Origin of the sequence: Capnocytophaga canimorsus (assembly GCF_002302565.1) — a bacterium.
Lineage (GTDB): Bacteria > Bacteroidota > Bacteroidia > Flavobacteriales > Flavobacteriaceae > Capnocytophaga > Capnocytophaga canimorsus.
The window spans coordinates 1,002,401-1,060,071 of record NZ_CP022382.1 but is presented as its reverse complement, the minus strand read 5'-3'; the positions used below and the strand labels follow the sequence as shown (position 1 = coordinate 1,060,071).

At 36.6% G+C, this 57,671-nt stretch carries 46 protein-coding genes (2 of these 46 running past the window's edge); 27 read left to right on the top strand and 19 right to left on the bottom strand.

The annotated features are described in order from the left end of the window. Together CGC47_RS04595 and dnaJ are read left to right on the top strand one after the other, a co-directional pair. Positions 1 to 209, top strand: the end of a protein-coding gene (locus CGC47_RS04595) for a nucleotide exchange factor GrpE (protein ID WP_042002098.1). The gene continues 346 nt to the left of window position 1, outside the view; 209 of the gene's 555 nt are visible here — the last part of the coding sequence; its start codon lies off the left edge, out of view; the stop codon is at positions 207 to 209. Between the two features lie 22 nt (positions 210 to 231). After that, positions 232 to 1,353: a molecular chaperone DnaJ gene (dnaJ, locus tag CGC47_RS04590; RefSeq protein WP_042002101.1), complete on the top strand. Its 1,122-nt coding sequence runs from the start codon at positions 232 to 234 to the stop codon at positions 1,351 to 1,353. 186 nt (positions 1,354 to 1,539) lie between these two features. On the opposite strand, the gene CGC47_RS04585 is transcribed toward dnaJ, so the two are convergent. After that, positions 1,540 to 2,175, bottom strand: coding sequence for a peroxiredoxin (locus CGC47_RS04585; protein ID WP_013997872.1), 636 nt, complete (start codon positions 2,173 to 2,175; stop codon positions 1,540 to 1,542). Positions 2,176 to 2,482: 307 nt separating this feature from the next. Between CGC47_RS04585 and gldB the strand changes: the two genes are divergently transcribed. Then, positions 2,483 to 3,451 (top strand): gliding motility lipoprotein GldB, encoded by a 969-nt coding sequence (gene gldB, locus CGC47_RS04580; RefSeq protein WP_042002103.1) that lies wholly within the window; start codon positions 2,483 to 2,485, stop codon positions 3,449 to 3,451. Further along, a complete protein-coding gene (gldC, locus tag CGC47_RS04575; RefSeq protein ID WP_095900053.1) occupies positions 3,451 to 3,780 on the top strand; it encodes a gliding motility protein GldC in 330 nt (109 codons plus the stop codon). Before gldB ends, gldC begins: the two co-directional genes overlap by 1 nt. Before the next feature lie 26 nt (positions 3,781 to 3,806). Here gldC and CGC47_RS04570 read toward each other — a convergent pair whose 3' ends face one another. Both CGC47_RS04570 and CGC47_RS04565 read right to left on the bottom strand, forming a co-directional pair. Then, complete coding sequence (locus CGC47_RS04570) at positions 3,807 to 5,042, bottom strand: metallophosphoesterase (RefSeq protein WP_042002106.1); 1,236 nt, start codon at positions 5,040 to 5,042, stop codon at positions 3,807 to 3,809. Further along, a complete protein-coding gene (locus tag CGC47_RS04565; RefSeq protein ID WP_095900052.1) occupies positions 5,039 to 5,761 on the bottom strand; it encodes a copper homeostasis protein CutC in 723 nt (240 codons plus the stop codon). The genes CGC47_RS04570 and CGC47_RS04565 overlap by 4 nt, the downstream gene beginning before the upstream one ends. Before the next feature lie 88 nt (positions 5,762 to 5,849). Between CGC47_RS04565 and cdd the strand changes: the two genes are divergently transcribed. Then, a complete protein-coding gene (gene cdd, locus CGC47_RS04560) occupies positions 5,850 to 6,332 on the top strand; it encodes a cytidine deaminase (protein ID WP_095900051.1) in 483 nt (160 codons plus the stop codon). A 147-nt stretch (positions 6,333 to 6,479) separates the two neighbouring features. Here the strand turns inward: cdd and CGC47_RS04555 are convergent, their stop codons facing one another. The 5 genes from CGC47_RS04555 to ruvB all read right to left on the bottom strand — a co-directional run bounded on the left by CGC47_RS04555 (position 6,480) and on the right by ruvB (position 13,916). Further along, positions 6,480 to 7,505: a pseudouridine synthase gene (locus CGC47_RS04555; RefSeq protein WP_082025347.1), complete on the bottom strand. Its 1,026-nt coding sequence runs from the start codon at positions 7,503 to 7,505 to the stop codon at positions 6,480 to 6,482. A gap of 345 nt (positions 7,506 to 7,850) precedes the next feature. Beyond that, positions 7,851 to 8,501 (bottom strand): hypothetical protein, encoded by a 651-nt coding sequence (locus tag CGC47_RS04550; protein ID WP_042002109.1) that lies wholly within the window; start codon positions 8,499 to 8,501, stop codon positions 7,851 to 7,853. A 592-nt stretch (positions 8,502 to 9,093) separates the two neighbouring features. Further along, a complete protein-coding gene (locus CGC47_RS04545; protein WP_095900050.1) occupies positions 9,094 to 10,863 on the bottom strand; it encodes a MutS-related protein in 1,770 nt (589 codons plus the stop codon). A 16-nt stretch (positions 10,864 to 10,879) separates the two neighbouring features. Beyond that, positions 10,880 to 12,853: a putative porin gene (locus tag CGC47_RS04540; protein ID WP_042002138.1), complete on the bottom strand. Its 1,974-nt coding sequence runs from the start codon at positions 12,851 to 12,853 to the stop codon at positions 10,880 to 10,882. Between the two features lie 40 nt (positions 12,854 to 12,893). Then, positions 12,894 to 13,916: a Holliday junction branch migration DNA helicase RuvB gene (gene ruvB / locus CGC47_RS04535; RefSeq protein WP_041985912.1), complete on the bottom strand. Its 1,023-nt coding sequence runs from the start codon at positions 13,914 to 13,916 to the stop codon at positions 12,894 to 12,896. Positions 13,917 to 14,343: 427 nt separating this feature from the next. Between ruvB and CGC47_RS04530 the strand changes: the two genes are divergently transcribed. Then, positions 14,344 to 15,828: a cellulose synthase family protein gene (locus CGC47_RS04530; RefSeq protein ID WP_095900048.1), complete on the top strand. Its 1,485-nt coding sequence runs from the start codon at positions 14,344 to 14,346 to the stop codon at positions 15,826 to 15,828. A 33-nt stretch (positions 15,829 to 15,861) separates the two neighbouring features. Beyond that, a complete protein-coding gene (locus CGC47_RS04525) occupies positions 15,862 to 16,239 on the top strand; it encodes a DUF983 domain-containing protein (RefSeq protein WP_041913641.1) in 378 nt (125 codons plus the stop codon). Positions 16,240 to 16,259: 20 nt separating this feature from the next. Here CGC47_RS04525 and map read toward each other — a convergent pair whose 3' ends face one another. The 7 genes from map to CGC47_RS04490 all read right to left on the bottom strand — a co-directional run bounded on the left by map (position 16,260) and on the right by CGC47_RS04490 (position 25,162). Next, complete coding sequence (gene map, locus CGC47_RS04520; RefSeq protein ID WP_042002112.1) at positions 16,260 to 17,060, bottom strand: type I methionyl aminopeptidase; 801 nt, start codon at positions 17,058 to 17,060, stop codon at positions 16,260 to 16,262. A gap of 40 nt (positions 17,061 to 17,100) precedes the next feature. Next, the gene (locus tag CGC47_RS04515; RefSeq protein ID WP_082025348.1) at positions 17,101 to 17,778 is read right to left on the bottom strand and encodes a DNA alkylation repair protein; all 678 of its coding nucleotides are present in this window, start codon (positions 17,776 to 17,778) and stop codon (positions 17,101 to 17,103) included. Between the two features lie 70 nt (positions 17,779 to 17,848). Continuing rightward, positions 17,849 to 19,468, bottom strand: a complete 1,620-nt coding sequence (gene pgi, locus CGC47_RS04510) for a glucose-6-phosphate isomerase (RefSeq protein WP_042002114.1) — start codon at positions 19,466 to 19,468, stop codon at positions 17,849 to 17,851. A gap of 28 nt (positions 19,469 to 19,496) precedes the next feature. Continuing rightward, positions 19,497 to 20,783 carry a M23 family metallopeptidase gene (locus CGC47_RS04505; protein WP_095900047.1) on the bottom strand — a complete coding sequence of 429 codons (1,287 nt, stop codon included), beginning with the start codon at positions 20,781 to 20,783 and terminating at the stop codon, positions 19,497 to 19,499. A gap of 156 nt (positions 20,784 to 20,939) precedes the next feature. Next, complete coding sequence (locus tag CGC47_RS04500) at positions 20,940 to 21,731, bottom strand: DUF3108 domain-containing protein (protein ID WP_042002144.1); 792 nt, start codon at positions 21,729 to 21,731, stop codon at positions 20,940 to 20,942. 219 nt (positions 21,732 to 21,950) lie between these two features. After that, complete coding sequence (gene feoB / locus CGC47_RS04495) at positions 21,951 to 24,152, bottom strand: ferrous iron transport protein B (RefSeq protein WP_095900045.1); 2,202 nt, start codon at positions 24,150 to 24,152, stop codon at positions 21,951 to 21,953. Then, positions 24,152 to 25,162 carry a metal-dependent transcriptional regulator gene (locus tag CGC47_RS04490; protein ID WP_052456197.1) on the bottom strand — a complete coding sequence of 337 codons (1,011 nt, stop codon included), beginning with the start codon at positions 25,160 to 25,162 and terminating at the stop codon, positions 24,152 to 24,154. The genes feoB and CGC47_RS04490 overlap by 1 nt, the downstream gene beginning before the upstream one ends. A 266-nt stretch (positions 25,163 to 25,428) precedes the next feature. Between CGC47_RS04490 and CGC47_RS04485 the strand changes: the two genes are divergently transcribed. The 7 genes from CGC47_RS04485 (at position 25,429) to CGC47_RS04455 (ending at position 41,664) form a co-directional block, all read left to right on the top strand. After that, positions 25,429 to 26,964 (top strand): sulfatase family protein, encoded by a 1,536-nt coding sequence (locus CGC47_RS04485; RefSeq protein WP_042002117.1) that lies wholly within the window; start codon positions 25,429 to 25,431, stop codon positions 26,962 to 26,964. 15 nt (positions 26,965 to 26,979) lie between these two features. Beyond that, positions 26,980 to 30,099, top strand: coding sequence for a glycoside hydrolase family 2 TIM barrel-domain containing protein (locus CGC47_RS04480; protein ID WP_232779693.1), 3,120 nt, complete (start codon positions 26,980 to 26,982; stop codon positions 30,097 to 30,099). 341 nt (positions 30,100 to 30,440) lie between these two features. Further along, complete coding sequence (locus CGC47_RS04475) at positions 30,441 to 33,626, top strand: SusC/RagA family TonB-linked outer membrane protein (RefSeq protein WP_052456198.1); 3,186 nt, start codon at positions 30,441 to 30,443, stop codon at positions 33,624 to 33,626. Between the two features lie 24 nt (positions 33,627 to 33,650). After that, positions 33,651 to 35,546 (top strand): RagB/SusD family nutrient uptake outer membrane protein, encoded by a 1,896-nt coding sequence (locus CGC47_RS04470; protein WP_042002120.1) that lies wholly within the window; start codon positions 33,651 to 33,653, stop codon positions 35,544 to 35,546. A gap of 45 nt (positions 35,547 to 35,591) precedes the next feature. Continuing rightward, a complete protein-coding gene (locus CGC47_RS04465; protein WP_095900043.1) occupies positions 35,592 to 36,479 on the top strand; it encodes a discoidin domain-containing protein in 888 nt (295 codons plus the stop codon). 183 nt (positions 36,480 to 36,662) lie between these two features. Continuing rightward, positions 36,663 to 39,374, top strand: a complete 2,712-nt coding sequence (locus CGC47_RS04460) for a M60 family metallopeptidase (RefSeq protein ID WP_232779692.1) — start codon at positions 36,663 to 36,665, stop codon at positions 39,372 to 39,374. A 190-nt stretch (positions 39,375 to 39,564) separates the two neighbouring features. Next, the gene (locus tag CGC47_RS04455) at positions 39,565 to 41,664 is read left to right on the top strand and encodes a M3 family metallopeptidase (RefSeq protein WP_095900041.1); all 2,100 of its coding nucleotides are present in this window, start codon (positions 39,565 to 39,567) and stop codon (positions 41,662 to 41,664) included. Positions 41,665 to 41,985: 321 nt separating this feature from the next. Here CGC47_RS04455 and CGC47_RS04450 read toward each other — a convergent pair whose 3' ends face one another. The 4 genes from CGC47_RS04450 to lpxK all read right to left on the bottom strand — a co-directional run bounded on the left by CGC47_RS04450 (position 41,986) and on the right by lpxK (position 46,558). Further along, a complete protein-coding gene (locus CGC47_RS04450) occupies positions 41,986 to 42,750 on the bottom strand; it encodes an exodeoxyribonuclease III (RefSeq protein ID WP_013997842.1) in 765 nt (254 codons plus the stop codon). A 33-nt stretch (positions 42,751 to 42,783) separates the two neighbouring features. Continuing rightward, entirely contained in the window at positions 42,784 to 43,257 is a 474-nt protein-coding gene (locus CGC47_RS04445; RefSeq protein ID WP_013997841.1) for a regulatory protein RecX, read from the bottom strand. A gap of 54 nt (positions 43,258 to 43,311) precedes the next feature. Then, on the bottom strand, positions 43,312 to 45,459 hold the full coding sequence (locus CGC47_RS04440) for a S9 family peptidase (RefSeq protein ID WP_042001546.1): 2,148 nt from the start codon (positions 45,457 to 45,459) through the stop codon (positions 43,312 to 43,314). An 82-nt stretch (positions 45,460 to 45,541) separates the two neighbouring features. Continuing rightward, entirely contained in the window at positions 45,542 to 46,558 is a 1,017-nt protein-coding gene (lpxK, locus tag CGC47_RS04435) for a tetraacyldisaccharide 4'-kinase (protein ID WP_042001548.1), read from the bottom strand. A gap of 194 nt (positions 46,559 to 46,752) precedes the next feature. Between lpxK and CGC47_RS04430 the strand changes: the two genes are divergently transcribed. The 13 genes from CGC47_RS04430 to polA all read left to right on the top strand — a co-directional run. Further along, positions 46,753 to 47,070: a YbaB/EbfC family nucleoid-associated protein gene (locus CGC47_RS04430; protein ID WP_042001551.1), complete on the top strand. Its 318-nt coding sequence runs from the start codon at positions 46,753 to 46,755 to the stop codon at positions 47,068 to 47,070. 19 nt (positions 47,071 to 47,089) lie between these two features. Then, entirely contained in the window at positions 47,090 to 47,968 is an 879-nt protein-coding gene (locus tag CGC47_RS04425) for an SDR family oxidoreductase (RefSeq protein WP_042001554.1), read from the top strand. A 95-nt stretch (positions 47,969 to 48,063) separates the two neighbouring features. Then, positions 48,064 to 48,831 carry a ParA family protein gene (locus CGC47_RS04420; RefSeq protein ID WP_013997836.1) on the top strand — a complete coding sequence of 256 codons (768 nt, stop codon included), beginning with the start codon at positions 48,064 to 48,066 and terminating at the stop codon, positions 48,829 to 48,831. A 9-nt stretch (positions 48,832 to 48,840) separates the two neighbouring features. Next, a complete protein-coding gene (locus tag CGC47_RS04415; RefSeq protein ID WP_044729859.1) occupies positions 48,841 to 49,746 on the top strand; it encodes a ParB/RepB/Spo0J family partition protein in 906 nt (301 codons plus the stop codon). Next, positions 49,739 to 50,332, top strand: coding sequence for a DUF5683 domain-containing protein (locus CGC47_RS04410; RefSeq protein ID WP_172458712.1), 594 nt, complete (start codon positions 49,739 to 49,741; stop codon positions 50,330 to 50,332). The genes CGC47_RS04415 and CGC47_RS04410 overlap by 8 nt, the downstream gene beginning before the upstream one ends. 25 nt (positions 50,333 to 50,357) lie before the next feature. Further along, on the top strand, positions 50,358 to 51,062 hold the full coding sequence (gene dapB / locus CGC47_RS04405; RefSeq protein WP_042001558.1) for a 4-hydroxy-tetrahydrodipicolinate reductase: 705 nt from the start codon (positions 50,358 to 50,360) through the stop codon (positions 51,060 to 51,062). 8 nt (positions 51,063 to 51,070) lie between these two features. Then, on the top strand, positions 51,071 to 51,976 hold the full coding sequence (locus CGC47_RS04400; RefSeq protein WP_042001669.1) for a TIGR01777 family oxidoreductase: 906 nt from the start codon (positions 51,071 to 51,073) through the stop codon (positions 51,974 to 51,976). A 149-nt stretch (positions 51,977 to 52,125) separates the two neighbouring features. Beyond that, positions 52,126 to 53,103 (top strand): tRNA dihydrouridine synthase DusB, encoded by a 978-nt coding sequence (gene dusB / locus CGC47_RS04395; protein ID WP_095900040.1) that lies wholly within the window; start codon positions 52,126 to 52,128, stop codon positions 53,101 to 53,103. Between the two features lie 187 nt (positions 53,104 to 53,290). After that, complete coding sequence (locus CGC47_RS04390) at positions 53,291 to 53,974, top strand: response regulator transcription factor (RefSeq protein WP_013997830.1); 684 nt, start codon at positions 53,291 to 53,293, stop codon at positions 53,972 to 53,974. Next, complete coding sequence (locus CGC47_RS04385; protein ID WP_095900039.1) at positions 53,974 to 55,008, top strand: sensor histidine kinase; 1,035 nt, start codon at positions 53,974 to 53,976, stop codon at positions 55,006 to 55,008. The genes CGC47_RS04390 and CGC47_RS04385 overlap by 1 nt, the downstream gene beginning before the upstream one ends. Before the next feature lie 62 nt (positions 55,009 to 55,070). Beyond that, entirely contained in the window at positions 55,071 to 56,516 is a 1,446-nt protein-coding gene (gene miaB, locus CGC47_RS04380) for a tRNA (N6-isopentenyl adenosine(37)-C2)-methylthiotransferase MiaB (protein WP_042001561.1), read from the top strand. Between the two features lie 21 nt (positions 56,517 to 56,537). Continuing rightward, on the top strand, positions 56,538 to 57,014 hold the full coding sequence (locus CGC47_RS04375; protein WP_042001564.1) for an S-ribosylhomocysteine lyase: 477 nt from the start codon (positions 56,538 to 56,540) through the stop codon (positions 57,012 to 57,014). Between the two features lie 148 nt (positions 57,015 to 57,162). Beyond that, positions 57,163 to 57,671: the start of a DNA polymerase I gene (polA, locus tag CGC47_RS04370; RefSeq protein ID WP_042001566.1), read on the top strand. It continues 2,248 nt past the right edge of the window; 509 of the gene's 2,757 nt are visible here — the first part of the coding sequence; it begins with the start codon at positions 57,163 to 57,165; its stop codon lies off the right edge, out of view.

Here is a 57,671-nt window from a genome sequence, read left to right as displayed (position 1 = left end):
GCAAATTCCTAAATACACTCAAAAGTAAAGGTTTGGAGCAAGTTGAAGCTAAAGCTGAAGATGTTTTTGATAGCGAAATTCACGAGGCAGTTACCCAAATTCCGGCACCTACTGAAAATCTGAAAGGAAAAATTATAGACGTAGTTGAAAAAGGATACAAATTGGGTGATAAAGTGATTCGTTACCCCAAAGTGGTAGTGGGTCAATAAATTTCATTGTTAAAAAGGACTTATGAAAAAAGATTATTACGAAATATTAGAGGTTGAAAAATCGGCTTCAGCGGCTGAAATCAAAAAAGCATATCGCAAACAAGCCATAAAATATCATCCTGACAAAAATCCTGGAGACAAACAAGCTGAAGAGAATTTCAAATTGGCAGCCGAGGCTTATGAAGTACTCAGCGACGAAAACAAACGTGCTCAGTATGACCGATTTGGACACGCTGCTTTTGAGCAAGGAGGAGGTGGCGCACATTATTCCTCAATGGAGGATATTTTCAGCCAATTTGGTGATATTTTCGGCGGACATTTTTCAGGCTTTGGGGGTTTTGGCGGCTTCAGTGGTGGTAGTGCTCGAAGAGGTAGGGTACGCGGAGGTGATTTACGTATTCGCGTAAAAGTTACCCTGGAAGACATTGTTAAAGGAGCTGATAAAAAAATTAAAGTAAAACGTAAAGTTCAGGCCGAAGGGGTAACGTACAAAAATTGTCCGTCTTGTTCAGGCTCGGGGCAAGTGGTACGTGAGGTCAACACAATGCTAGGAAGAATGCAAACTTCAACAACCTGCTCAACCTGCTCGGGGGCTGGGCAAGTTATTGACAAACGCCCCGAAAACTCCGATGCCCAAGGGTTAAAAACTATTGAAGAAACTATTTCAGTAAAAATCCCTGCTGGAGTAATGGAGGGGGTACAGCTTAAAGTTTCTGGAAAAGGGAATGAGGCTCCAGGGAGCAGCAGCATCGCCGGAGACCTTCTGGTGGTCATTGAGGAGCAAGAGCACGAAACCCTAAAAAGAGAAGGAGAGAATCTGCATTACGATTTGTATATCAGTTTTCCAGAAGCCGTTTTAGGGGTTTCTAAGGAGATTGACACCATAGGAGGAAAGGTGCGTATCAAATTAGAAGAGGGTATCCAATCAGGAAAAATTTTAAGATTACGCAATAAGGGTATTCCTAGTTTAAATAGTTATGGCACAGGGGATTTACTCATACACGTAAACGTATGGACTCCTAAAAATTTGAATGATAAACAAAAGGAATTTTTCAGAGAAATGCTTAATGATGAACATTTCGTGCCGAAACCCGAAAAAACAGAAAAGTCTTTCTTTGAGAAGGTTAAAGATATGTTTTCTTAAAAATAAATGATAATTGTTTTATCTCTAAAAAATAAAAGTAGAAATAGGCTGTTCAAAAGTATCGTACCGCCTATTTTTTTACCAAACATTGAAGGTAATGTAGCTCTAAATCATTGATAAATAAAAGAAAAGGAGGTCTGTTTTTAAGACCTCCTTTTTTCGTATTTGTACTTTTTGAAGAAATATTTAGTGTTTTGAGAGATAATCAGCGGTACTTTTTCGGTTTGCATTCATTGCTTCTTTGCCTGATTCCCAGTTAGCAGGACAAACCTCACCGTAGGTCTGTACGTGTGTGTAAGCGTCTATCAATCGTAAATACTCATTAACATTTCTACCCAAAGGCATATCATTTACACTTTCGTGGAAGATTTTTCCAGATTCATCAATTAGATAGGTAGCTCGGTAAGTAACATTTGAACCTTCAATAATAACTTGGTCTAATTCTTCATCGTAAATTTGTGTTGCTTCTAAAATACCCAAAGCATTTGATAAATTTCGCGTAGTATCAGCTAAGAGTGGGTAAGTAACTCCTTTGATTCCGCCTTCTTCTTTGGGAGTGTTTAGCCACGCAAAATGCACTTCATTTGTATCGACTGATGCGCCAACCACCAAAGTATTTCTTTTTTCAAACTCTTTAAGTGCATCTTGAAAAGCGTGTAACTCCGTAGGGCACACAAAAGTAAAGTCTTTAGGATACCAAAAAAGCAAAACTTTTTTTTCTTTAAAAGTAGCTTCTTCTAAAATATTGATTCTAAGATTTTCACCCGTTTGCGAAATGGCATCAACGGTGATATTTGGGAATTTTTTTCCAACTAAAGCCATTGTTTTTCTTTTTTAATGATTAATAAATTTTCGAGCCACAAATATATCACAATTATATTTAAAAACAGAATTTACTTAAGATGAACCCATAAAATCAAGTCATACAAAATTGAAAAACAAATCGGTACTTCGAGTAATTTACAGAAGGTGTATACAGGATATCATACTAAGAGTTATTGCTTTCTACATTTTCTATAATTCAAATCAGTTTTAACACTTCCATACATTTAAGCTAAATAATTTGTGTTTTTATCGGTATGCTGTGTTATTTTTTCTATTTTTGCTGTACACTTAAATTAAAAGACTTATGAAAAAAAGTGTTTATACTCTTGTAGGATTCCTTTGCGCGATGTGGTTGGTATCTTGTAAGACAGACACGCTCCAAAAGGAAATAGAGCAAATTCCAGTAGCTTTGGAAATTATTCGTTTTGATTCGCTTTTTGTGACAACTTCAGCAGATAATTTTCATTCCCTTAAAAAGCAATATCCGTATTTATTTCCCAGTAATATTGCCGACAGCATTTGGTTAGCGAAACAAAAAGATACTTTGGAGTTGGAAATAACAGCCGAAATACAAAAACAGTTTAAGCAGTTTTCTTCTGAAAGAAAACAACTTCGTAACCTATTTCAGCATATTAAATATTATTTTCCTGATTTTGAATCGCCTAAAATCATTACTCTTGCTTCGGAAGTTGATTATCGCTCGCGTGTTATTTATGCTGATAGCTTGTTACTCATAGGCTTAGATAATTACTTAGGTGTCAATCATCGTTTTTATGAAGACATTGAAAAATATATTCGATCCGAATTTGAAAAAGAAAATATTGTTATTGACGTTGCTGAAACTTTTAGCGAGCAACTCATTCCTCGTCAACAACATCTTTCTTTTTTAGACGCTATGATTTTCGAAGGTAAGAAGCTTTATCTGATGCAGTTATTACTTCCTAAAAAAAGTAGTAGTGCTCTTTTAAAATACACCAAAGAGCAATGGAATTGGGTAGAAGCCAACGAGTCGGAAATGTGGCGGTATTTTGTAGAAAACGAGTTACTTTACCAAACCGATAAAAAATTATTAAGTCGTTTTTTATATCCTGCACCGTTTTCAAAATTTTATTTGGAATTAGATAATGAGTCGCCAGGGCAGGTGGGCAAGTATATCGGTTTTAATATCGTGAAATCGTATGCTGACAATCACTCCGAAACCTCCTTGGTAGCGCTTTTGTCTTTATCTGCAGATGAATTATTTAAAAAATCATATTATAAACCTAAAAAATAATGTCAAAAAAAACATCTGATATTCAGCTTTCGGTAACTTTAGATGAAAATCGAGTTCCTGAAAAAATATTCTGGAATGCCCAAGACGGAGGAGTAACCCAACAAGAAGCCCGTGCTATGTTTCTTTCCGTTTGGGATCACAAAGCAAAAGAAACGCTCCGCATTGATTTATGGACTAAGGATATGTCAGTCGATGAAATGAAGCAGTTTTTTCATCAAACCCTCTTTACTATGGCAGATACCTTTTATAGAGCCACAAATGATGAGAAAATGACACAAACGATGAAAGATTTTTGTGAATATTTTGCTGAAAAAATGAAACTTTCTTAACGAGTAAATCAAAACGACAACCTTATTTACGTTGTCGTTTCGTTTTTTTGCTTTTTCCCTTTGAGTTCAATGACCGTAATTTCTGGCCAAATGCCTACCCGACCTGGGAATGCTAAAAAGCCAAAACCGCGATTCACATTCAAAAATTTTCCATTCTGCTGATAAATTCCTGCCCAATATTTGTATTTCCATTGTGAGGGACTCCAACGCAGCCATCCTGGTATTTCTATCCCGAATTGCATACCGTGAGTATGTCCGCTTAAAGTCAAATGAATATTTTTCTGTTGAGGAATCACCTGAAATTGCCAATGTGTGGGATCGTGGCTAAGTAAAATTTTGAAATCCTTTTCGTGAGTGTTTTTTAATGCTTTTTCTAAATCACCATACTTTGAAAATCGTCCATATCCCCAGTTTTCTACCCCAATAAGAGCAATTCGCTGTCCTGCCTTCTCAATATACCTATGTTCATTTAAAAGCAAATCAAAACCAATTTCGGCTTGAATATCTTTTAACAGCTGTAGGTTTTGAGCTTTGGCTTTGGGGCTTTCCCAAGAGGAATAATCTCCATAATCGTGATTACCCAATACAGCGAACAATCCCTCTGGGGCGTGTAAATTCTTAAATATGTCTTTCCAAGGTAACATTTCACTGGCTAAATTATTTACCATATCGCCCGTAAAAGTGATGATATTACTCTTTTGTTCGTTGATAAGGTCTATAGCATAGCGTATTTTGTCCTCATTATCAAAACTTCCGCTATGAATATCTGAAATTTGAGTAATTTTAAATCCGTTAAAGGCTTCGGGTAAATCATCAAAGTAAAGCGTGTGCTTCCAAACTTTAAAGTGATATTTCCCTTTTGTCATTCCGTAAATCATTGAAGCAAACGGAATGGCAGCCATTCCTAACCCAAGTAGGCTTACAAATTTTCTGCGAGAAGTAACCTCTGTTTTTCTTTGCTTTCTTTTTACTAATAAATTGATAAATCGCTGAATATCTTCAATAAAAAGTGCCAAACTAAGCGTGGCAAGGGTTAAAGCCCAAGTCAGTAAAGCACCCATTGAGTAGAGTTGTACGGAAGTCCATACCCGCTCATCTCGTTGAGTCCACTGCCAAAATACGTTGAGGATAATTCCTGCCGATAGAAGTACAAACAAATATCTTATTGCTTTGGTAGTACGCAAAACTTTAAGTGCTTGTAGTGCGTATCCTGTTAAAAGGGCATAGCCTAAAACCACTCCTACTAAAATGACATAAATCATCTGGAAGCTTCAATTATTTTTTTGATTTGAGCAATATTTGAGAGAGGGCGCACGGATTCGTTTAAGAAACTATCGGTTAAAAACGAAAAAGGAAGTACATTAGCGGCAGGTTCAAAAGTAGTGGCTGAAAAATGTACTTGATCAAATCCTGCATCTTTTATTTTTACAATGGTTTGCGGATTGATGCCTCCTCCTGGCATAATAGTTATTTTTCCTTCCGATTGTTCAAGAAGTATTTTAAGTAAATCCAAGCCTTCAATAGCCGATTTTTTACCTCCAGAGGTAAGTACGCGTTTTACCCCTAATTGTTTTAAAGTTTCGAGAGTTTCCAAGGGGTTGGGTGTGCAATCAAAGGCACGATGGTACACAAAATCCATCGCTCCTGCAGCCTCTATAAGCTGTAGTGTTCGTTTTTCGTCGATGGTATTATCCGTGTTTAACACGCCTGTAACCACCCCTTTACAGCCCAATTCTCGGCATAGGGTAATGTCACGCAACATAATGTCAAATTCTTCCTCCGTATAGGTAAAGTCTCCGCTTCTGGGGCGGATAAGCACACAATTCTCAATGGTCAGTTCGTCCATTACTTTTTTTATAAGTCCGAAACTGGGGGTAATACCGCCCACGCCCAATTCACTACATAATTCGATACGATTTGCTCCTGCAATTTGTGCATTTTTTGCCGATTCAAACGAACTGGCACAGATTTCAAATATCATATTACTATCAATCAAGGATTATTTAAGCGCAAAAATAGGTAAATTAAGCTGTTTTTCATTATATTTGTACTTTAAGTTTCATAAATTTATGAAAGAAGAAAAAAAAATTTCGGTGCATTATACCGTTTTTAACAGTATTGAGGCTCTTCCCGAATCGGTTCAAGAACTGATGGCAGCTGCAGTTGCTGTACGTGAGAATGCTTATGCTCCTTATTCACTTTTCAAAGTAGGGGCTGCTATCCGATTGAAAGACGGACAAATATGTGTGGGGTCAAATCAAGAAAATGCAGCATTTCCCTCTGGACTTTGTGCCGAGCGTGTTGCTATTTATCACGCTTCGGCGCTTTTTCCCAACCAAATTATTGATGCTATTGCCATTACAGGAACAGCCCAAGAACCTACCGTTTTGCCCGTGTCGCCTTGCGGAGCCTGTAGGCAGTCTATGGCAGAATACGAAATTAGACAAAAGCAACCTATAGCTGTATATTTTATGGGGAAAACCGGAAAGATTATTAAAACCGAATCAGTAAAGGATTTGCTTCCATTTTTGTTCGATGGTACCCTAATTTAAGCCTATTTGTTGTTGGTTTAAAAGAAAGAAGATGTTTTTTCAGATCTCCACTTCGTTCAATTGGCATTAAAAGCGATAATTATACTTTTCGGTAATAAAAAAATCCTACCTTTTTTAAGGTAGGATTTTTATAACAAACGCCATCGTTTATTTAATGTTTTTCAGGTTGATGATTTCCTGTTGAGTAAGTCGTCGCCAATGCCCTCGCGGTAAATCTTTCTTGGTTAGCCCAGCAAAAACCACTCGGTCTAACTTATCTACTTGATAACCTAAGTGCTCAAAAATACGACGAATGATACGATTTCTTCCGCTTCGTATTTTAATACCGATTTCGTTTTTGGGAGCCCCGTCCACATAACTAATTTCCTCAACTTGAATAAAACCGTCTTCTAATTCAAGTCCTTCTTCGATTTTTAAAAAATCTTTGTAATCGAGTTTTTTATCAAGTATGGCGTGATAGATTTTTAACACACCGTGTGTGGGGTGAGTTAGTTTTTTCGCTAAATCACCATCGTTGGTAAAAAGCAGGAGCCCAGTAGTGGGGCGATCTAACCTTCCTACGGGTAAAATTCGTGCCGATGTAGCTCTCCCTACCAAATCCATTACGGTTTTTCGTCCCTTTTCATCAGCGGTAGTGGTGATAAAACCTTTGGGCTTATTGAGTAAAATATACTCCTTTTTCTCACAAGAAATCACTTTACCGTCAAATTTTACCACATCGTTAGGCTTTACACGAAAACCCAATTGAGTAATCACTTCGCCATTGACTTGCACATTGCCTGAGGCAATGTAAATATCTGCATTACGGCGAGAGCATATCCCTGCATCGGCAATGTATTTGTTTAGGCGGATTTCACTCTTTTCAGCAAAAGCATCAAATGTAGGTGCGTTTTCCTTTTTAAAAGGCTTGAAAGGTTTGCTACCTTTACTAACAAAAGGCTTGTTGTTCCCCTCTTGTCCTTGTCGTTTTTTAGGTTGAAAGGCTTGATTTCCTTGAGAGAAGCGTTCTTTTTTAGTAAAATTACTATTGTTTTCTTTTTTATCACTACGTGATTTATCGAAAGGTTTATTTCCGTCTGATTTTCTTTCAAATGAGGTAGCATTACTTCTCTTTGAGTTATTATTGTTTCGGAAGTTTGACTTTCCTTTATAGGGTCTGTTTTGATTTTCCATAGATATTGTTACTTATTGAAATTGTAAAAGGCTTTTTATTCCCATAAAAATTGTGGCAAAGGTACGAATATATTTTTATTCGTTGAGCATTTCTTTTGAAGGAGGCGTGCCAAAATGATTTTTTGTGCGGATTAGTATAAAAATTAAAGCATTATTATACCTGTTTGAATGATTCATATCAATAGAAAGAAGCCAATTGTAATAAAGAAAGGAGTTCTCAATGTAGATTTTATTCTTATTTGAATAAAATAGAATGCTCTGAAAGGAATAAAAGGTTTAAATTATATTAAAAAGCTGTATTCATTTAAAAATGGTGATGAGCTTTATCTTTTATTGGTTGGTAAATTAGTTTTTATTCTCTGTATAATAAATGTCTAGCATTAGGTTTACGTGATTTAGCTTATACCAATTTTTGTCTTTTATCTTAATAAAGGTTTGTGATTTTTTATGTCTATTACCCAAGAGGATATAGTTCGATTCTGAAGTGTCCTTATCTAATGTTTTTTGAACTACAATGAAAAACTCTCGGCAAAGTGGTAAATTTATTTCTTCAAGACTTATTTCTATTTTGTCTTCCCTCAATAATTTAAAAAATAGGGTTTCATTATGAAGCTTTTTTTCAGGAAATCCTTCTTTACCTACTGAGAAAAATAGCAACTCAAAGTTTTCGTTAGTGCTAAGGTTCGATTTTTTCTTTACGTACAATACTACTTTTTGTATTTGGATACACTCCTTAGTTACTATTTTATTAGCGTAAAACGTATTGGGTATTACCGAAGAAAATGAAACCCTATCTGCTTTGCCTAAGTTGCTCATTTTTTTTAGCTTTTTATTTTGATGTTGGGTAATGATAACCTCAGGTAGATATATGGTATCGTTTGTGTTTGTTTTTTGAGCTATAGTAATATGACTTATGAAGATAGCATAAAATAGGACGAAGCTATTCATTTTACTACTATTAAGTAACTTTGTTAGTGTTTGAAGTTTAGTTATCATTTTTATTTGTTTTTGGTATAGATGATAAAAATAAGTAAAAATATATAGTATATGTAGGTTAAATCATTTTTTTTGATGTACATAATATAAAAAATCATTGAAATGAACTTAGAAATGCTATTCTATATGTTGGTTTTGTACTTTTGTGTGTATGAAATAGCTGTTTTATATATTGGTATCATACTTTTATGTATATGAAGTTATAGTTTTATAGGTTAGTATTGTGCTTAAAGGTATATGGAGCTATCATTCTATAGGTTGGTACTGTGCTTTTGTGTATGTCAAATAGTGATTTCATAGGTTAGGATTGTAGTTATGTATGTATAAAAGTGTTGTTCTATAGGTTGGTATCATAGTTTTATATATGCAAAAGTGCTGTCCTATAGGTTAGGAGCCTACTTTTTATGCTTCAAAATTGAGTTTTTAATCTTATTTTGGAAAACTAATTTTGATAAAAGCTCTGAAACATAAAGATAGAAGTTCTAAAAAAATGAAATGTATATATAGTAAGCATTATAGACTTCATAAATCAATAAGCGAAAGTGCTGTCATTAGTAATTATCTTTTTGCTCAAAAGCTTTAATAATCAAAACTAGGAGATTATCTCTAATTTTTTCATTAAGAAAGTAGCACTCTTATTGGTGCAAACACCAGATTTGAGCTTATAGTCAAAATACAACTCATTATCGATGATTTGAGCTTCAAAGCGAAAGTTACTTAACTGTGGATATTGCTCTGCCATTTTGCATATTTCCAAGTCGTGAGTAGCTAATATGCCTTGTGCTGAAAGTGAAAGTAGCTTAACGAGTACTCCTTTAGTACCTTGCTGTTTGTCATCGGAATTGGTTCCACGCAAAATTTCATCGAGCAAAACAAAGCAAGGGCGTTCAGTGAGTTGCTCCATAATGTGCTTTAAGCGCTTGATTTCGGCAAAGAAATATGACTCTCCACTGGAAAGTGAATCAAACTGACGCATTGAGGTAACCACCCTTATGGGGCAAAGGGTAGCTTTAGTAGCACATATTTTAGCACCTATCTGAGCCAGTATTAAGTTGATACCTATTGTCCTTAAAAAAGTACTTTTCCCTGACATATTGGAACCTGTAAGCAATATCATTTGTTTTGAACCCAAATGAAAATCATTGCGCACTCCGTTTTTCATTATTAGCGGATGCCCCAAGTCAGAAAACTCAAATCGATGAATTTCATTAAGCTCTGGGAATACATAATGTGGGTGATTGAAGGTATGATTAGCAACACTGGATATAGCTTCAAACGTGCCAACCGTATCTAACCAAAGCGGCAATAGGTGAGCGTATTGACGCTTCCAACGAATTACAGAAAAATAAATATGCAAATGATACAATAGCGTTCCGTTGAAAACAACCGAAGCGAGAATGTTACTGATGCTATCTAACTGCCCCAGTGCATTTCCTAATCGAGCAATCTCTGCACTTGCTTTATATTCAGAGGTTTTTAGTTGTTTTTGAAGCTGTTGTAAGGTTTCTGACTGAAAGTTAGCTTCTTCTATCTTCTCAAACAATCGTTTGTAGAATTGCATCGTTTGAAAGATGCGTCCCATATTTAGCGACTCTTTAAGCAAAGGCTTTAAGTGAGCATACGCAATAACCAAGTTCAGTGTAAAAAAGAAATAAACAGGTACGATGCGTATTTCAAAGACATAAACCAATAGTAAATTTAAGAAAAAAAGGATAGGGGATATATAGGCAACATATTGCCATTTTCTATGGACACCAATGTGATTTTGCTTTGCCCAATCTCTTAACTTCTGCTCATTATCTGGTAGGTCGCTTACCATTTTTGCCAGAGCATAAAATTCTTGTCGCCATACTACTTCTTTCGCTAACTCATCGGTAGCCTTTTGTTTTTTTACAATTTGCTGTGAAGTATTGTGGCTTAGCAACTCTTGAGCCAAAGCGTACTTTCCTGCCTCAGTCGCTGTTCTATTTAGGTGATGATAGAGCGATTCAGTGCCAAAAATGTCTAAATCGTAAGAATAATCGTGTTGAGGATTGATATAGGAAGCCCCATCATACCAAGGTTTTTTATTTTCGGTAAGATAATGGTACTCGGCTTTATTGATTTGTAAAAGGGTTTGGGTGAGTTTCCTCTGGAGAGCATTCTTTTGGTGGATTTTTAGAAGGACAACGAAAGTAATAATAAGTACTAAGTCAGCCACCAAATAGGGGAGTATAGGCTCCTGCGTAAAGGTTTTGTACAGCGAAAAGACCAAAAGCAAAGCCAGTAACAATCTTAAAAAACTAATCCGATTAGAGATTTGGCTTTGCTTATGAAGTGCCTTCTCATATTTTTCTATGAAGGCAATATATTTTTCTTGCATTGATTATTAGCATTTATTAGGTAAAAATGTTCCACACGATGCCAAAACGAATGGTTAGGTCACGATAGGGGTAGTCGGGTGCTGAATAGTATCTATACGGATTGGTGTCAAATATTCTATCCATTAGTATCGGATTGAAATGTTCAATGGTGAAGAATATACGCATTGTTCTGACTTTGGCATTGAAGAAGAAGTCGAACATCGGGAATCCTCCTGTTTTTTGTAATGATTGCACCTCAAACTCGGCTAAAAGAGGGTTGTATCTGTTGGCGTAGTATGAAGAGAAGTAGTTGAACCCTAAGCCTGTTTGTAGGTACATCGCCTTTTTGAATAGGTGAGTGGAGAAGTAAAGCGAGTTTCGGGTAACGAAAGTAGGTACATTTAAAATGGGTTCCCCTTGTACCACCTTCTGGAAGAGTAGTGTATTCTCTAAGCTGAATTTCCCCAAAGTAAACTCGCGCTGTAACTTTAACTTGAAATACTGAATATCTCCAGTAAATTGCTTAGGAACAGACTGACTTCTTATGCCTGTTATAGGTTCTTGCACCTCAAAATAGGTATAATTGTTGATATTGGAAAGACTTGCCTGAGCATTGCCCCATTGGGTGTTCACATCAGCAAATAGGGTTTGGGTATTTTGTTTGCCAAAATCATCAAAATGATACCAATTGTAATTCTTATAATCACTTTGGTAAAGCAAGAAATTGAAATCAGGCATCGCTGATTGTAAGTCAATTCCTGCCTGTATCTTATTTAGGGTATTAAAAGCATAGGATAGCTTTCCGTTTAAGTGCGTTCCGGTTATCTTACCTACCAAAGTTTGTTCTGCTTGAGCATCAATAGCGAATCCTCCTATACGTTTGTGCCATTGTGCGCCCAAACTAAGGTCGGTGTCTTTTATTTGGTGTGGTTGCAACACCCCCGAAGTATAATACGCATTGCGGAAAAAATAATTGTAGTGATAGGCATTGGCTGACAAGAAAGTACGTCCTAAGTAGGGTAATTCCAGCTCTGTGCCTAATGTATTTATCATTTTCTTAAGCCTTGCCTTATCATTGAGCTCTGCAACAACGTACGAATCACCAAAATATTTTTTTTGAGCTGTGGCTTGTTCGAATTGATAGTATTCGGTTTCGTACAAGAACTGATGTCGCAATCGTATCTGTTTATTTGTCAGTAAGGTGTCGGTATGGTTTAAAAAAGCGTATTCGTGGCTTAAAAAATAGCGTTTGCTCTCACGTGTGCTTTGAGCATCGGTAAAATGCACGTCAAGTACGGCTCTATTTTTAAATTGGGCATCTCCAGACTCGAACTGCTCGGGTGTAGCTATTCCTCCATTTTCATTATTGTAGATGTCGTGCCCTGCATAATGGGCGAAAGCTGTATATTTTTTGTTGGGCGACAAATAAGAAAACCCAAAACGGAAGTTACCATTACTTGCCAGTATGTTTTGATAATTCCCCAAAGAGCGTAATCCTTTATAAGCCATAAAGATGTTCAGCTGGGGGGAGAGGTTCACACTGAAAAGGGTATTTAGAACCTGCCCCTGCTCAAAGCCTGTTTTGTAGGTAAATTCGGTCATTGGGGTAGGTAGATGATAATAATTGATTTCTTGCGGAGTTAAGTAAAGTGTTTTTTTGGCATTGGCTCCCATTGAGGGCAGATAATCGGCTTGAGTAAAGTCGTATGTTAGTGCGTTATAGGTTTGTCCTTTATTTGAGAAGGGCATCTTGCCGAACATATCTTTCTGTACCGCATTATGTTTATAATACTTATAGATGGTTAAAGTAGTATCTACCGCTATGGTGTCTTTAAGATGAGTGATTATCTTGTAGTCTTTGATGGTAAAGGGGAGCGTATCTTTCTTTTTGTGAGACCGAATTGTTTTGAACCCCAACTTGTTTTTTTGTTGATTGTCCTCCTCTTGTGCCCATAAGAACAGGGGTGCAAGAGCCAATAGTAGCAAAGCAATGATATTGCGATAAGAAATTTTCATAGTATAAGAGATGTTTTTCATCTTGGGCTAGTGGTTAAAACAGCATTCCTTGCCGATTCGTATCTATTCTACCTAAGTGTTTGTATGCCAAATCGGTAACTTCTCTGCCTCGTGGGGTTCTGACGATAAATCCTTGCTGAATGAGAAAAGGCTCATACACCTCCTCAATGGTCTCGGCGCTTTCAGAAACAGCTGTAGCTAGGGTGGTTATACCCACTGGACCTCCCTTGAATTTGTCGATTATGGTAAGTAAGATTTTGTTATCCATTTCATCTAACCCGTGGGCATCAACGTTGAGGGCTTTGAGTCCGAACTGAGTAATTTCCATATCAATAGATCCATTGCCTTTGATTTGTGCAAAATCTCGAATGCGACGTAACAGCGCATTGGCAATACGAGGGGTCCCACGGCTTCTTCCTGCAAGTTCAATGGCGGCTTCCATAGTGATAGGCACCTTGAGTATTGAGGCACTGCGTTGTACTATATCGGCTAAGAGTTCGGTAGAGTAATATTGAAGTCGGCATTGAATACCAAAACGCGCCCTCATCGGTGCAGTAAGTAGCCCCGAGCGGGTGGTCGCTCCTACCAGAGTAAACGGATTTAGGTTTATTTGTACGGTACGAGCATTAGGTCCTGATTCAATCATAATATCAATCTTATAATCCTCCATAGCGGAGTATAGGTATTCCTCTACCACAGGGCTCAAACGATGTATCTCATCAATGAAAAGGACATCGCGTTCTTGCAGATTGGTCAAAAGCCCTGCCAAATCACCTGGTTTATCCAAAACGGGACCTGAAGTTATTTTGATACCTACCCCTAATTCATTGGCTAGAATGTGAGCCAGAGTAGTCTTTCCTAATCCTGGAGGTCCGTGAAAGAGCGTATGGTCAAGGGCTTCGTGGCGCATATTGGCAGCTTTAACAAAAACGGTCAAATTCTCCAGAACAGCCTCCTGCCCTGCAAAGTCATCAAATGATAACGGACGAAGGGCTTTCTCTATATCTAATTCTTGCGGAGAATAACGGTCTTTATTTGGGTCTAAATTTTTATTCATTTCAATACCTTTGAACAGGGTTTACAACACATTCTGTAATTCATTAATTCCTTACTGCCTAAAAAACACACCATAGGAAAAACGTACAAATATATCATTAACAAAATAAAAATACAAATTGAGAAAAATACGCCTCTTTGGTTGCCTTCAATAAAATATTTCAAATATATTATTTGTCAGGCACTTAAAATGTTTTTTTTGATTTTTATCGGCTTAGGTGTATCTTGTTAAAGCTTTAACAAGAGGAGAGAAGGCAGGACAGAACCATTATTTCTTGATACGATTTGTTTCGTTTGACTTCTCAAATCCCTCAAAGTGATAAAAAATCAATTAATTTTTCACCCAAATTGACATCAGAAATAATCGGTTGTGTTTGACTTAAGTCAAAAAAAAGTTAATATATTTGCAACCAAAAAATGTAACAAAAATGGGGTTAATACTTACTTACATTGTCATTGCTATTTACAGCGTTGCTTTGGTTTTGATTTTCCTGTATAGCTTATCAATGTTGAATTTACTGATAAATTATCTAAAGCATAAGCGTATAAATCACGATTCTCCCAAGTTTGACCTACTTGATGCCAAACAAGTTCCTTATGTAACTATACAACTTCCGCTGTATAACGAAAAATACGTAGTAAAACGTCTTCTGGAAAATATCTCAAAGTTAGAATATCCTAAGAATAAGCTAGAAATTCAGGTTTTAGATGATTCTACCGACGAGTCAGTTGTAGAAACTGCTGCTATTATCAATCAATTGCAGCAAAGTGGGTTGGATATTCAACACATTCGTAGAAAAGACCGTAAAGGCTTCAAAGCAGGAGCTTTAAAGGCAGGTACCGCCATAGCCAAAGGTGATTTTATTGCTATATTCGATGCTGATTTTATGCCACAACCTGACTGGCTCAAAAAAACCGTCATCTACTTCAAAAACCCCGAAATCGGTGTGGTGCAAACTCGTTGGGGACATATCAATAGAGATTATTCTATACTCACAAAAATACAAGCCTTAGCTTTAGATGTACATTTTACTCTCGAGCAAGTAGGTAGAAATTCTAAAGGACATTTCATTAACTTTAATGGAACAGCGGGAATATGGCGAAAATCTTGTATTTACGATGCAGGAAATTGGGAAGGAGATACCCTTACCGAAGACTTAGATTTGAGCTACCGAGCACAGCTTAAAAATTGGAAATTCAAATACTTAGAAGATGTAGAGACTCCAGCAGAACTTCCTGTGGTTATTTCAGCGGCACGTTCTCAACAATTCCGATGGAACAAGGGAGGTGCTGAAAATTTTCGAAAATCAATGGCAAGGGTATTAGCTTCAAAAAATATCAGTTTTAAAACCAAATTCCACGGTGTGATGCATCTTCTAAATAGTTCTATGTTTTTATGTGTGTTTTTGGTTTCCATTTTAAGTATCCCGATGCTTTACATTAAAAACACTTACGGACATTTGGGATGGGTGTTCCAAATAACTAGTTTTTTCATCATCAGTACAATAATATTATTTATATGTTATTGGGTGACTTATAGAAATATTCAAGGTAAATCTTTTGATGATTTTATTGATTATATAAAGTTATTTTTTACCTTTTTCTCGGTAGCCTTAGGCTTTTCACTGCACAATACCATAGCTGTTTTGGAAGGACATACTGGGAAAAAAAGTGAGTTCGTACGTACACCAAAATTCAATATCAGTTCACTGAAAGATAGCTGGAAAGACAATAAATACATCAACACGAAACTCTCACCCAATATGATTTTTGAGTTCATCTTGATGGGATATTTCTTGTTCGGAATGTATAGCGCTATACGTTTGAACGATTTTGGATTATTTCCTTTCCATTTGATGTTATTTTTGGGGTTCGGATTTGTATTTTTCAAGTCATTAACCTCAAAGGCTTAAAGGTAGGTAACACTTTTTTAATCTTCCCGATTTATGTTTAGCAAAGGTAGTAAACTATATAGTATATTGACAGGTACTTGTCCTAAATGTCAAAACGAAAGTATGTACGTTTCAAAAAATGCTTATAAAATGAGTGAAACGTTGAAAATGCACGAAAAATGCTCGCATTGCGGACTAAAATACAAAATTGAGCCTTCCTTTTTCTACGGAGCGATGTACGTAAGTTACGGAGTTGGGGTTGCTGTTGCTGTTGCTGCTTTTGTTATTTCGTACGTTTTTCTAAATGCAGGATTAAAATTCAGTTTTATTGCCATAGTAGCCGCATTGGTGGTTTTTATGCCTTTAATTATGCGCGTTTCAAGAAATATTTGGATAAACATTTTTATTTCATACGAAAAAGAGGAGCAATAACTCTGCTCCTCTTTTTCTTTTTATTGAAATTCATCTTCTTCATTACTTTGAATACCTAAAGCCTCGTAAATATACTTGAAGGTAGAAAGTAACTTTGGTTTTCCGTTAACGATGGCTACATCGTGCTCAAAATGGGCCGAAGGCTTACCATCGGCGGTGAGAATCGTCCAGCCGTCTTTCAATTGCTTGATACGATGTGTTCCTAAATTTATCATCGGCTCGATAGCTACCACCATACCTTCTTTAAATTTCTTACCACTACCTTTTCGTCCATAATTAGGCATTTCAGGGTCTTCGTGCATTTTTCTACCAATGCCGTGTCCCACCAATTCGCGTACTACACCGTAACCGTGTCTTTCACAGTAATTTTGAATGGCAAATCCTACATCGCCCACACGATTTCCTGCTTTGAACTCTCGAATACCGATGTAGAGTGACTCCTTAGTGATTTTGAGTAATTGTTTCACCTCGGGGGCTACTTCACCTACTTCGAAAGTATAAGCGTGGTCACCATAAAAACCGTGTTTTATAGCTCCACAATCCACCGATACAATATCGCCTTCCTCTAAAGGCTTATTATTCGGAATGCCGTGAACCACTTGTGCATTAGGGCTTACACACAACGTATTAGGGAATTTGTACAATCCTAAAAAGCCAGGTATGGCATCTTGGCTACGAATATAATCCTCTGCCATTTTATCTAACTGAAGTGTGGTTACTCCAGGTTTAATTTCACGGGCAAGCACCCCCAAAGTTCGGGAAACTACTTGGGCACTTTCTCGCATCAACTCTATTTCTTCAAGTGACTTAATCTGTATCATACTACAAAAATAACGAAATGTTTTTATTTATGGGTAAAAGTTAGTTCCTTTCCCCGTTTTTTAAATATTTTTTTGCCTCTCGCAAACTTAATTTTGACATTTTATTAGAATGTTTTTCAATGAAAGAGTGTACCCACTGCGGATTGGTTTTGCTGTAATCACGCAATGCCCACCCGATTGCTTTACGGATAAAAAAATCCGTCTGTTCTAAATTATTACAAATGATTTCAGAAAGCAATTCTTTATTTGTCTGTTCTTTACGAAGCAATTGATGGTCAATAGCAATTCGGCGTATCCATTTATTTTCATCAATGCTCCATTGTAACAAAATAGCATTCACTTCTGGGTTTTTCAAAGCAATTCCTCCTACAAGTCGGTCAAAAACATCAATAGTATCCCACCACGATTTTTGTTCGGAAAAATTTCTTAATTTTTGAATATCAGTAGGCTTGAGGGTTTCTTTCTTTAATGTCAAATAATCCAAAGCAACATATTGCAATTCCCGATAAGGACAAGCCCAGCATTGCTCAACAAATGCCCAGTCAATAGCGGAGTCCTTTTTAGTCTCCTTTAAAAAAGGGCTAACCAAACGTTTTCTCTGTGGAGCTGGAATACCAAGATAAGCAAACTGATTTTTCATATAGGCTTCCATTTTCTGTGCTTTGTCTTGATTCTTATGCTCTTGTAACAAAGAAAAAACAGCTTCAAAAGAAATCATCTTTTTTGATTTTTTATCAGGATAAAAAACAACTTAGCCAAAGTAAACACTTCGGCTAAGTCAATTTTATCTATTTTTTAAATGCTTTTATGAGTTGCGTGGTTGAAGCATCGTGGTGAGAAACGTCAGTAGCTTCAATATCCTTTAAAATATGATTTGCCAATTGTTTTCCTAATTCCACCCCCCACTGGTCGTAACTATAGATATTCCAAATAACACCTTCTACAAATATTTTGTGTTCGTACATAGCTATCAGCTTTCCTAAACTTTCAGGCGTTAGTTTATCTATCAAAAAAGTAGTAGTGGGTCGATTTCCTTCAAAAACTTTAAAAGGCAATAAACTTTCATTGACTTTATCCCCCATTTCAGCACTAACTTCAGCTTCGGTCTTTCCTTTAAGTAGAGCTTCGGTTTGAGCAAAGAAATTCGCCATCAATTTATTATGATGGTCTGTATTTCCATAAAGTGATTTTTTAAATCCGATAAAGTCCGTAGGAATGAGTTTTGTTCCTTGATGTATCAGCTGGAAAAAGGCGTGTTGCGAATTGGTTCCAGGTTCTCCCCAAATGAGGGTTCCAGTTTGATAGCCTACCTTTTTTCCGTCACGCGATACATATTTTCCGTTGCTCTCCATAATGCCTTGTTGCAGATATGCGGCAAAACGATGCAAATATTGAGTATATGGAATAATTGCTTGGCTTTCTGCTCCGTAAAAATTATTGTACCAAACACTCAATAAAGCTATTACTACGGGGATATTATTTTCAAAAGGCGTATTTTTAAAATGCTCATCCATTTGGTGAGCTCCTTTTAAAAGTTGTTCAAAATGCTCATATCCTACCGATAAGGCAATTGACAAGCCTACAGCACTCCAAAGTGAGAAACGACCACCTACCCAGTCCCACATCGGGAATACGTTGTTGCTATCAATGCCAAATTCATCTATTTTTTGTAAATTGGTAGATACAGCAACGAAATGTTTAGCAACATCTTCTGGTTTTGCCGATTGCAAAAACCATTGCTTGATGGTAGTAGCATTGCTAAGGGTTTCTTGTGTGGTAAAAGTTTTCGAAACGATAACGAAAAGCGTAGTCTCAGGATTTAGGTGCTTGATGACCTCCATAACGTGATCGCCATCTACATTGCTAACAAAATGCACGTTTAAGTGATTTTTGTAGAATTTAAGTGCCTCGGTAACCATAGCAGGTCCTAAATCAGAACCTCCAATTCCGATATTTACCACATCGGTAAATGCTTTACCTGTATATCCTTTTTTTATTCCAGAGATAATTTCTTCGGAAAAAGATTTTATTTTGGATTTAACCTTCTGTATTTCAGGAATAACGTTTTCGCCTTCCACTCGAATGACAGCATCGGTAGAGGCTCGTAGAGCAGTATGTAACACGGCTCTGTTTTCGGTGGCATTGATTAAATCACCTTCAAAGTATTTCTCAACGGCATCTTTAAGACCACACTGCTCAGCCAATTGCACCAATAAATCCATTGTGGTTGAATCCATTCTATTTTTTGAATAATCCACCAAAAAATCTTGCCATTGAATGGAAAATCTTTTGGCTCGGTTGGGGTCTTGCTCGAAAAGGGATTTCATTAACGCGTTTTGAGTGGTCTCAAAATGTTTTTGCAAAGACATCCAAGCCTTTGTAGTGGTAGGATTTACTACTTGTAACATATTTTTCTATATTTTGATAAATCAATTATTATAATTGCGAAACTTGTGTTTGCTCCATTTCGGCAGGAGACTGCTCAATTGGAGTTGCCAGCATTTGGTCAAGCTGATTTTTCAGTGGAGTGATATACTCCATATATTTAGTTTTGTATTTATCTTCAATAGGCTCGGAAGGCGGTAAAGCTTCTCTAAGTGGATCAACCTGTACTCCGTTTTTCCAGAAACGATAGCAAACGTGAGGTCCAGTTGCCAGTCCTGTACTTCCTACTTTTCCGATGACGTGTCCTTGTGGTACGTGCTGACCTTTTTTTACTAAAATTTTTGACATATGCAGATATTGAGTCGTATAGGTTTTATTATGCCGTATTTTAACGTAGTTTCCGTTACCCGCATTGTACCCTGCCTCAATAACTGTACCGCTAGCGGTACAACGAATGGGGGTTCCGTGGGGGGCAGCATAATCCGTTCCTTTATGTGCTTTCATTCTGTGTAATACCGGATGAAAACGCATACCGAAGCGCGATGAAATTCTAAAAATTTCCAACGGAGCTTTTAAAAACATCCGTTTCATAGTGTTGCCCTTTTCATCGTAAAATCCTTTTTTATTGGCTATGGAATCGGTAGTATAATTAAAAGCGTAATAAGGATTGCCTTTATGTTCAAAATATGCAGCTTTCACATTAGAAACTCCTGCGTAAATAGTATCATCTACATAGCGTTCTTCATAAATAATTTTGAAGGTGTCGCCTTCTCTTAGATGAAAAAAATCAACTGTATAATCAAATATTTGAGAAAGATTGAATGCCACATTGTAAGTCATTCCAGCATCTAGAACGGATTCGGTAAGGTTACTTTTTATAGTGCCAATACCTTCTTTTTCAATGATTGTAATTTTTCGCTTTTGATTGTAGGCATAGATGGAATCTGCCAACTGCACCACTACATAATCAGTAAGTGAAGGCTGATAGACAAAACTATGTGGTTTTTCTGGTTTTTGTTTATCAAACAAAAAAGCATAAGCCTTTCCTGCTCTTAAGGTTCGGGGGTCGAAAACAGATTTGGTTTTATCCGAAATTTGATGAATTTCAGAAATTCCAAAATTATTCATTCCTAATATTTTACCAAAGGTGTCGCCTGATTTTACGGTATCTTTGACAATATTGTATTCATCTAAATTGAATCCGAACTCAAAAACAGGCGCTTTTTTGACCTCTTCAACCACTTGAGGTATTTCCTTTTCCGTTCCTTTTTCTTCACACGCCCAAAACAATGCTATCAATGATACTACAGCCGAACTCTTTCTTAAAAAACGTTTCATAAAATGTAAATAGTCTTTTTAACCAATTGATTTTCCGAACAAACTCGCCAAATTTCGATAAAAAAAATGATAATTGAAAATTTTTACTTTGAAAATTTTAAAAAGCATAAGGCAAAATACAAAACGGACGCCTCGAAGGCATCCGTTCAAATCTGTCTATTTTTTCATTGTAGTTTCGTGCTTTAAGCCTCCAAAATCATCCAATTCTGCCCAAAGTGATCCCACTCGCAAACTGGCCCGTACTTGTACCGGAATTCGATTCTCATCATCGGTAATCCAAACGGTAAGACTCTCTTGTTCTTTAAACACACGACCGTCTTGAACCAATGGTCGAAACATTAAAGTATTTATTTTTCCGAATTTCGTTTTGATATTTTCTTTTCCTAAAAAACGAAGTTTAAATTTGAAAATTTCGTCATCATCAAAAAGCATATCTATAACGATTTCTTCACCCTCCTTAATATTTTCCAATTCTGGACGATCACGAAGCCAGTAAAAAGCGGAAATGATATCTTGAATACCTAAAGGCGTATCCATAATTGCTTCTTCATTCTTTTCTAGGTCTTTAATAGTTGCTTGTTGTTTATTATGGTCAAAAGAAATGTTCAGTTTTTTGGTATATCCGCCCTCGTAGATATCACGAATAAAAAAACGAGGTTTTTCATCTAACTTTCCGAAATAGCTCTCATAAGTATCATCTACTTTGAAAAACAAGCGTGCCAACCCAGTGGTTTGCCCTTTACCTACGGCGTGATATACCTTTTCGCCATTACGAACGGTTTCTTTGAGCTGTAAGGTAGCGTAACTGGCATTGAATATTCCGTAACGAACTCTAAATTTCATCCATTCTCCAGACTGAAAAGCTTCCTTCCTTTCTTGAGAAACTCCTTCAAAAATTGAAAATATCAACAATAATAAAAATAACCAACCCTTATTTTGTTTCTTCATACAAATCTTGTTTTTAAGTGTTATCAAGGAAGATATTACAATAAATGTACCAAAAAGAAAAAAGCCCGATAAAATATCGGACTTTTCCATTAACCAACCAAAACTTTAAATTATGAAAACTATTATTTGAAGTTTTACAATGAGCTACCACCCTCATTGCGTTGCAAAGGTACATCTTTTTTTAAGAATACACAACAAAAACACAAGTTTAACAAATATTTATAACATTCTAACGAGTTGTGTGAGTATAAACGTCAGTAAAAATCCTAAAATTATGGGTAATATGCTAGCTACAATCGTCCATCTTACACTTTTAGTTTCCTTGTATATGGTATATATAGTAGTGCTACACGGATTGTGTAGCAGACTAAAAATCATTAGATTAACGGCTGTAAGTAAAGTCCACCCTCCTGCTTTCAACAAGGTAGTGATTTGGCTTTCCGATTCTAATTCAAACATCACTCCGCTTCCAGCACCATATCCGTCTATTCCAGTAACCAAAACGGTAAGCATCAGTATAGTAGGGATGACTATTTCATTGGCAGGAATAGCGATAATATATGCCAACAGAATAACTCCATTAAGCCCAATAAACCACCCAAAACCATCAAGCCCTGAAATAGCATATTGGGCAATGGTAACCTCGCCAATACTCACATTAGCCACTAACCATATTACAGCTCCAGCGGGAGCAGCAAAAACAACGGCACGCCAAAGGACTACTAAGGTTCTGTCTATGAGTGATGTGTATAGTGTTTGTAAAAATCGAGGTGGACGATAAGGAGGTAACTCTAAATGAAAGGTAGAAACCTCGCCTTTAAGTAAGGTACGCGATAGCATCCACGAAGTAAAAAACATCAAAGCGATGCCTAAAAGGGCTATTGCAATGACTGCCAACATTGATACCCAACCCGACAAATAGGAGGGGACTAAACTTCCTATAAAGAGTGTGGCGATTAAAATTTGAGTTGGCCAACGCCCATTACACAACGAAAAGTTATTGGTAATGATTGCGATAAGTCGTTCGCGAGGGCTGTCAATAATTCGCGTAGAAACCACGCCAGCTGCATTACAGCCAAAGCCCATAGTCATCGTTAAGGCTTGTTTTCCGTGAGCTCCTGCTTTACGAAAAATGTTATCTAAATTGAAGGCAATGCGTGGTAAATACCCGAAATCTTCCAAAAGAGTAAAAATCGGGAAAAAAATAGCCATTGGAGGAAGCATTACCGATACTACCCAAGCCACCGCCAAATACACGCCATCGACCAAAAATCCAGTAAGCCACCACGGGAAATTGAGCCACGTAGCTCCTTCCTTTAAAAAAGAATATATATTATCTACAAAAATTGTGGATAGCCATTGTGACGGATAGTTTGAGCCTACTATGGTCATCCAAAGTACTCCAGACAAAATCAAAAACATAATCGGGAAACCCCAACGCTTGCTAGTAACAATACGATCAATTTTTGCATCAATATCAGTATGTTTACGTTTTTGGTCGTATAATACCACCCCTTGGGTGATTTGTGTAGCTTCGGCATAGAGGCTTTCTGAAAGTTTATCGTGAAAATTACGCCCCACTTGCCAACGCATTTCGTCGGAAAGTGCAATGATTTTCTCTATTTCTGATTCATTATTCTCACTTAGCTTGTCTATCATTTGATCAAAGTCACCCTTACGAAGCGCTTGTAGTATATCTTCATCACCTTCAAGCAAACGCATTGCTACCCAGCGACTATTGGGTAAATTAGAATATCTTTTTACCAAAATATTTTCCAATTGCCCCACACTCGCTTCAATTTCTTTAGGAAGTGAGGATAGCCTTCTAGGTTTGGTAACTACCTTATTTTGTGTTACTTCCTTAATGGCTTGTAACAGTTCAGGGATGCCCTGTTGCGAACGTGCCGAAGCCCCCACTACAGGAATTCCTAATTTGCGAGAAAGAGTACGTAGGTCAATCTCAATATGATGTCTTTTAGCTTCGTCTAGTAAATTAACGCATAAAACAGCTTTATCGGTAATTTCAAGAATTTGAAGCACTAAGTTCAAGTTACGTTCCAAACGAGTGGCATCGGCAACAATAACGGTAACATCAGGTTTAGCAAAAAGTATAAAATTTCGTGCAATTTCCTCATCTTCAGAAGTTGAAATTAAGGAATAAGTACCTGGAAGATCAATGATTTTATACTTTTTGTCTTCATAGGCAAATCCACCCTCAGAGCGAGAGACGGTTTTACCAGGCCAGTTTCCAGTATGTTGTTTAAGTCCCGTTAAAGCATTGAAAACGGTACTTTTCCCAGTGTTGGGATTACCAGCAAGAGCTACCACATAATCGTAGCCTTCAATATTGACGCCCAATCGTTTGAGTTTGGACTTTGTATTCGCCGAACAAGTATCGCAAGGAGTTGATTTGGGTTTCATTAAGTATCTATTTTTTCAATAAGTATGTGCTTGGCTTGGTCATCACGTAGCGCAATAAGCGTGTTTCGTATCAGATATGCTTTTGGGTTTTCAAGTGGGCTGCTCATTTGTACCACTACTTGGCTTCCTTTGACAAAACCTAAATCGAGCAATCGGCGACGGTTTGCTCCACGACATTCGGCAGAGATGGATAAAATTCGTCCTTTTTCGCCCAGTTTCAATCCAGAAAGCCGAACTCCTTGTGTATGCTCTAACTTTGATTCTTTGTCAAAAATGTGCACCGTAATATTTTGAGCAACCTCCGCTTTTAATACAAACTGTTCACCTTCACTATAAAAAGTGATGCTATGAGTATTTGCATCAAGTACTCTGATAATTGAGCCTACGTGAATGTCTTTATCTAAAATTTGTCGGTAAATAGCGGTGGGTTCATCTTCAATATGGATGATTCGTCCGCAGATGCCTTTTTCAAGGCGACTTAATTTTTCTCCAGAAGGAATATACAACTTACCCACTTCGGTAGGAATGGGGTCGCCGTGTGGGTCATAACGCGGATTTCCAACCTGTCTAATGATTTCTGAAAGTTGTTTTTCATTGAGGTGATGCTCCATTTTTTCGGCTTGTTTGTGCCATTGAATAGGGGCATAACCTGTTTTTTCTGCCAAAAAATGTTCGTAAAGCCGATGAGCACGTATAATTTCCAATGCGGATTGCTTCCCTGTGGCGGTCAGTTTTATTTGTTGCTGTTCCTGACGTAACCAGCCTTGATGTTGCATCTTTAGTAGTGCTTTTCGTAACATTTTTTCAGACAATGCCATACGTCCCTGTAAACATTCAAACGAAACTTCTTGCTGTGGAGAAGAATAAACCTCCTTTAAAATGTCTTCAGTAATGATTTTTAGACCTCCTGACTCTTGCTGCCATTTTGTATACCATCCTAAAGGACGAAATGCAAAATATGCTAGTACACACAAAAGGACTCCTAACAAAAATAAAATCAACCCCCACATAAATTATTCTTATAACTCCAAAAATCAGATATGAACTGTTTTCTATTGGCAAAGATACTAATTTTTAGGAATAACTAAAAATTTATATATTATTTATCAAAAAATGGATTCACTAATGAAAATTTAAGAAATCATCATACGAATTGAGTATGAAAATGTTTTTATTGTTAAATTCAGTACAAAAAAAGCGATTTTTGTGTCTTAAAATCAATGCAATCTTCCTGCTTTTTTAGTACCTTTACACCCTAACTAATCAAAAAAATACGATGAAGAAAAGATTTTGTTATTTTATTTTACTGACTTGTTTGGGTGTGTTTTCAGGGGTATGGGCACAAGATAAACGCCCTAATATGGTAATTATCATTTCGGACGATCACGCCTTTCAAGCCATTAGTGCCTATGGCAGAAAGCCTTATAATCACACCCCGAACATTGATAGAATTGCCGATGAAGGGATACTTTTTAATAAGGCTTATGTAACCAATTCCATTTGTGGACCAGCAAGGGCGGCTATTCTGACAGGAAAATATAGTAGTAAAAACGGATACAAAGATAATGAAAACTCACGTTACGATTCTTCTCAAAATCAGTTTGTAAATGAGCTACAACGTGCAGGTTATCAAACCGCTTGGATTGGGAAATATCATTTGGGCAAAAATCCGAAAGGGTTTGATTATTCGGAAATATTACCTGGGCAAGGGCATTATTTTAATCCTGATTTTATCCTTCCTGACGGAAAAATAGTGCGTAAGGAAGGTTATGTTTCGGATATTGTTGAGGATACCGCCGAAAAATGGTTAGATGAGCGTGATCCTTCCAAACCTTTTTGTTTGATTATTGGGCATAAGGCAACGCATCGTACTTGGATGCCTGATATTCAGGATTTGAACACTTTTGAAAAGACACATTTTTCACTTCCTGAAACTTTCTATGACGATTATAAAACACGCAAAGCAGCTCAAGTTCAAGATATGTCAATAGAAAAAACGTTGATTATGGGATATGATTTAAAAATGTACCCCAATAGCGCAGACCAAGACCGAGAAGGTAATTTCAGCCGTATGAATCAACAACAACGCGATGCTTATAATACTCATTACGGACCAATTTTAGCCGATTTACAAACTCAAAATTTATCGGGTAATGCGCTGACCGAATGGAAATATCAGCGCTATATGAAGGATTATCACGCTACGGCAATTTCTTTGGATAGAAATATCGGTAGAACACTTGATTATTTAGATAAACACAATCTTTCTGAAAACACTATAGTGATTTATCTCTCTGATCAAGGTTTTTATATGGGAGAACACGGTTGGTTCGATAAGCGTTTTATGTATGAAGAATCGTTCCGAACCCCAATGGTAATGCGTTTTCCGAAAAATATTAAGCCCAAACAAAAAACCGATGCATTGATTATGAATATAGATATTGCTCCCACCCTTTTGGAGTATGCAGGAGTATCTGTTCCGAAGGATATGCACGGCAATTCATTCAAAGCACTGGTAGATGGCAAAAAGTATAAAAAACAAAAAACGATTTATTATCATTATTATGAAAATGGGGAGCATTCTGTTTCACCGCATTTTGGGGTGCGTGATGAGAGATATAAACTTATCCGTTTTTACAAACGTGTAGAGGGTTGGGAATTCTTCGATTTGAAAAAAGACCCCAAAGAGTTGAATAACTTATATTTCAGTAAAAAACATCAGAAAATTATCCGAAAGATGAAAAAGCAAATGCTTGAAAAAATCAAACAGTATGAGGATAATGATGCTTTACAAATTTTTAATAAAGGATAAACAATGAATTTGGGTATGAAAAGAGTCGTTTCAGGAATTGCCTTATTGGTTTTTGGGGTTTTATCGGGGCAAACACCTTTTTTGGATTCGTATTACGAAAATCCTGCTGTTCAGGAAATCAATCGTTTACCGATGCGAGCTACTTACTTTCCGTATGAATCAACAGAAAGAGCTTTTGAAAATCAACCTGAAAAATCCGAACGTTTTTTAAGCTTGAATGGAATTTGGAAATTTTTATGGAAGGAAGACTTCAAACAATTACCAACTGATTTTTTTAAAGAGAGTTACAACGATACCTCGTGGGACGATTTTAAAGTGCCTGCCACTTGGGAGTTTAACGGCTACGGAACGCCCATTTACGTGAATGAAAAATTTGAATTTGCTGTAAAGAATCCGCAACCACCCAACATTCCTGATAGCATAAATCAACCCGTTGGAGCGTATCGTAAGGTGATTGAAATCCCAGAAAAATGGCAAGACAAAGAGGTGTTTATCCATTTGGGAGCGGTAAAATCAGCCTTTAAATTGTATGTTAATGGTCAGTTCGTAGGTTTTGGTAAGGATAGTAAATTGCCTTCCGAATTTGACTTAACGCCTTTTATTAAGCAAGGGAAAAATGTAATTGCTTTGGAGGTTCGTCGTTGGAGTGATGCTTCTTTTTTGGAAGCTCAAGATATGTGGCGACTTTCGGGAATTATGCGCGATTGTTACTTGTATGCTCGTCCTAAACTTCATTTTTTTGATTATGAGTCACTTTCAGAGCTTACTAATGATTATAAAGATGGGGTGATGCAACTACGGGTTCAAGCATTTAATAATACTGATGATAATCAAGAAGATAGTAGTATTGAGGCTACACTTTTTGATCAGCAAGGGCAGAAAATATGGCAAGAAACCCAAAAAATACCGAAACTTAAAAAAGCTTTCGGAAAGGCTGAAAATCAATTTGTTGCTGAAATTTCGAATATCAAACCTTGGACAGCAGAAACCCCTAATCTGTATGACCTTCAACTCATTTTGAAAGATAAAAAAGGACAAATTCAAGAGGTAATCCGGCGAAAAACCGGTTTCCGTTCGGTTGAAATCAAAGGTAATGTGTTTTTAATCAATGGAATGCCTGTGAAACTTAAAGGGGTTAATCGGCACGATGCCAGTTCCAAAACGGGGCAAGTGGTCAGCAAGGAAGAAATGCTTAAAGATGTTAAGTTGATGAAAGAGCTTAATATCAATGCAGTACGTACTTCTCATTACCCTAACGATCCGTATTTTTATGAATTATGTGACCAATATGGGCTTTACGTAATGGATGAGGCTAATGTGGAAAATCACGGTATGCATTATGCTTTTGATCGTACTTTAGCCAATCATCCAGATTGGGAAAAGGCTCATCTTATGCGTGTTATCCGAATGGTGCAACGCGATAAGAATCACCCTTCGATATTCTCGTGGAGTATGGGAAATGAATCGGGCAATGGTTGGAATTTTTACCAAGCCTATAAAGCGGTTAAGGGGATTGACCCATCAAGACCAGTTCATTACGAATTGGCTTCAGGAGATTGGAATATTGATATGGAGTCGCGAATGTATCGAAGCATTGATTTTTTGGTCAATTATGCCGAAAATAATCCTAAAAAACCTTTTGTATTGTGCGAATATGCACACGCTATGGGCAATAGCGTAGGTAACTTTCAAGAATATTGGGATGTTTATGAGAAATATCCTTCGCTTATGGGAGGTTTTATTTGGGATTGGATGGATCAAGGCGTTGAGAAAATGGTCAATGGTAAACGTATTTTTGGTTATGGAGGCGATTGGGGAGATGAAAACACTCCAAGTGATAATAACTTCTTGAATAATGGAGTTGTAGGTCCATATCATACGCTACATCCACACGCTTATGAGGTGCGTAAAGTACATCAATTTATCGGGTTTTCGTATCAGAAAAATATTCTTACTGTTCAAAATAAATATTTCTTCCAAGATTTGAGCAACTTTGAGATACAGTGGGAATTGCTTAAAGATGGAAAACTTGTTCAAAATGGAGTCTTCAAGCATTTAGATGTTAAACCTCAACAACGGAAAGAATATAAGTTAAAGGTAAAAACGGACAATACTGCGGAATATATTCTGCGGGCAACGGCTTTCACTAAAGCACAAGAAGGAGTGCTAGAAGCAGGTACAGCACTAGCTTTTGGTGAGTTTTTCCTTACTCCATACCGAGCTAAAAATGACGTTTCAGAATTGGTAAATGTGGCTGTTAATGAAAATGATAAAGAAATTCGTGTTCAAAATCAATATTTTACAGCAATCATCTCAAAAGAAAAAGGAATACTTACGGATTACACTGCAAACGGGAAGGTGATTTTTAAGCAAGGACCTTATGCTAATTTTTGGCGCCCAGCAACTGATAATGATTTTGGTGCAGGGCTACAACATAAATTGGCAAAACTTAAAGATGCTGATAAACAAGCTATAGTAGAACGAATAGAGGTAGCGCATACTCATTCATCTCAAGTTAAGGTTACGATTGTTAAAAAAATGATTGATCAAAGCCTTATGTTTGTTCAAAATCTTATTTTTGATGGCAAAGGAAGCCTTCAGGTAGAGAATGAGTTTACTCCCTTAAAAATGGATGATAAAATGCTGACTTTCAAAATAGGAAATCATCTAGTATTGCCTGCGGACTTTAAAGAAATAGAATGGTATGGTAGAGGACCGTGGGAGAGCTATGCTGATAGAAAAACTGCCGCTTTGGTTGGGCTTTATAAAGGAGCCATAGAAGAGGAATATCATCCGTATCTTCGTCCGCAAGAGTCTGGTAATAAAACAGATGTGCGCTATGCCAAAATAACCAGAGCTGATGGTAGTGGCTTTCGTATTCAATCAACAAAGAAGCTGCTCAATGTGAATGTTTTGCCTTATGAACCCGATCAGTTGTTCCCTGGAATGAAAAAAGGACAAACTCACTCGGGTAGTCTTGAATTTTCAGAAAATATACATTTAGATGTTGACTTACAGCAATTAGGCGTAGGTGGGAATAACAGTTGGGGAGAATTGCCTATTGAAAAATATCGCTTGTACCTCTACAACCCCTATTCATACACTTATCGTATAATTCCTTTTAATAAAGAATAGTTTCTATGCCTGTGTGTTGTCTGTTTAAATCGTGAATAATAGTTAACATTAAGTTAGAAATCAGAGAGGTGCTAAGAATCACATTTTCAGAGTTCTTAACAAATATATAGTTAAGGGTTTATAATAGGAAATAACTTATTTTTTTTGTATGTAATTTTATGATTTTAAACTATTTGCTATTTTTTTATTGTTTTATTTAATACATAAGAAAGTTGTTTTTATGAAAATTTTGTGAAAAAGATTTTTTATTTCACGAAAACGTTTTACTTTTGCGTAGAGTTATAGGGACTTAAAAGTCTTTAGTTTTGAAAATAAATTATTAACCAAAAACATTTTTTACAATGAAAGACCTATTATTAAGAAAGTATGCTCGTTGGAGCAATGTTTCGTTGCTAATGGTTTTTGTATTTGTTTTTTCTTTCCAAGATTTGAAAGCAGATAATATTGGAAACGATAAGGGGCGTACAATAGAGGATGCGCAACAACAAAAAACAATTACAGGTACTGTTATTGATGAACAAGGGCAACCTCTTCCTGGGGTAAGTATTATTGTTAAAGGTAAGCAGGGCAAAGGCACCTCTACCGACTTTGATGGAAAATACGCTATTTCGGTTTTACCAACGGATAGACTTGTTTTTTCCTATATCGGTTTTGCACCACAAGAGGTTTTGGTGGGTAACAAATCTGTTGTTAATGTAACAATGAAAGAAGATACCCAACAGTTAGATGATGTTGTTGTTACTGCTTATGGTACAGGGCAAAAGAAAGTGAGCGTTGTGGGATCTGTACAAACAGTTAAGCCTAAAGAGTTAAAAATACCTTCCACTAATTTATCCACTAGTTTTGCTGGACGTATGGCAGGGGTTATTGCTGTACAACGTGGAGGACAACCAGGTGCTGATGGTGCTGATTTTTGGATTCGCGGAATTTCTACCTTTGGTGGTGCTACTAATCCTCTTATTATTTTAGATGGAGTTCAAGTTTCTGCTGGTGATTTGAATGCTATTGATCCTGAGGTTATAGAAAGTTTTTCTGTTTTGAAAGATGCGACCGCTACTGCTTTATATGGTTCTCGTGGCGCTAATGGTGTTATGATTGTTACAACTAAGTCAGGGTCAGATTTGGATAAACCTATAATTAATCTTCGTGTAGAGGGTAATATGTCTGAACCATCTAGATTGCCTCAGTTTGTAGATGGTGTTAGTTATATGAAATTGTACAATGAAGGGGTTGCTAACTTAGGTTCTGGTGTTTTACCTTATAGTCAAGAAAAAATAGATGGTACTGCAGCAGGTTTAAATCCTTATGTTTTTCCTAATGTTGATTGGTATAACGAAATTTTTAAACAAAGAGCTTTTAATCAAAAGGTTCATATGAATATTCGTGGTGGTGGAAAAAAATTGACTTATTTCCTTAGTGGTTCTTTGAATCGTGATACGGGTATGGTAAAAGATATTAGTAGAGATTACTTTTCTTTTAATAATAATATCAACTATATGCGTTATGCGTTTCAAAACAACATTGATTTGAAATTGGGCGAATTCTCTAAAATAGGATTGAAGATAAATTCTCAATTCATTGATAAACGAGACCCGCGTACTGGAGTTAAACAAACGTTTGAGAAAATAATGAATGCAAATCCTGTTGATTTTCCTATAAGATATGAGCAAGAAACAGGAAGTGATATTACACGTTGGGGTGGTTATTTAGGAGGCACAGATGCTGCTGGAACTAATCCTTTTTCTAATTTAGTGGCAGGTTATACTGATACATTTGAAAGTACAGTTATTGCTAATATCGATTTTAATCAAAAATTAGATTTTTGGGTTAAAGGTTTGCAATTTACTGCCTTAGGTTCTTTTAAAAATTGGTCACAATCACAGACTATTCGTAGAGCTCCTCTCAATACATTCGGTTTAGCATCTTATAAATTAGAACCTGATGGTACTTATTCTTATGTGCTAAATGCTGCTGGAGAAGAACGCCCAGAAGTGTTGGAAACTACAGCAGGAACTACAGGTGATCGTAGAATTTATTTACAAGGAATATTAGATTATACTAGAAAATTTGGTGTTCACGATGTGAATGCACTTTTGATTTACAATCAAGAAGAAACATCTCTAAATAATATTCATCATGATCAAGCGTTTCAACGTTTATTGAATTCTCTTCCTAGAAGAAGTCAAGGGATATCTTCTCGACTTTCTTATGCGTATGATAATCGTTATTTAGCCGAGTTTAATGTTGGGTATAATGGTTCTGAAAATTTTGCTAAAGGAAGAAGATTTGGTATATTCCCTTCTATAGCTTTGGGGTATAACATTAGTGAAGAAAAATTCTTTGAACCTATAAAAGATGTCGTATCTTGGTTAAAATTAAGAGGTTCTTGGGGATTAGTAGGAAATGACAGAACTAATGCTGCACGTTTTGCTTACATGTCTAGTATTAATTTGAGAGGTAGATCATTTACCTCAGGGGTAGACCAAAATTATACCAAATATGGTCCTACTTATACAAGATATGAAAATTTAGATTTAACTTGGGAGGTAGGAGAAAAAATAAATCTTGGTGTTGATTTACAATTGTTTAATCAATTTAACTTAACATTCGAAGCTTTTCAAGAGATTCGAAGTAAAATTTTCCAAGAACGAGGAACGATTCCTACATATTTAGGAACCGCTGATACTAAGGAGCTTGGTAACCTTGCTAAAGTAAAAAATTGGGGATTCGATGCTAGTTTAGACTATGCAAGAAAAATTGGTCAGGATTGGTTTCTGTCTGCTAAAGGTACCTTTACCTTTGCAAGAAACAAGATACTAGAATATGATGAACCAGTACCATCTCATCCAGGTTTATCTAGAATAGGACAAAGATTAAATGTTTACCAAGGGTATGTTGCAGATAGATTATTTATTGATCAAGCAGAGGTAGATAATTCTGTGAGACAGCAGATAAGTGGTAATGTAGCAGCTGGTGATATCAAATATATAAACATGCCTGATAAAGACGGAAAATATGATGACTTGATAGACGGTAATGATAAAGTATATATAGGACACCCAACCGTACCTGAGATTGTTTATGGTTTTGGATTTAATTTAAAATATAAGTCTATTGACGTTGGGGCTTTCTTTCAAGGAGCTGCTAATACATCTTTAATGATGTCGGGTTTCCATCCTTTTGGAACTCAGTCAAGACGTAACGTACTTAAGTTTGTTGCTGAAGATTATTGGACACCTGAAAATCAGAATATCTATGCAGCTTATCCACGATTAACTCACGATGATCATCAAAATAATACTGTTGCGTCCACTTATTGGTTACGTGATGCCTCTTTCTTGAAGTTTAAAAGTTTTGAGGTAGGATATACTCCTGAAAGATTTAAAAATATGAGAATATACGCAAGCGGACTTAATTTACTTACGTTCTCTAACTTTAAACATTGGGATCCTGAGCAAGGAAGTAATCCGTTTAACTACCCAACTCAAAGAGTGTTAAATTTTGGGGTACAAATTACTATCAACTAGTATAATATTTTAATAAAGTTTAATATGAAGACAATAAAAAAAATAGCCTTAATACTTAGCATTGCTTTAGTATTTAACGCTTGTCAATTCTTAGATATTGTGCCTGATGAGATTGCAACTGAAAAGGATGCTTTTAAAAATCAGAGAACAACTGAAGGTTTTTTGTACTCGTGCTACTCATACCTTCCACAGCCAAATCATGGAACAGCTTCTTTGGATTTTATGACTGGTGATGAAGTAGTTACTGCGTTTGAGCATGAAACTTTTGCTAATTTCCCTAAAGGTAATTTTACAGCATCTAGCCCTTCCATATCTTATTGGAACACTTTGTTTCAAGGTATTCGTCAGTGCTATATTTTGAAAAATAATATTGATGGGGTTTATGACATAAATCCTGATACTAAGAACGACTATGTAGCTCAAGCAGATTTCTTAATAGCTTATTATCATTTCTTACTATTACGTTCTTACGGACCTATAATCTTGGTGAAAACAGAACCTAACTTGAATACTCCTGCAAGTGATTTTTTATCTCGTTCTCCGTATGATGAATGTGTTGATTGGATTGCAGCTAAGTTTGATGAAGTAATACCAAGACTACCTAAAAAAAGAGAAGGTGAGCAATATGGTTTAGCAACTTCAATAGCGGCTAAAGCTATTAAAGCTAGAATGTTACTTTATGCAGCCTCACCTCTTTTTAATGGAAATGCTGATTTTTATGCCAACTTCACAGATAAAGATGGTAATCCTATGATGAACAATAGCTTTAGTTTGGCCAAGTGGGAAAGAGCCAAAGTAGCTTGTAAGGAAGCTATTGATGATGCAGAAGCATATGGATATCGTTTATATGTAGGGACAGATGCAGCATATTCCGACACGCCTGAACCTAAAGATTTAACACAGAGGGGGTTGCGTTTTTCGACTATAGATAAAGCAAATTCAGAGGTTATTTGGGCAGAAACTAGACATGAAGGTGCATATGCTCTACAAAATAAATCTCGTCCTTATTGGGGAGGAACTTGGAATGGAGTGGCTCCAACATTAACTATGTTAGAGCGTTTTTATACAGAGAAAGGACTTCCTATTGATGTAGATCCTGACTTTGACTATGCTAATAGATATGGAATAGTTAGCTTCGATGCAACTGATAATTTAGTTAAAGGAGAAGGGGAAACTTTATTGTTCAATATGAAGAGAGAGCCTCGTTTTTATGCTTGGGTTGCTTTTCACGGAGGATACTATGAATGTAGAGGAAATGCAGTTGCAAATACCCAAAATACGAATCAAAATTTACCTTATTTACCAAAATATAAAAGAGGCGATGGAAATGCTAAATTAGTTACTTTTTTTACGCGTAATGATAATTGTGGTAAAAGAGATCGTAGCAATGACTTTTCTCCAACAGGTTTCTTAAATAAAAAAGGAGTGCATCCTGCTAATACTGCAGATGGAAATATAAATTATCCTAAAAATGTGCCTTGGCCAATAGTTCGCTTGGGTGAGTTGTATCTGAATTATGCTGAAGCTTGTGTAGAAACAGGTGATATAGCTGAGGCTAAACTTTATACGAATAAAGTGCGTGTTAGGGCAGGTATCCCTACTCTTGATGAATCTTGGGGAAGCATAGGCGTGTCTTTAGATCAAGCAAAGCTTAGAGAGGTTGTCCGTCAAGAACGTATGATAGAGTTGTATTTGGAGAATCATAATTTCTGGGATATACGTCGTTGGAAATTGGCAGAGAAATACTTCGGTACAAAAGTTAGAGGTATGAACGTAAATGGCGCAGATTTACCTTCTTTTGCTAAAGAGGTTGAGGTAGGGGTAGTTCGTAATTTTAATTCTCCTGCTCATTACTTAATGCCAATTCCTATTGGAGAAATTAATAAAAATGCTAAATTAGTTCAGAATCCAGGCTATTAATTTGTTTGGAGTAGTTGGAATTTGTAAATCTTAAATTACACAAAAATGAAAAGTAGAAATATAGTATTAGTTTCTGTGTTATTATCAGTTTTAGGGTTCTCTTCTTGTAGTAAGGAGGAAGAAGTTATTACTCCCTCAGAGCTTAGTAACATTAACACAGAATCTTTAGAAGGACAGATAAAAATTACGTGGGAAAATGTATCGCCTGCTAATTTTGAATATGTTAAAATTACTTATTACGATAAGTTAAAGAAGAAAAAAATGCAACGGTTGGCAAGTAAACATACTTCTGAAATTATAATCCCAAATACTCGTAAAAAATACGGAACTTATGTTTTTACTTTGCAACCATTTAGTAGTACTAAAACAGGAGGTAAAGAGTATACTATAGAAGGGGTGTCAGGTCCGGCTCCCTCAACTATAGCCTCAACAATTGAAACCAAACAGGAACTTGTTGCTAGTAATTTGTTTTCCAATGAACCTGAACAAAGTGAAGGATCTCTTGCTAATTTGTTGGATGATAATGTAGCTACTTTTTTCCACTCTAGATGGAGTGGAGGAGGTGGGAATACTCCTCATACACACTATTTGCAAGTTAATTTGGAAACACCCATAAAAGATGGAATTAAGTTTTTTTATGCTGGTAGAAATAATGGTAACAATTATCCTACTAAGATTGTAGTTAGTGGTAGTATGGATGGCACAAATTGGGAAGAAATATCTGCAATTTCTGAGGGGTTACCTAATCCTTCTGGAGCTGTCGGAAAATATACTTCAGGTATACTTTGGTTCATTGGTAAACAGTATAAGCACTTTAAATTTGATGTTACTAAAACAGAAGATGGAAGAAAGTTTTTTGTTATGAGTGAATTCAAATTATGGCAAGTTAAACCAATAATAGAAGATCCGGAAGCTCCTGCAATAGGTGATTAGTAGTATATAAAATTATTAAATATCAAAGGTTTATCATAATTTGATGTGAGTTAGTAATGCATTTTGCTATTTCGGATCGTTGTGATAAACTTTTTTATTATATTCTCCATGAAAAAAAATATATTTACAATTTTGATGTTCTTCGTTTTGTTTGCTTTAGTTACAATAAATTGCAAAAAGGAAATGGAAGAACCTTTTTTAAATGTTGAAAATGTAAATTTTCAAAAAGAAAGTGGCTCTAAGGTTTTGCCTGTTAAGACAAATATTGATAATTGGAAAATTAATGCTTCTCCGATAGATTGGCTTACAATAAAAAGAGAAGGGCATAATATCAATTTGAGTGTTCTTGAAAATAAAGGCACTACACGTAGTTTTAAGTTTTTAGTAGAAGGAGGGGGGCTATCAAAGGAGGTTCAGGTGACTCAAATTGGGGTTGCCCCTGACATCACTTTTGATAATCAATCTTTTAAAATTGAGAAATTTTCACAAGAAATTCAGCTAACAGTTACAGCTAATGTGAGTTACGAAACTGTGCTCCCTGATTGGATTAAAGAAAAATCTAAAGAAATTTTAAGTGATGGAGTTGTAAAATATGTTTTCAGTATTTCTGAAAACAATACACAAAGTAATAGAAACGGTTTTATTACATTCCAATCAAAAGGTATAAATCCTGTAATAAGTAAGGAACTTCAAATATCTCAAAAAGGAGAGTATGGAAACGATGATGCTTCAAGTATTGAGAGTGATATAAAGCTTAAAATTCATCGTGGTACAGCTACATCTCATCAAAATGGTACTCCAATAGAAAACTCTTTTGATGGGGATATGGCTACCATTTATCATTCCAATTGGTCAAATGGTGAAGCAAATTATTTTCCGATAATTATTGAATATTTCTTTGAAACTCCACAAGATGTTGATTATATGATGTATTACCCTCGTACTGAGGGCTATAATGGGCATTTTAAACAAGTTGAGATTCAAGTAGCTACAGAGGCTAATCCAAGCTACATTAAGTTGAAAGATTTTGATTTTAAGGGAAATGGAAAAGTAACACGAGTAGAATTTAGCCCAATAACCAAAGCAAAATCTTTTAAGTTGATTATCAAATCAGGCTATGGTGATGGGCAAGGTTTCGCAGCAGCAGCTGAAATGGAATTCTACAAAAAAAGTACAGGAAGTTTTGATCCGACCTCTATCTTTACTGATATTACTTGCTCTGAATTAAAACCTAACGTAACTGATGAGCAAATTCAAAATATTTCAAATCCGTTTTATAAAAATATAGCTCAATATATGAAATTGGGGCAGTATCCTTCAGAATTCCGTATTCAGAATTATAGAGCTTGGCCTAATCCAGATGTGTACAGAGAAAGGTATCGTATGCAGTATTCGTATAGCAATTTAGATAATCCAACAGGAATAGCTGTGCAGGAAGGTGAAGAGCTAGTTGTTTTTGTAGGTCCTACTAACGGTCGTCAAATACAAATTAAAATTCAAAATTTGGACTTACCTGGAGGAGATGGTTTTGGTAATGCCTCGTATCATCCTTTATATGAAGGAGTAAATAAATTTAAAACAGGTAAGGGAGGACTTATCTACCTACAATATCAAACCGAGGATTATCAAGTAGCACCTCAAATTAAGGTACATTTCGCTACAGGTAAAGTCAATGGGTATTTCGATAAGACCAAACATAATGATGCCGATTGGAATCGTTTGATTAATGCTGCAACCAATAAATATTTTGATGTAATTGGCGAAAAATCACATATTTGTTTCCCTGTTGAGAGTTACAAGACGCACACGGGCTCAAGAGGTAGAGCGCTTATCGAACAATTTGATAAGCTAGTAGAACAGACTCATCAATTTGCTGGGCTTACCAAAGAAAGAGGTAAAGAGTTGCCTAATAGGTCATATTTTCAGGTGATGTATAAAGGATTTATGTATTGTACGGCATATAGAACCTCCTATAATGCAACCACTATGGCAACTTTATGTAATCCTGATAAAATGGGAGCTGCTTCCGATAAAACAAAAACAGATGTTTGGGGACCCGCTCACGAAATCGGACACGCACACCAAGTAGCTCCCGTGTTTATGTGGAAAGGAATGACAGAGTGTACTGTTAATATGAATTCGATGAACATTCAAACGGCTTGGGGAATTCCTACCCGATTGGAAAGAGAATCGATGCAAGGAGAAGGAGGTTACAACAATCGGTATGAAAAGGCTTATAATTTAGGAATAGTGCTCAAAAGGGCTCACGCTGATATAGCTAATAATAATCAAAATAAGGCAGATGTGTTCTGTCAGCTAGTACCTTTCTGGCAATTGAATTTGTATTTCTCTAAGGTAAAAGACGATCCTGAGTTTTCAGTGAAATTATATGATAAAATCCGAGCTGTTCAGCAAAAATCAACGATAAATGATGGTGAATATCAAGTAGATTTTACAAAAACAGTTTCTGATTTGACACAAACTAATTTGATACCTTTCTTTGAAAAATGGGGATTCTATACTCCTATTGATAAGGAAGTTGATGATTATGGAACAAGACGTGTTGTAGTCACTTCAAACTATGCAAATGACATAAAACAACAAATCAGCGGAGCTGGTTATACCACCCTTACCGATAGAATTGAATACATCTGTGATACGAATTGGATGTACTTCAAAAATAAGGCTAGTGTGGTAAAAGGAAGTGCCTCCAAAAATGGTAGCCAAATTACTACTTCAGGGTATCAAAATGTTGTAGCTTATGAAGTGTACAAGGCAAATGAGTTAATATTTGTTTCCAACAAAAATTCATTTAATATTAAACAAAATGTAACTAATGATATAGTAATATATGCCATAGCATATAATGGAGAGAGAACTCAAGTTACGTTTTAGAAAGTAAAATCTAACACAATTAAGACAATAATCCGTTTTGAAGCGATTCAAAACGGATTGTTTTTTAAAATTATAGCTCTTTTATTTTTTGGAAGATTATCAAATAATCGGTATCTTCGCCGTATTGAGTTAGATAGTGTAAGCTACAAGATTTCAGTAATTTGTATAACTATAAAACAGATTTTATTTTATGAAGAAAAGTACTTTTTTAATAACCTCTGCTTTTGTTTTGGCTGTAGTGGCGTGTAAACAAAGCAAAACAACCCCTGAAATTATGCCAGAAAATCCGCTTTTGCAACAAAGTACGTTACCGTATTTTGCTCCTGATTTTACAAAATTCACAGATGCTGATTACCGTCCTGCTTTGCTAAAAGGAATGGAATTACAAACCTTGCGGGTAAAATCAATTACCGAAAGTACTCAAAAGCCAACTTTTGAAAATACTATTGTTGCTCTGGAAGAAAGTGGTGTTGAGCTTGGCAGGGCTTCACGTGTGTTTTTTGCTTTGGCTGGGGCACATACCAATGACACGATCAAAAATATCCAGAGAGAATTAGCTCCTCAATTTGCTGCACATTCTGATGCAATTTACCTCAATGAAGCACTTTTTGAGCGCGTAAAATCGGTTTACAACGAGCGTCAATCGCTTGATTTAGATGCCGAATCTTTAAAATTATTGGAATATTATTACGAAGAATTTGTTATTGCTGGTGCAAATCTGTCAGATCAGGACAAGAAAACACTTAAAACCTATAATGCAGAGATAGCTGCTTTGCAAACCGAATTCAACCAAACTTTGTTGGATGCAAATAATGCTTCGGCACAGTTTTTTACCGATGAAAAAGCGCTTGAAGGACTTACCGCCGACCAACTTACCGCCATAAAAACGGATAAAGGTACTTGGAAGGTAGCCATTCTGAACACTACCCAACAACCTTATTTGGCACAACTTAAAAACAGAGCTACGCGAAAGCAACTTTTTGATGCGGCTTGGAATCGGGCTGATGTTGGAAAAAATAGCACCCACGAAACTATCAAAAAAATAGTGCGTTTACGGGCTCAAAAAGCAAAATTACTTGGGTTTGATAACTATGCTGAGTGGGCTTTGCAGAAAACAATGGTTAAAACACCTCAAAACATTCATAATTTTTTTAAAGATTTGATTCCAGCTGCCACTGCAAAAGCTAAAGAAGAAGCTCAAGAAATTCAAAAAATGATATCCCTAAAAGATGCTTTTATTCTTGAGCCTTACGATTGGAATTTTTATGCAGAACAAGTGCGTCGTGCCAAATTTGATTTGGATGAAAACGAAATAAAACCTTATTTCGAACTTAAAAATGTTTTAGAAAAAGGAGTTTTTTTCGCGATGGAAAAACTCTATGGAGTTACTTATAAACAACGTACGGATATTCCTGTGTATCATCCTGATGTTTTGGTGTATGAACTGTTTGAAGAAGATGGAACACCATTGGGGCTTTTTTATGGTGATTTCTTTGCACGAGAAAGTAAGCGTGGAGGAGCTTGGATGAGTAACTTCGTAGGGCAATCAAAGCTACTTGGTACAAAACCTGTGATTTATAACGTTTGTAATTATCCTAAACCAGCGCAAGGAGCTCCTGCACTTTTAACTTATGACGAGGTAGAAACCTTATTTCACGAGTTTGGTCACGCCCTGCACGGATTTTTTGCCAATCAAATGTATCCGTCATTATCAGGTACAGCAGTGGCACGTGATTTTGTAGAATTTCCCTCACAAGTTAATGAAAATTGGGCGCTCTATCCTGAGGTTTTAAAAAATTATGCTATTCATTACAAAACAGGTGAAGTGATTCCACAAACCTTGATTGATAAGATTAAAAAAGCTGCGACTTTTAATCAAGGTTATAGCTTTACCGAGGTACTTGCCGCGGCTAACTTAGATTTGCAATGGCATACGCTATCGGCTGACACTCCTATTGACCAGGTAAATGCCTTTGAAAAACAAGCCTTAAAAGACACCAATCTTTGGCTTGAACAAGTACCACCTCGTTATCGTTCTACCTATTTTGCACATATTTTTGGTGGTAATTATGGTGCTGGATATTATTCGTATCAATGGACAGAAATGTTACATCACGATGCTTTTCAATGGTTTTTAGAAAATGGAGGTATGACCCGCGCTAATGGACAACGCTTAAGAGATATGGTGCTTTCTCGTGGAAATACAATGGATTATGAAAAAATGTATCGTGATTTTCGTGGAAAAGCTCCAGCTATTGAGCCAATGCTAAAAGCACGAGGCTTGAAGTAATAAAATTGAATACCATTGGTGGATAAAATGTATAATCAGTAAAACCAAATATACCAAAAATCAAAATGAAATGTACATTTTTTGAGGATTTTGTTGTCACAGATATATAAGTACAAAAGCACGGCATTTTAGCCGTGCTTTTTCTATTCCAATTCATTTGTAAACTTTTCAATCCTTATTTGATAAGTTTACGATTGTGTTACTACTTCTGACATATAAGGTCTCATTGTATTTCTTTACCTCCTTTTATCCCATCCCCTTTTTTTTTTATCCTTTATCCTTTTAACTTTATCCTTTACCTTGTACCCGTCTTTTGTTTCTTTATTCTTCAATTTCAACCAATATGGGGCAATGGTCGCTATGTTTGGCTTCGGGGAGTATGAGGGCTCTTTTTAGGCGACTTTCCAAAGGTTGAGCCACTAAATTATAGTCAATACGCCAGCCCTTGTTGTTATTTCGGGCATTGGCACGATAACTCCACCACGAGTAATGATGCGGTTCTTTGTTGAAATGTCTGAAACTATCAATAAAACCGCTTTTCATAAAGGCGTCAATCCATTGTCTTTCTACGGGTAAAAATCCAGAAACGTTGGCATTACGCACAGGGTCGTGAATATCAATGGCTTGATGACAGATGTTGTAATCTCCACAGATTATCAAGTTCGGATGTGTTTCTTTGAGCTTATCAATATATTTTTGAAAATCCGCCATAAAGGTCAGTTTATGCTCCAAGCGATTGATGTTCGTTCCTGAAGGAAGATACAAACTCATTACAGAAAAGCCTTCAAAATCAGCACGTAAAATACGCCCTTCACTATCCATATAATCAATACCACTGCCAACCTCTACGTGCTTCGGAGGAATTTTTGAGAGAATGGCAACACCGCTATACCCTTTTTTTTGAGCGCTATGCCAATACCGATATTTATAGCCTAACTGCTCAAAAGGAAGTGTATCAATTTGGTCTTCAAGAGCCTTTATTTCTTGCAGACAAAGTACGTCGGGGTTTGCAGCTTTTAGCCACTCAATAAGCCCTTTATTCATTGCCGCACGTATGCCATTTACGTTATAAGATATAATTTTCATTTTCTTTTTTGCTAAATCATAATCGGTTTTAAATCAGTCAAAAAGTTCGCTAACTTTCTCGTACACCCAGTTGGATTCCCATCCTCGGTACAATAAATAATCCGTTAGCTTTTTCTTAGCTTTAAGTTTGTTTTTTTCAGAAATTTCAGCATATTTTTTTTCTGCCAATTTGTGGAAAGTAGCTACATATTCATCATAATCAATTTCTTGTAAAGCTATTTTGATGTTGTAAGTAGAAATTTCGCGAAAACGTAACTCTTGTTTAATACGATTCTTTCCCCAGTTTTTATATCGGAATTTGCCCCGTGCAAAACTTTTAGCGAAACGTTCCTCGTTTAAAAATCCGTTTTCTATCAAATGCACAACTATGGTATCAATAGCCAATGGAATCATACGCATTTGTCGAAGCTTGGCAACCACCTCTTTATGGTAGCGTTCTTGATAGGCACAAAAGGCTTCAAGTTTGCGTTTAGCCTCTTCAATTGTATATGTTTTTACGCCTTGCAATTTGTTTTGTGTTATATAAAACAGATAAATAGGAGGTTGAATCGTATTTTTATATTACTTCCAGTATTTCTTATTTACATTATGTTCTACTATATAATCTAAAATACGTTGCACCAAATTCACGTGGTCGTAACCTGAAACATTATGAGCGTGCATTGGATATAAAAAGAAATCAAAAAATTGCTTTTGACTTACTGATGTTCTCATCAAAGTTAAAACGTGTTGCGGAACTACCACATCGTCCACACTACCGTGAATAAAAAGAATTTTTCCTTTCAGATTATTCACATAATTGGAAATACGACTTTTTTCATATCCATTGGGGTTACTTTGTGGGGTATCCATATAACGTTCGCCATACATTACCTCGTAAAATGTCCAATCAGTAACAGCGCCTCCTGCAACTGCTGTGCTAAACACCCCCGGATGTCTTAGCATTAGGCTCGAAGCCATAAAACCACCAAAACTCCAACCGTGTACTGCTATTTGCCCAGAATCTACATAGGGCAATGTTTTGAGGTAATTTATTCCTGTTAATTGGTCTTCCATTTCCAATTCGCCTAATTGTCGATGAATTCCACTCTCGAAGGCAAAACCTCGGTTGGCACTTCCGCGATTGTCTAAGGTAAAGACGATATACTTCTGGTTATGAGCAAAAACAGGCATCCACAAATAAGAACCTGCCAACCACGAATTAGTTACTAATTGTGCGTGTGGTCCCCCATAAACATAAACCAGTACGGGATATATTTTAGAGGGATCAAAGTCTTTGGGTTTGTGCATTTTTGCGTATAAAGGAGTGCCGTCGTTGGCTTTCAATTCTATCAATTCGGTAGTTCCAACAGCGTATTTTTCTAACGGATTTTCCGATTTTAATATTGTTTTCTTCTGTTGTGTTTCTGTTTGAATGATTTCAATGACTTGCGGAATGGTTACACTACTATATGTATCCAAAAGATATTTTCCATTCCAGCTCAAATGTGTTTTGTGTGTTCCAGGTACGGTGGTTAAAGCCGTTATTTTTTTTGGATTCTTAATATTGATTTTAAAAGTATGATTTTGCCGAGCATCATTACCAGTACCCGAGATAAAAACGTGCTTACTTGTAGCGTCAAAGCCTAGAATTTCATCAACTACCCATTTGAAATTAGTTATTTGCTTTATAAGTTTTCCGTTTAAATTATAATGATACAAATTCATAAAGCCGTTACGCTCACTCATCCAAAGAAATTCCGTGTTGGAATTGGGTAAAAAAACGGCTTGGTGTTCTGGCTCTACCCATTTGTCGTTTTTTTCTTCAAATAAAGTATTGACTTTCTTTCCAGTAGCAACGTCATATCGGTTAAGCCAATACTGATTTTGTTCACGATTTATTTCAGCAATTAGTACATATTTTTCATCGGGTGTCCACGAAAGGTTCGTTAAATAATGCTCATCCGAAGTGTCAATATCTAAATAAACCAACTTCTGAGTATCAATATTATAAATTCCTACAGAGGCACGTTCGCTTTTCTGACCAGCCATTGGGTATTTTATGAGTTTGGAACTTGCAGGAACGGAAGTAATATCCACTAGCGGATAATCGGTAACGTGAGTTTCATCTTTTTGGTAAAACGCTAATAGATTGCCTTTTGGGCTCCAGAAAGTTCCTTTCTTGATTCCGAATTCACTACGATGTATGGCTTGTCCTGCAACAATATTAGCATTGGTATGCTGTGTAACTACAATTTTTTCGGAACGCTCATCAGCAATATACAAATTATTGTCTATGGTATAAGCAACTCTATTTTGCTTCTCGTTAAAATCCTTATGGGTTGCTTCTTTGGGTAAAGTTATGGAAACTAAGGGCTTATTTGTGTTGTAGTCATAGATTTTAAAGGAATGGTCTATTTCAAAAACCATACGATTGGCATCAATGTAATTTATCCAAGGGATATGTGTTAAATGATATACTCCTTGAAGCTCATTGCCAACTCGCTTGACTTCCTTTCCCGTTTCTGCTGAAATGAAAATGATTCCGTCATTGGAACGGTACGCGAAATGGTCGGTGCCCTCCACCCTTTGCAGATTGTAAAAGGTTTTAGGGTACAAACTACCTTCAGAGGTAAATCCGATTACACTCTCTGGAATGGTTAGTTTTCTTTCCTGAGCAAAAGCTATTTGTAAAGCCGTGAAAAACAAAAAGAAAATATATTTTTTCATAAACTAATAATGATTTGAACGATTTTTAATCAAAGCAAAAATATAAGAAAATTACAGACCTTACAAAAAAGGTTCAGAAAATTTAATCTTTTTTTCTAATTTTTGAACGGATAATACGCTCAAACTCATTTTGCTGTTTCATATTTAGAAAACCCATTTCTATAGGAAGATAAAAGAGTTCAGGCAAATGCTCTTTCAATCGCATATAATCCTTTTCGGTGGTTAAAATTCGAGAATGTTGGCTTAATTTACGTAACTCTTCCGTTGTGAAATTATGATGGTCGGGAAATGCAATATGCTTAAAATTCCCTTTTTGTGATTTTAAAAAATCAACTAAAGGTTGGGCTTTGGCAATGCCTGTAACTAATACAAAAGATTTTTGTAAAAATGACTCTAGCGTAATGACTTCTGTTTGAGATAAAACGGATTTTGCGTAATTTATTTTAGCAAAAAACACAGGTTGACCATCTCGTTTGCGAAGTTTACGGGTAAGGGTTTGCTGTTGTTCCTCTGGCAAAACATTGGGGCATTTGGTAACTACGATAACATCAGCTAAGGCAGCTCGAGAGGCTACATCGCGCAGATTTCCTGTGGGTAGTAGCCAATCATCGGTAAATAAATCGGGATAAGCGGTTAGTAGTACATTACAAGTTGCTTTTACTTTTCGGTGTTGGAAGGCGTCGTCAAGTAAAATTACTTCAGGGGCATTGGGTAAGGCTTCTAATGCTGTAATACCTTGACTACGATTGGCATCTACGGCTAGAATAATTTCAGGATATTTGGTCCAAAACTGAAGAGGTTCATCGCCTACATCGGCAACGGTTGTCTTTTCATTAGCAAGTACAAATCCTTTGGTCTTGCGCTTGTACCCACGACTAAGCACTCCAATGGTAAAATCATTCTTCAAAAAACGAATCAGATATTCAATCATTGGGGTTTTTCCCGTTCCGCCTACGCTTAAATTGCCTACGCATATTGTAGGGGTTTCAAAGGTTTTAGAAACCAACCAACCGCTGTCATATAAAAAATGACGCGTACGTACTAAAATTCCGTACAAAACGGCGAAAGGCAGTAGCAAGTATCGAATAATTCTTACCATTTTTTAGTTGTTGAATTGTTGCAAAGGTAGAGGTTTTGGTGGCAAATTGAGCATTTGGTAAGTTGTTTTCTTGTCTTATTGTTTAAAAACCTAAAAAACAAATATTTGCTTTTACATCAAAAACTTACAACTTCAGATTTTTATTCAGATTGTTTTTTTCGTACCTTTGTCCGACTAAAAATAATTAAGAAGCAATGTTTGGAGATATTATGGGAATGATGGGGAAACTTAAAGAAACCCAGCAAAAAATAGAAGATACTAAAAAGCGATTGAACCACGTATTTGTTGATGAAACCACCACCGATGGAAGTATTAAGGTTTCTATATCAGCAAATCGAGAGATAAAATCAATTGAAATTGCCCCAGAATTACTTTCTGATAAAGAGCAATTAGAAGATTATTTGATACTTACGCTTAATAAAGCCATTGCCAAAGCTACACAAATCAACGAACAAGAGTTAGCAGCTGTAGCTAAGGAAGGAATGCCTAACATACCTAGATTAAACCTGTAAATCCTTAAAACAAAGTAAGATGATACCCTCAGCAGGAATGCTCCAAAAAGAAACCTTGAAAGGCAAAACCATTGTGGTTACCGCCGGTGGTGACGGATTGGGGTTGTCTATGAGTCGTTATTTTCTCAAATTGGGTGCCTCGGTGGTTATCACTTCTCGTAATTTCAAGAAATTGTACATTGTTGCGGCTCAGCTTACTAAAGAGACCGATGGTCACTGTTTACCCTTGGCTTGTGATATTCGTGATTACCACCAAGTGGAAGTGATGCTCAAAAAAAGCATCGAAAAATTAGGGAAAGTAGATGTTTTGGTTAATAATGCCGCAACAAATATCTTTTTCCCTACCGAAAAGCTGTGTTTTTCTACTTTTGATAATATTATCGATACCACTTTGAAAGGAAGTAAAAACTGTACATTGGCTTTTGGTAAACATTGGATAAATAGCAAACAAACGAATGCTTCGGTGCTCAATATGATAAGTACTTATGCCTTAACTGGTTCAGCCTATGTCACTGCCAGTGCTATGGCAAAAGCAGGAGTTTTGGCAATGACACGTAGTTTAGCCGTAGAATGGGCGAAATATGGCATACGCTCCAACGCCATTGCACTTGGGGCTTTTTCTTCAGAAGATGCTTTGAGGCAGTTTATACCGAAAGAGTTAAGTGAAAAGTTTGATGCTACGGAAAAAATTCCGCTTAGGCGTATGGCTACACATCAGGAATTATGTGACTTGACAGCTTTTATGATTTCGGATTATGCCTCTTTTTTAAACGGAGAAGTTATCACTATCGATGGTGGAGCGTGGCTTCAAGGTGCTGGGCAATTCAATGCTATGGAAAATATTCCCCCTCAAATTTGGGAGCGATTGGGTGACAGTTCTTCTGAAAATAAAGTGTAACCCCAAACCATATTTCCGACAACTTTTAAGATTTAATATTACCAAAAAATAAAAAATAATTACTACTTTTACACTTTTGTAAATACACACAAACTATGGGCAAAATTATTGCAGTTGCAAATCAAAAAGGAGGCGTTGGCAAAACGACCACATCGGTAAATTTGGCGGCATCTCTAGGAGTTTTGGAAAAAAAAGTATTACTGATTGATGCTGACCCACAGGCAAATGCTACTTCGGGGTTAGGGATTGATATTGAGTCCGTAGAACACGGTACTTATGAGCTATTGGAGCACGCTATGGATATTCGTGATATGATTATTAAAACGGATTCGCCTAACCTTGATTTGATAGCTGCTCACATTGACTTGGTCGCTATTGAAATTGAATTGGTAGACAAGGAAGAGCGCGAGTATATGCTCAAAAAAGCTTTGGCTTCGGTAAAAGAAGAGTATGATTATATTCTGATTGACTGCGCACCTTCACTTGGGCTTATCACATTAAACGCTTTAACAGCAGCCGATTCAGTAATCGTTCCGATTCAATGTGAATACTTCGCTTTGGAAGGATTGGGTAAATTGCTCAATACCATTAAGAGTGTTCAAAAAGTACACAACCCGAATTTGGATATTGAAGGGCTATTACTTACAATGTATGATGCTCGTTTGCGTCTTTCTAACCAAGTAGTAGAGGAGGTGCAAAAGCATTTTAGTGATATGGTATTTAAAACGATTATTCAACGTAACGTGAGGCTAAGTGAAGCTCCAAGTTTCGGAGAAACCATTATCAATTATGATGCTACTAGCAAAGGAGCTACCAATTACATCAATTTGGCTCAAGAAATCTTAGAAAAAAACAAAGTTTAAACAAGGTAAATGGCAAAAGCAATAAAAAGACAAGGATTGGGGAGAGGACTATCTGCACTACTGAAAGACCCCGAAAACGACATAAAAACAGCAACCGATAAAAACGCCGATAAAGTAGTTGGACATATTGTGGAGTTGGAACTAAGTACTATTGAAGTCAACCCGTTTCAACCCCGAACCAGTTTCAATGAAGAGGCCTTACAAGAGTTAGCCTCGTCCATTAAAGAATTGGGAGTAATACAGCCCATTACGGTGCGTAAAATTGATTTTAATAAATATCAATTGGTTTCGGGTGAACGTCGTTTTCGTGCCTCAAAGTTGTTGGGGTTAGAAACCATTCCAGCTTACATTCGCATTGCTAACGACCAAGAATCTCTTGAAATGGCGTTGGTGGAAAATATCCAACGACAAGATTTGGATCCTATTGAAATTGCGCTTTCTTATCAACGCCTCATTGATGAGGTTAAGCTCACCCAAGAGCAAATGAGTGAACGTGTTGGGAAAAAACGCTCTACCATTACCAATTACTTACGTCTTTTGAAACTTAGCCCGATTATACAAACCGGAATTCGCGACGGTTTTATCACTATGGGGCACGGACGAGCCATTATCAATATTGAAAACCCTGACCAACAAGCGGATATCTATCATAAAATCATCAGCGATAACCTATCGGTTCGTGATACCGAAGAGTTGGTGCGAAAATTACAAAATCCGCAAATAGAAGTGCCCAAATCACGTGTGGTTAGCAACACTCCAGCTTATGTTCAAGAAGCAGTTGAAAGCTTGAACCAATTTTTAGGTACAAAGGTTACTATCAAATTGAGCAAAAATGGCAAGGGTTCGTTGGTAATTCCTTTCTCTTCGGAGGATGATTTTAACCGCATTCAACAATTATTTAAGAAAAATGATTAAGTATTTTGTTTTCATAATAGGTTTCCTATGTCTGCAAACTTCTCTGGCTCAAAATAAAAAAGTAGCTGATAGTTTGCAGGTAAAGGTTACCGATGTGCAAAAACAAATCACTTGGAATACCGACCCACTGTCTCCAGCACGAGCTGCCTTTTACTCGGCTATTTTTCCTGGGCTGGGGCAAATCTATAACAAAAGTTATTGGAAAGTACCTTTGGTGTACGGAGCCCTTGGTACTACCGTCTATTTCTATATGAGAAATAGTAAAGAGTTTGATCGTTATCAAACGGCTTACAAAAGAAGAGTAGCAGGCTTTACCGATGATGAATTTTTTGGTGATCGAGGTGATGGACAACCTCGTCTAAGCACCGATGGCTTACGCCGTGCTCAGCAATTTTATCGTCGTAACAAAGAACTTTCCTTATTGTTTTTAGTAGGCTTCTATGCGCTTAATATTGTAGATGCTAATGTTGATGCGCATTTGAAGCAATTCAATGTTGATGAAAACATCACTTTGGAACCTTTTCTAAGCACCGATGATATCACTTCGGGTGTGCAGTATGGGCTCAGTTTGCAAATCCGCTTCTAAATTTTAATCAAAACATCTCCAACCGATGAAAATAGCCTTACTCGGATACGGAAAAATGGGAAAAACCATTGAACAAATAGCTCTTAAACGAGGGCACGAAATTGTACTTATTGTAGATAAAGAAACTCAAAGCTATGATATTGGTCAGGCACAAGTAGCTATTGAATTTAGCACTCCTGAGAGTGCGTTTAAAAATATTTCCAATGCTTTAACACATCAGATTCCAACAGTGGCAGGAACCACGGGTTGGTTAAAGCATTATCCCCAAGCTACTGCGTTGTGCCATCAATATCAAACGGCTTTTCTGTATGCATCGAACTTTAGCATTGGGGTTAACCTTTTTTTTGAGCTAAATAAGGTGTTGGCACAAATGATGGCAAAATTAGAAGAATATGATGTTTCCATTGAAGAAATTCATCATACTCAGAAGTTAGATGCTCCCAGCGGTACAGCTATTACTTTAGCAGAAGATATTATAGCTTATGGTAAAAAAATAGGGTGGCAATTAAGTGAAAGTAAAGGGGATAAAATCAATATTTCAGCACTGCGCATCGGAAACACTCCTGGTACACATACTGTAAGCTATAAAAGCATCATTGACACTATTGATATAAAGCATACAGCGCATTCACGTGAGGGATTTGCCCTTGGTGCGGTATTGGCTGCTGAATGGATTTTGGGTAAAAGAGGTGTTTTTTCAATGAAAGACGTGCTTTGGGGCAATCAATAAGCCAAAAAATGGAAAAAGAAATCATACTAATTACTGGAGCTAACGGAATGTTAGCCAAAAAGTTAGAAAAAAGTCTTTCTTTTAACTACCAAGTTCGTTTTTTAAGCCGTTCTCCGAAAAGAGAAAATGAATACCGTTGGGATATTGAAAATGAATATATTGACCCCAAGAGTCTGTTTGGGGTAAACCACGTGATTCATTTGGCAGGGACTTCCATTGGCGAAAAACGATGGACTAAGGCTCGAAAGAAAAGTATATTAAGTAGTAGGGTAAACTCGGCGAAGCTTCTTTTAAAAGCTTTTATAGAAAATCATCTTGTTTTAAAAACCTTCATAAGTGCTTCAGCCGTTGGGTACTATGGAACAAAAACAACATCAACCATATACAAAGAAAATGACCCAGCCGGAGATGACTTTTTAAGTCAAGTTTGTCAAGCTTGGGAAAAAGTAGCTTTTGATTTTAGAGCGATTACTCAACGTGTGGTCATTTTTCGCTTTGGGGTAATTATTGATAAACAAGGCGGTATGCTAAACAAAATATTGCCTCTTGCTCGATACCGATTAAATCCTGTGATTGGTAGTGGGAAGCAATACCTACCTTGGATAGCCATTGATGATTTAACTGAAATGATTATCTATGGTCTGAAAACTTCTCAATTAGAAGGGATTTATAACGCAGTAGCCCCTTCACACGTAACCCATAGAGAGTTTAATCACATCTTGTCTGAGCAATTGAATCGTAAAAATATACTTCCTGATTTACCTGCTTTCATTTTGCGATTGGTTTTAGGCGAAATGTCGGTATTAGTTTTGGAAGGAAGTCGTGTGGATAGTCAAAAGATACAACAAAAAGGGTTTCGTTTTAAGTATCCGTACCTTTCTGATGCCTTAAAAAAAGAGTTATCTGAAAAATAAGAATTTAAAAACGCTTATTTTTCTGTGGCATAACTTTGATTCACTCCTGAAAAAATATCTCATCATACTTTTTACAAAACAACTTTTTTTCGATTTGATAGGTTGGGGTTTAATTGCTAACTTGCGCCCTCATTTGCAAAAACACAAATATGGCAAAAATAGGCAATCTTGATTTGGGGGAATTTCCGTTATTGTTAGCTCCGATGGAAGATGTAAGCGACCCTCCCTTTCGCAGACTTTGTAAAATTCACGGAGCAGATATGCTATACAGCGAATTTATTTCTTCGGAGGGATTGATACGCAATGCCATTAAGAGTAAACAAAAATTAGATATTTTCGACTACGAACGTCCAGTGGGCATACAAATTTTCGGAGGAGACGAGGAGGCAATGGCGCTTTCAGCAAAAATTGTAGAAACGGTCAATCCAGATTTGTTAGATATCAATTTTGGTTGTCCTGTAAAAAAAGTAGTCTGTAAAGGAGCAGGAGCAGGAGTTTTAAAAGACATTGACTTGATGGTTCGTCTTACCAAAGCAGTGGTAAATAGTACTCATCTTCCCGTAACGGTGAAAACTCGTTTGGGTTGGGATGAAAACTCCATAAATATTGATGAAGTGGCTGAACGTCTGCAAGATGTGGGGATTAAAGCACTTTCTATACACGCGCGTACTCGTGCTCAACTTTACAAAGGACATTCAGACTGGTCGCATATTGCTCGAATTAAGGAAAATCCTCGAATTCACATTCCTATTTTTGGCAATGGAGATATTGATTCTCCTGAAAAAGCTTTGGAATATCGCCAAAAATACGGGGTAGATGGTATTATGATAGGCAGAGCTGCCATAGGCTATCCTTGGATTTTCAACGAAATCAAACATTTTTTTAAAACAGGTGAAAAACTGCCCTCTCCCACAATATCCGATAGGGTTCAAGCAGCACGTAATCACCTGATTTGGTCAGTAGAATGGAAAGGAGAACGTCAAGGCGTTTTAGAAATGCGCCGTCATTACACCAATTATTTTAAAGGAATCCCTAATTTTAAAGAATACCGTCAAAAAATAGTAACACTTAACCACGTCGCTGAAATTTTGGAAGTGATGGAGCAGGTGGTTCAGGAGTTTAAGTAAAAAGGATAAAGTAAAAAGGATAAAGAACCAAGTAACAAGTAGCAATTTCTAATCTCTAATTCCTTTTTTCTATTGCCTGAGAAACAAAATTTCTTTGTGAAAAAATCTTAATTTTTTAAGGTGTTTAATCGTCATTTTTTTTCATATTTCTACAGAATCATTATATTTGCCTACAAACCGTAAGGGTATGAAAAAAAAGCACATTAAAATTCTCTTGGCAGATGATGAGCCCGATATCCTTGAGATTGTGGGCTATAACCTAATGGAAGAGGGTTATCAAATCATTAAGGCAAAAAACGGATTAGAAGCAGTGAAAAAAGCCGAAAAAGAACTGCCTCAATTGATCATTATGGATGTAATGATGCCCGAAATGGATGGTATTGAAGCCTGTGAACGTATCCGTAAAATACCTGAGCTTTCCCATACGGTTATTGCTTTTTTAACGGCTCGGGGTGAAGATTATTCGCTGTTGGCTGGTTTTGAAGCTGGAGCCGATGATTACATTACTAAACCTATAAAACCCAAAGTATTGGTTAGTAAGGTAAAAGCCTTGTTGCGTAGGTTTAAAGACGAAAGTGACCCCGCTGTAATAACCTCTTTTGGGGAATTGACCATCGACCGAGAGGAGTATAAAATCACGCTAAAAGGAGAAGAAATGGTACTTCCACGAAAGGAATTTGAACTATTGGCATTGTTGGCTTCTCGCCCTGGCAAAGTTTTCAAAAGAGAAGATATTTTAGATGCCGTTTGGGGAAGTGAAGTAGTGGTTGGCGGACGAACCATAGATGTGCACATTCGTAAACTTCGAGAAAAGATAGGCGATGATTATTTTGTAACCATCAAAGGGGTGGGGTATAAATTTGTCCACTAATGGCTCGAAGATTAAAAAAATCCTACCGATTTGCCTTAAAATCAGCGACTCTCATTACTATAGGTACTACCCTTTTAATGATTGCTTTTTTCTATTTTTCGCCTAACATTTGGTGGTTGATTTTTTTTGCATTGCTTACCTTTGGTTTTTCTTTTTTTGTGCTTCAATATCGGGTGGAAAAATTCATATACAAACGCATCAAAAAGATTTACAATGATGTGGCTCTGTTACAAAACACCGATTTTGAAAACAGAACCATCACTACCGATATTCGTGCGCTAAGCGAGGAAATTAGCCGATTTGCACACGATAAAAAGGTAGAAATCGAATCCTTAAAAATACGTGAAGATTATCGTAAGGAATATATCGGTAATATTTCGCACGAGTTAAATACCCCTCTTTTTACGGTACAGAGCTATATCCTCACGCTTTTAGATGGTACTATTGAAAATAAAACGGTTCGTAAAAAGTACTTATTACGAGCTGCTAAAGGTGTAGAACGCCTCATTTATGTGGTTAAGGATTTGGAAATGATTTCAAAACTGGAAGCAGGCGAATTGCATCTGGATTTCGAGCGGTTTGATATTGTGGAAGTTATTCAAAATGTTTTTGATATGCTTGAAATACAAGCCTCAAAACGCCAAATAACGCTAACTTTTGATAATCATTATCCTGCTATTTATGTGTATGCCGACAAAGAACGGGTTCAGCAAGTGATTGCCAATTTAGTAATTAACTCCATCAAATACGGAAAAGATAACGGAACTACTGAAATTGCATTGGAAGACGCTCCTTCAGGAAGGGTTATTATACGTATTACCGACAATGGTGAAGGCATTGCTAAAGAACACCTTAAGCGCCTTTTTGAGCGGTTTTATCGAGTGGATAAAAGTGGAAATCGAAAGCAGGGCGGTTCAGGCTTAGGTTTATCCATTGTAAAACACATTTTGGAAGCCCACCGACAAAAAATTTATGTAGAAAGTGTATTAGGCGTAGGTTCTGAATTTTCTTTTACCCTCATAAAAACCGATTAAAAATCAAATTTCTTACGTTTTAATTATTTTACATATCTTTGCCCCTCAAGAAAATCAACACTATGGAAAAAGTTATTGACGAATCAAAGCAAGGACAAAGTCTTGTTTTGAAAGAAAATACGAACAATCACAAAAAATTATATATAGAAAGTTACGGCTGTCAGATGAATTTTTCAGATAGCGAAATTGTAGCCTCCATTCTCTCCGAGCAAGGATACAACACCACACAAACGCTCGAAGAAGCCGATTTAGTTTTAGTAAATACGTGTTCCATTCGCGAAAAAGCCGAACAAACCATTCGTAAGCGATTGGAACAATTCAATGCCATCAAAAGAAATCGTCCTGCAATGAAAGTAGGAGTGTTGGGCTGTATGGCTGAACGCCTAAAACACGCTTTTCTGGAAGAAGAAAAAATCGTAGATATGGTGGTAGGACCTGACGCTTACAAAGATTTACCCAATCTTTTGCAAGAAGTAGAAGGCGGACGCGAAGCCGTAAACGTAATTCTTTCCAAAGATGAAACCTATGCTGACATTTCTCCTATTCGCCTCAATAGCAATGGAGTAACTGCCTTTGTTTCCATTACACGCGGTTGCGACAATATGTGTACGTTTTGTATTGTTCCTTTTACACGCGGACGCGAACGCAGTCGCGACCCTTTTTCTATCTTAAATGAAATCAAGGATTTAGAAGAAAGAGGCTTTAAGGAAATCACGCTTTTGGGTCAGAATGTGGACAGCTATCTTTGGTATGGTGGCGGACTGAAAAAAGATTTCGATAAAGCCAGTGAAATGCAGAAAGCCACTGCTGTAAATTTCGCAAAACTACTTGATATGGTGGCAATTGCTTACCCAAAGATGCGTATCCGTTTTTCCACATCTAATCCACAAGATATGACTCTTGATGTGATTGACACGATGGCAAAACATCACAATATTTGCAAATATATTCACTTGCCTGTACAAAGCGGAAGCAATCGTATCTTAAAGGCAATGAACCGATTACATACAAGAGAAGAGTATTTCACATTGATTGATAATATCCGAAAACGCATTCCTGAATGTGCTATTTCACAAGATATGATTGCTGGATTTCCCACAGAAACTGAAGCCGACCACCAAGATACGCTTTCGCTGATGGAATACGTAAAATACGACTTCGGATTTATGTTTGCCTATTCAGAACGACCAGGAACACTTGCTGCACGTAAGATAGAAGATGATGTTCCTGAGGAAGTTAAGAAACGTCGTCTTTCTGAAATTATTGATTTACAGCAAAAACACAGCTTACTTCGCACACAAGAGAAAGTCGGACAGATTTGCGAAGTGCTTATCGAAGGAAACTCTAAAAAATCAGACACCCAATGGATGGGACGAAACACGCAAAACACCGTAGTAGTATTTCCGAAGGAACATTACAAAGTAGGTGATTTTGTGAACGTTAAAATAGAAAGTTGTACCTCAACCACCCTTATCGGAAAAGCTATCGGGTATAGCGATATGAACTAATCTTTTGAAAATCATATTTGTATGGAGAAAATAGCCAGTTTTTGTATTGACCACCTGAAAATGAAGCGAGGAATTTATGTTTCTCGTAAAGATTATGTTGGAAATGAAGTGCTTACTTCATTCGATATTCGTATGAAATTGCCTTATCGTGAGCCTGTTTTAGGAGCTGCCGAAATTCACACGATTGAACATTTAGCAGCCACTTGGCTTCGAAATAGCTCTTGGAAAGACAAAATCATCTATTGGGGACCAATGGGTTGCCAAACAGGAAATTATTTGATTTTGGCTGGGGATTATTCTTCAAAGGATATTGTTCCGTTGATTACAGATTTATTCAAATATATGGCTGATTTTGAAGGTGAAATACCTGGTGCGTCAGCTTTAGAATGCGGAAATTTTTATAACAACAATTTGCCAATGGCAAAATATGAAGCCAAAAAGTATTTGGAAGAAGTGCTTTACCACTTGAAAGAAGAAAATTTGGTTTATCCTAAATAGTGTTTACCTAATGATATCAAGAAATCCTGAAAAATTTTCATCACTGAAAGAAATTTTTCAGGATTTTTTTTGTTTTTGTGCTTAGGGTCAAATCTAAAATCGTTTACTTTTCATATTTTTGTGGTTTAACAAGCCTAAAATTAGCCCAATGCAAAAGAAACGACTTTTTTTATTAGATGCCTACGCTTTGATTTTCAGAGGATATTATGCTTTTATCAAAAATCCGAGAATCAATTCAAAAGGGCTAAATACCTCTGCCATTCTCGGATTTATGAATTCGTTATTGGAGGTTATCAAAAAAGAACGCCCCGATCATTTGGCTGTAGCATTCGATAAAGGAGGCAGTGTTGAGCGTACCGAAATGTTTCAGGCATACAAAGCTCATCGGGAAGAAACCCCCGAAGCTATTCGCCTTGCCATTCCGTATATTTGGGAAATTTTACAAGCCTTGCACATTCCTATTTTGGTAAAGGAAGGATTTGAGGCGGATGATATTATCGGAACTTTGGCAAAAAAAGCCGAAAAACAAGGCTATTTGGTATATATGGTTACTCCAGATAAAGATTTCGCTCAATTGGTATCCGAAAATATTTTTATGTATCGTCCTTCACGTTCGGGAAATGATGCAGAAATTTGGGGAGTGCCCGAAGTCCAAGA

Coding starts and splice junctions, on each gene's coding strand:
- CGC47_RS04565 (WP_095900052.1), bottom strand. CDS start 5,761: ATGATATTTGAAATCTGTGCCAGTTCGTTTGAATCGGCAAAAAATGCA.
- CGC47_RS04430 (WP_042001551.1), top strand. CDS start 46,753: ATGTTTGGAGATATTATGGGAATGATGGGGAAACTTAAAGAAACCCAG.
- CGC47_RS04500 (WP_042002144.1), bottom strand. CDS start 21,731: ATGAAGAAACAAAATAAGGGTTGGTTATTTTTATTATTGTTGATATTT.
- CGC47_RS04555 (WP_082025347.1), bottom strand. CDS start 7,505: ATGGAAAATCAAAACAGACCCTATAAAGGAAAGTCAAACTTCCGAAAC.
- miaB (WP_042001561.1), top strand. CDS start 55,071: ATGGAAAAAGTTATTGACGAATCAAAGCAAGGACAAAGTCTTGTTTTG.
- CGC47_RS04550 (WP_042002109.1), bottom strand. CDS start 8,501: ATGATAACTAAACTTCAAACACTAACAAAGTTACTTAATAGTAGTAAA.
- CGC47_RS04525 (WP_041913641.1), top strand. CDS start 15,862: ATGTTTAGCAAAGGTAGTAAACTATATAGTATATTGACAGGTACTTGT.
- dapB (WP_042001558.1), top strand. CDS start 50,358: ATGAAAATAGCCTTACTCGGATACGGAAAAATGGGAAAAACCATTGAA.
- ruvB (WP_041985912.1), bottom strand. CDS start 13,916: ATGAATAAAAATTTAGACCCAAATAAAGACCGTTATTCTCCGCAAGAA.
- CGC47_RS04410 (WP_172458712.1), top strand. CDS start 49,739: ATGATTAAGTATTTTGTTTTCATAATAGGTTTCCTATGTCTGCAAACT.
- CGC47_RS04570 (WP_042002106.1), bottom strand. CDS start 5,042: ATGATTTATGTCATTTTAGTAGGAGTGGTTTTAGGCTATGCCCTTTTA.
- CGC47_RS04480 (WP_232779693.1), top strand. CDS start 26,980: ATGAAAAGAGTCGTTTCAGGAATTGCCTTATTGGTTTTTGGGGTTTTA.
- CGC47_RS04470 (WP_042002120.1), top strand. CDS start 33,651: ATGAAGACAATAAAAAAAATAGCCTTAATACTTAGCATTGCTTTAGTA.
- CGC47_RS04585 (WP_013997872.1), bottom strand. CDS start 2,175: ATGGCTTTAGTTGGAAAAAAATTCCCAAATATCACCGTTGATGCCATT.
- CGC47_RS04425 (WP_042001554.1), top strand. CDS start 47,090: ATGATACCCTCAGCAGGAATGCTCCAAAAAGAAACCTTGAAAGGCAAA.
- feoB (WP_095900045.1), bottom strand. CDS start 24,152: ATGAAACCCAAATCAACTCCTTGCGATACTTGTTCGGCGAATACAAAG.
- CGC47_RS04375 (WP_042001564.1), top strand. CDS start 56,538: ATGGAGAAAATAGCCAGTTTTTGTATTGACCACCTGAAAATGAAGCGA.
- lpxK (WP_042001548.1), bottom strand. CDS start 46,558: ATGGTAAGAATTATTCGATACTTGCTACTGCCTTTCGCCGTTTTGTAC.
- dnaJ (WP_042002101.1), top strand. CDS start 232: ATGAAAAAAGATTATTACGAAATATTAGAGGTTGAAAAATCGGCTTCA.
- pgi (WP_042002114.1), bottom strand. CDS start 19,468: ATGTTACAAGTAGTAAATCCTACCACTACAAAGGCTTGGATGTCTTTG.
- CGC47_RS04505 (WP_095900047.1), bottom strand. CDS start 20,783: ATGAAACGTTTTTTAAGAAAGAGTTCGGCTGTAGTATCATTGATAGCA.
- CGC47_RS04390 (WP_013997830.1), top strand. CDS start 53,291: ATGAAAAAAAAGCACATTAAAATTCTCTTGGCAGATGATGAGCCCGAT.
- CGC47_RS04440 (WP_042001546.1), bottom strand. CDS start 45,459: ATGAAAAAATATATTTTCTTTTTGTTTTTCACGGCTTTACAAATAGCT.
- CGC47_RS04460 (WP_232779692.1), top strand. CDS start 36,663: ATGGAAGAACCTTTTTTAAATGTTGAAAATGTAAATTTTCAAAAAGAA.
- dusB (WP_095900040.1), top strand. CDS start 52,126: ATGGCAAAAATAGGCAATCTTGATTTGGGGGAATTTCCGTTATTGTTA.
- CGC47_RS04450 (WP_013997842.1), bottom strand. CDS start 42,750: ATGAAAATTATATCTTATAACGTAAATGGCATACGTGCGGCAATGAAT.
- CGC47_RS04465 (WP_095900043.1), top strand. CDS start 35,592: ATGAAAAGTAGAAATATAGTATTAGTTTCTGTGTTATTATCAGTTTTA.
- gldC (WP_095900053.1), top strand. CDS start 3,451: ATGTCAAAAAAAACATCTGATATTCAGCTTTCGGTAACTTTAGATGAA.
- CGC47_RS04515 (WP_082025348.1), bottom strand. CDS start 17,778: ATGATTTCTTTTGAAGCTGTTTTTTCTTTGTTACAAGAGCATAAGAAT.
- CGC47_RS04530 (WP_095900048.1), top strand. CDS start 14,344: ATGGGGTTAATACTTACTTACATTGTCATTGCTATTTACAGCGTTGCT.
- CGC47_RS04545 (WP_095900050.1), bottom strand. CDS start 10,863: ATGCAAGAAAAATATATTGCCTTCATAGAAAAATATGAGAAGGCACTT.
- gldB (WP_042002103.1), top strand. CDS start 2,483: ATGAAAAAAAGTGTTTATACTCTTGTAGGATTCCTTTGCGCGATGTGG.
- map (WP_042002112.1), bottom strand. CDS start 17,060: ATGATACAGATTAAGTCACTTGAAGAAATAGAGTTGATGCGAGAAAGT.
- CGC47_RS04455 (WP_095900041.1), top strand. CDS start 39,565: ATGAAGAAAAGTACTTTTTTAATAACCTCTGCTTTTGTTTTGGCTGTA.
- CGC47_RS04485 (WP_042002117.1), top strand. CDS start 25,429: ATGAAGAAAAGATTTTGTTATTTTATTTTACTGACTTGTTTGGGTGTG.
- CGC47_RS04400 (WP_042001669.1), top strand. CDS start 51,071: ATGGAAAAAGAAATCATACTAATTACTGGAGCTAACGGAATGTTAGCC.
- CGC47_RS04475 (WP_052456198.1), top strand. CDS start 30,441: ATGAAAGACCTATTATTAAGAAAGTATGCTCGTTGGAGCAATGTTTCG.
- CGC47_RS04415 (WP_044729859.1), top strand. CDS start 48,841: ATGGCAAAAGCAATAAAAAGACAAGGATTGGGGAGAGGACTATCTGCA.
- CGC47_RS04385 (WP_095900039.1), top strand. CDS start 53,974: ATGGCTCGAAGATTAAAAAAATCCTACCGATTTGCCTTAAAATCAGCG.
- CGC47_RS04490 (WP_052456197.1), bottom strand. CDS start 25,162: ATGTGGGGGTTGATTTTATTTTTGTTAGGAGTCCTTTTGTGTGTACTA.
- cdd (WP_095900051.1), top strand. CDS start 5,850: ATGAAAGAAGAAAAAAAAATTTCGGTGCATTATACCGTTTTTAACAGT.
- CGC47_RS04420 (WP_013997836.1), top strand. CDS start 48,064: ATGGGCAAAATTATTGCAGTTGCAAATCAAAAAGGAGGCGTTGGCAAA.